50 protein-coding genes, 2 tRNA genes and 1 pseudogene are annotated in these 55078 nt (G+C 65.2%); 28 read left to right on the top strand and 25 right to left on the bottom strand.

Features of this window, described 5'->3' with window-relative positions; all coding sequences use genetic code 11:
* Positions 1–42: 42 nt before the first annotated feature.
* Genes CSQ99_RS23655 through CSQ99_RS23645 form a run of 3 tightly spaced genes read left to right on the top strand, consistent with a single transcriptional unit; the run spans position 43 to position 6123 of the window.
* Positions 43–1731 carry an HAD-IB family hydrolase/lysophospholipid acyltransferase family protein gene (locus CSQ99_RS23655; protein ID WP_099041434.1) on the top strand — a complete coding sequence of 563 codons (1689 nt, stop codon included), beginning with the start codon at positions 43–45 and terminating at the stop codon, positions 1729–1731.
* Positions 1728–4070 carry a glycerol-3-phosphate 1-O-acyltransferase gene (locus CSQ99_RS23650; protein WP_099041433.1) on the top strand — a complete coding sequence of 781 codons (2343 nt, stop codon included), beginning with the start codon at positions 1728–1730 and terminating at the stop codon, positions 4068–4070. Before CSQ99_RS23655 ends, CSQ99_RS23650 begins: the two co-directional genes overlap by 4 nt.
* A 46-nt stretch (positions 4071–4116) precedes the next feature.
* A complete protein-coding gene (locus tag CSQ99_RS23645) occupies positions 4117–6123 on the top strand; it encodes a bifunctional copper resistance protein CopD/cytochrome c oxidase assembly protein (protein WP_099041432.1) in 2007 nt (668 codons plus the stop codon).
* A gap of 38 nt (positions 6124–6161) precedes the next feature.
* On the opposite strand, the pseudogene CSQ99_RS23640 reads toward CSQ99_RS23645, so the two are convergent.
* Positions 6162–6545, bottom strand: a pseudogene (locus CSQ99_RS23640) (allophanate hydrolase-related protein); the annotation flags it as partial.
* A gap of 142 nt (positions 6546–6687) precedes the next feature.
* Here CSQ99_RS23640 and CSQ99_RS23635 point away from each other — a divergent pair.
* The 7 genes from CSQ99_RS23635 to CSQ99_RS23605 all read left to right on the top strand — a co-directional run bounded on the left by CSQ99_RS23635 (position 6688) and on the right by CSQ99_RS23605 (position 17595).
* Entirely contained in the window at positions 6688–7782 is a 1095-nt protein-coding gene (locus CSQ99_RS23635; RefSeq protein WP_099041431.1) for an AMP-binding protein, read from the top strand.
* Positions 7783–7784: 2 nt separating this feature from the next.
* Entirely contained in the window at positions 7785–9143 is a 1359-nt protein-coding gene (locus CSQ99_RS23630) for an aldehyde dehydrogenase family protein (protein ID WP_176561184.1), read from the top strand.
* A 146-nt stretch (positions 9144–9289) separates the two neighbouring features.
* Positions 9290–9748, top strand: a complete 459-nt coding sequence (ssb, locus tag CSQ99_RS23625; protein ID WP_099041441.1) for a single-stranded DNA-binding protein — start codon at positions 9290–9292, stop codon at positions 9746–9748.
* A gap of 97 nt (positions 9749–9845) precedes the next feature.
* The gene (gene ettA / locus CSQ99_RS23620; RefSeq protein WP_099041430.1) at positions 9846–11519 is read left to right on the top strand and encodes an energy-dependent translational throttle protein EttA; all 1674 of its coding nucleotides are present in this window, start codon (positions 9846–9848) and stop codon (positions 11517–11519) included.
* 93 nt (positions 11520–11612) lie between these two features.
* The gene (locus CSQ99_RS23615) at positions 11613–16499 is read left to right on the top strand and encodes an NAD-glutamate dehydrogenase (RefSeq protein ID WP_176561183.1); all 4887 of its coding nucleotides are present in this window, start codon (positions 11613–11615) and stop codon (positions 16497–16499) included.
* Entirely contained in the window at positions 16496–16939 is a 444-nt protein-coding gene (locus tag CSQ99_RS23610; RefSeq protein ID WP_141562723.1) for an acyl-CoA thioesterase, read from the top strand. Before CSQ99_RS23615 ends, CSQ99_RS23610 begins: the two co-directional genes overlap by 4 nt.
* Positions 16936–17595 (top strand): DUF8185 domain-containing protein, encoded by a 660-nt coding sequence (locus tag CSQ99_RS23605; RefSeq protein ID WP_176561182.1) that lies wholly within the window; start codon positions 16936–16938, stop codon positions 17593–17595. The genes CSQ99_RS23610 and CSQ99_RS23605 overlap by 4 nt, the downstream gene beginning before the upstream one ends.
* A gap of 45 nt (positions 17596–17640) precedes the next feature.
* On the opposite strand, the gene CSQ99_RS23600 is transcribed toward CSQ99_RS23605, so the two are convergent.
* From CSQ99_RS23600 to CSQ99_RS23590, 3 genes are all read right to left on the bottom strand, one after another.
* Entirely contained in the window at positions 17641–18504 is an 864-nt protein-coding gene (locus CSQ99_RS23600; RefSeq protein WP_099041428.1) for a hypothetical protein, read from the bottom strand.
* 125 nt (positions 18505–18629) lie between these two features.
* Positions 18630–20204: a glycoside hydrolase family 13 protein gene (locus CSQ99_RS23595; RefSeq protein ID WP_099041427.1), complete on the bottom strand. Its 1575-nt coding sequence runs from the start codon at positions 20202–20204 to the stop codon at positions 18630–18632.
* Positions 20205–20279: 75 nt separating this feature from the next.
* On the bottom strand, positions 20280–20675 hold the full coding sequence (locus CSQ99_RS23590) for a globin (protein WP_099041426.1): 396 nt from the start codon (positions 20673–20675) through the stop codon (positions 20280–20282).
* Between the two features lie 139 nt (positions 20676–20814).
* Here CSQ99_RS23590 and CSQ99_RS23585 point away from each other — a divergent pair, with 139 nt between their 5' ends.
* From CSQ99_RS23585 to CSQ99_RS23575, 3 genes are read left to right on the top strand one after another with little or no spacing between them, the layout of a single operon-like run.
* Positions 20815–21483, top strand: coding sequence for an HNH endonuclease (locus CSQ99_RS23585; RefSeq protein WP_099041425.1), 669 nt, complete (start codon positions 20815–20817; stop codon positions 21481–21483).
* Positions 21484–21506: 23 nt separating this feature from the next.
* Positions 21507–21749 (top strand): aa3-type cytochrome oxidase subunit CtaJ, encoded by a 243-nt coding sequence (gene ctaJ / locus CSQ99_RS23580; RefSeq protein ID WP_099041424.1) that lies wholly within the window; start codon positions 21507–21509, stop codon positions 21747–21749.
* Positions 21736–22212, top strand: a complete 477-nt coding sequence (locus CSQ99_RS23575) for a DUF5130 domain-containing protein (RefSeq protein WP_099041423.1) — start codon at positions 21736–21738, stop codon at positions 22210–22212. Before ctaJ ends, CSQ99_RS23575 begins: the two co-directional genes overlap by 14 nt.
* Here the strand turns inward: CSQ99_RS23575 and CSQ99_RS23570 are convergent.
* The 3 genes from CSQ99_RS23570 to CSQ99_RS23560 form a co-directional block, all read right to left on the bottom strand.
* Positions 22201–22560 (bottom strand): HNH endonuclease, encoded by a 360-nt coding sequence (locus CSQ99_RS23570; protein ID WP_099041438.1) that lies wholly within the window; start codon positions 22558–22560, stop codon positions 22201–22203. The genes CSQ99_RS23575 and CSQ99_RS23570 overlap by 12 nt on opposite strands.
* 91 nt (positions 22561–22651) lie before the next feature.
* Positions 22652–25237, bottom strand: a complete 2586-nt coding sequence (gene pepN, locus CSQ99_RS23565) for an aminopeptidase N (RefSeq protein WP_099041422.1) — start codon at positions 25235–25237, stop codon at positions 22652–22654.
* A 40-nt stretch (positions 25238–25277) separates the two neighbouring features.
* The gene (locus CSQ99_RS23560; RefSeq protein WP_099041421.1) at positions 25278–25664 is read right to left on the bottom strand and encodes a DUF732 domain-containing protein; all 387 of its coding nucleotides are present in this window, start codon (positions 25662–25664) and stop codon (positions 25278–25280) included.
* Between the two features lie 198 nt (positions 25665–25862).
* Between CSQ99_RS23560 and CSQ99_RS23555 the strand changes: the two genes are divergently transcribed.
* From CSQ99_RS23555 to CSQ99_RS23545, 3 genes are all read left to right on the top strand, one after another.
* Positions 25863–26474 carry a mycothiol-dependent nitroreductase Rv2466c family protein gene (locus CSQ99_RS23555; RefSeq protein WP_099041420.1) on the top strand — a complete coding sequence of 204 codons (612 nt, stop codon included), beginning with the start codon at positions 25863–25865 and terminating at the stop codon, positions 26472–26474.
* A 74-nt stretch (positions 26475–26548) separates the two neighbouring features.
* Positions 26549–27028: a ribose-5-phosphate isomerase gene (locus CSQ99_RS23550; RefSeq protein ID WP_218014611.1), complete on the top strand. Its 480-nt coding sequence runs from the start codon at positions 26549–26551 to the stop codon at positions 27026–27028.
* 3 nt (positions 27029–27031) lie between these two features.
* Complete coding sequence (locus tag CSQ99_RS23545) at positions 27032–27826, top strand: Fpg/Nei family DNA glycosylase (protein WP_099041418.1); 795 nt, start codon at positions 27032–27034, stop codon at positions 27824–27826.
* 42 nt (positions 27827–27868) lie between these two features.
* Here the strand turns inward: CSQ99_RS23545 and CSQ99_RS23540 are convergent, their stop codons facing one another.
* The 3 genes from CSQ99_RS23540 to CSQ99_RS23530 form a co-directional block, all read right to left on the bottom strand.
* The gene (locus CSQ99_RS23540) at positions 27869–28663 is read right to left on the bottom strand and encodes a hypothetical protein (protein ID WP_099041417.1); all 795 of its coding nucleotides are present in this window, start codon (positions 28661–28663) and stop codon (positions 27869–27871) included.
* Positions 28664–28737: 74 nt separating this feature from the next.
* Positions 28738–29871 (bottom strand): hypothetical protein, encoded by a 1134-nt coding sequence (locus CSQ99_RS23535; RefSeq protein ID WP_099041437.1) that lies wholly within the window; start codon positions 29869–29871, stop codon positions 28738–28740.
* A gap of 119 nt (positions 29872–29990) precedes the next feature.
* A complete protein-coding gene (locus tag CSQ99_RS23530) occupies positions 29991–30557 on the bottom strand; it encodes an AMIN-like domain-containing (lipo)protein (RefSeq protein WP_141562722.1) in 567 nt (188 codons plus the stop codon).
* Between the two features lie 259 nt (positions 30558–30816).
* Here CSQ99_RS23530 and CSQ99_RS23525 point away from each other — a divergent pair, with 259 nt between their 5' ends.
* Positions 30817–31167, top strand: a complete 351-nt coding sequence (locus CSQ99_RS23525; protein ID WP_099041436.1) for a hypothetical protein — start codon at positions 30817–30819, stop codon at positions 31165–31167.
* 144 nt (positions 31168–31311) lie between these two features.
* On the opposite strand, the gene CSQ99_RS23520 is transcribed toward CSQ99_RS23525, so the two are convergent.
* Positions 31312–31382, bottom strand: a tRNA-Gly gene (locus tag CSQ99_RS23520).
* 119 nt (positions 31383–31501) lie between these two features.
* Here CSQ99_RS23520 and CSQ99_RS23515 point away from each other — a divergent pair.
* The 6 genes from CSQ99_RS23515 to clpX all read left to right on the top strand — a co-directional run bounded on the left by CSQ99_RS23515 (position 31502) and on the right by clpX (position 36483).
* Positions 31502–31575 (top strand) — tRNA-Pro (locus CSQ99_RS23515).
* A gap of 50 nt (positions 31576–31625) precedes the next feature.
* Complete coding sequence (tig, locus tag CSQ99_RS23510) at positions 31626–33050, top strand: trigger factor (RefSeq protein WP_099041415.1); 1425 nt, start codon at positions 31626–31628, stop codon at positions 33048–33050.
* A gap of 107 nt (positions 33051–33157) precedes the next feature.
* The gene (locus CSQ99_RS23505; protein ID WP_176561186.1) at positions 33158–33760 is read left to right on the top strand and encodes an ATP-dependent Clp protease proteolytic subunit; all 603 of its coding nucleotides are present in this window, start codon (positions 33158–33160) and stop codon (positions 33758–33760) included.
* Positions 33757–34440: an ATP-dependent Clp protease proteolytic subunit gene (locus CSQ99_RS23500; RefSeq protein ID WP_099041413.1), complete on the top strand. Its 684-nt coding sequence runs from the start codon at positions 33757–33759 to the stop codon at positions 34438–34440. Before CSQ99_RS23505 ends, CSQ99_RS23500 begins: the two co-directional genes overlap by 4 nt.
* A gap of 146 nt (positions 34441–34586) precedes the next feature.
* Complete coding sequence (locus CSQ99_RS30800) at positions 34587–34892, top strand: hypothetical protein (RefSeq protein ID WP_176561185.1); 306 nt, start codon at positions 34587–34589, stop codon at positions 34890–34892.
* A gap of 310 nt (positions 34893–35202) precedes the next feature.
* Complete coding sequence (gene clpX, locus CSQ99_RS23495) at positions 35203–36483, top strand: ATP-dependent Clp protease ATP-binding subunit ClpX (protein WP_099041412.1); 1281 nt, start codon at positions 35203–35205, stop codon at positions 36481–36483.
* 54 nt (positions 36484–36537) lie between these two features.
* Here clpX and CSQ99_RS31060 read toward each other — a convergent pair whose 3' ends face one another.
* Genes CSQ99_RS31060 through CSQ99_RS23450 form a run of 9 tightly spaced genes read right to left on the bottom strand, consistent with a single transcriptional unit; the run spans position 36538 to position 44506 of the window.
* Complete coding sequence (locus tag CSQ99_RS31060; protein WP_176561181.1) at positions 36538–36876, bottom strand: cupin domain-containing protein; 339 nt, start codon at positions 36874–36876, stop codon at positions 36538–36540.
* The gene (locus CSQ99_RS23485) at positions 36873–37913 is read right to left on the bottom strand and encodes an amidohydrolase family protein (protein WP_176561180.1); all 1041 of its coding nucleotides are present in this window, start codon (positions 37911–37913) and stop codon (positions 36873–36875) included. The genes CSQ99_RS31060 and CSQ99_RS23485 overlap by 4 nt, the downstream gene beginning before the upstream one ends.
* Positions 37913–38863 carry a cyclase family protein gene (locus tag CSQ99_RS23480; RefSeq protein WP_099041409.1) on the bottom strand — a complete coding sequence of 317 codons (951 nt, stop codon included), beginning with the start codon at positions 38861–38863 and terminating at the stop codon, positions 37913–37915. The genes CSQ99_RS23485 and CSQ99_RS23480 overlap by 1 nt, the downstream gene beginning before the upstream one ends.
* Positions 38860–39855, bottom strand: coding sequence for an amidohydrolase family protein (locus tag CSQ99_RS23475; protein ID WP_176561179.1), 996 nt, complete (start codon positions 39853–39855; stop codon positions 38860–38862). Before CSQ99_RS23475 ends, CSQ99_RS23480 begins: the two co-directional genes overlap by 4 nt.
* Complete coding sequence (locus CSQ99_RS23470; protein WP_099041407.1) at positions 39852–41024, bottom strand: CaiB/BaiF CoA transferase family protein; 1173 nt, start codon at positions 41022–41024, stop codon at positions 39852–39854. The genes CSQ99_RS23475 and CSQ99_RS23470 overlap by 4 nt, the downstream gene beginning before the upstream one ends.
* Positions 41021–41806 (bottom strand): ABC transporter permease, encoded by a 786-nt coding sequence (locus CSQ99_RS23465; RefSeq protein ID WP_099041406.1) that lies wholly within the window; start codon positions 41804–41806, stop codon positions 41021–41023. The genes CSQ99_RS23470 and CSQ99_RS23465 overlap by 4 nt, the downstream gene beginning before the upstream one ends.
* Positions 41803–42600 carry an ABC transporter ATP-binding protein gene (locus CSQ99_RS23460; RefSeq protein ID WP_099041405.1) on the bottom strand — a complete coding sequence of 266 codons (798 nt, stop codon included), beginning with the start codon at positions 42598–42600 and terminating at the stop codon, positions 41803–41805. Before CSQ99_RS23460 ends, CSQ99_RS23465 begins: the two co-directional genes overlap by 4 nt.
* A gap of 5 nt (positions 42601–42605) precedes the next feature.
* Positions 42606–43478 (bottom strand): ABC transporter permease, encoded by an 873-nt coding sequence (locus tag CSQ99_RS23455; protein ID WP_099041404.1) that lies wholly within the window; start codon positions 43476–43478, stop codon positions 42606–42608.
* Positions 43475–44506 carry an ABC transporter substrate-binding protein gene (locus CSQ99_RS23450; protein ID WP_099041403.1) on the bottom strand — a complete coding sequence of 344 codons (1032 nt, stop codon included), beginning with the start codon at positions 44504–44506 and terminating at the stop codon, positions 43475–43477. Before CSQ99_RS23450 ends, CSQ99_RS23455 begins: the two co-directional genes overlap by 4 nt.
* Positions 44507–44647: 141 nt before the next feature.
* Here CSQ99_RS23450 and CSQ99_RS23445 point away from each other — a divergent pair, with 141 nt between their 5' ends.
* Positions 44648–45391, top strand: a complete 744-nt coding sequence (locus CSQ99_RS23445) for an IclR family transcriptional regulator (protein WP_176561178.1) — start codon at positions 44648–44650, stop codon at positions 45389–45391.
* A gap of 262 nt (positions 45392–45653) precedes the next feature.
* Here CSQ99_RS23445 and CSQ99_RS23440 read toward each other — a convergent pair whose 3' ends face one another.
* Entirely contained in the window at positions 45654–46958 is a 1305-nt protein-coding gene (locus tag CSQ99_RS23440; protein ID WP_099041401.1) for a nucleotide disphospho-sugar-binding domain-containing protein, read from the bottom strand.
* Between the two features lie 178 nt (positions 46959–47136).
* Here CSQ99_RS23440 and CSQ99_RS23435 point away from each other — a divergent pair, with 178 nt between their 5' ends.
* The 4 genes from CSQ99_RS23435 (at position 47137) to CSQ99_RS23420 (ending at position 50395) form a co-directional block, all read left to right on the top strand.
* The gene (locus CSQ99_RS23435; RefSeq protein WP_099041400.1) at positions 47137–47892 is read left to right on the top strand and encodes an SDR family NAD(P)-dependent oxidoreductase; all 756 of its coding nucleotides are present in this window, start codon (positions 47137–47139) and stop codon (positions 47890–47892) included.
* Positions 47893–47931: 39 nt separating this feature from the next.
* The gene (locus CSQ99_RS23430) at positions 47932–48435 is read left to right on the top strand and encodes a nuclear transport factor 2 family protein (RefSeq protein WP_099041399.1); all 504 of its coding nucleotides are present in this window, start codon (positions 47932–47934) and stop codon (positions 48433–48435) included.
* An 89-nt stretch (positions 48436–48524) separates the two neighbouring features.
* Positions 48525–49595: an NAD(P)H-dependent amine dehydrogenase family protein gene (locus CSQ99_RS23425; protein ID WP_099041435.1), complete on the top strand. Its 1071-nt coding sequence runs from the start codon at positions 48525–48527 to the stop codon at positions 49593–49595.
* Complete coding sequence (locus tag CSQ99_RS23420; protein ID WP_099041398.1) at positions 49592–50395, top strand: glucose 1-dehydrogenase; 804 nt, start codon at positions 49592–49594, stop codon at positions 50393–50395. The genes CSQ99_RS23425 and CSQ99_RS23420 overlap by 4 nt, the downstream gene beginning before the upstream one ends.
* A 5-nt stretch (positions 50396–50400) precedes the next feature.
* Here CSQ99_RS23420 and CSQ99_RS23415 read toward each other — a convergent pair whose 3' ends face one another.
* The 4 genes from CSQ99_RS23415 to CSQ99_RS23400 form a co-directional block, all read right to left on the bottom strand.
* Entirely contained in the window at positions 50401–51045 is a 645-nt protein-coding gene (locus CSQ99_RS23415) for a TetR family transcriptional regulator (RefSeq protein WP_099041397.1), read from the bottom strand.
* A gap of 210 nt (positions 51046–51255) precedes the next feature.
* Entirely contained in the window at positions 51256–52080 is an 825-nt protein-coding gene (gene fdhD / locus CSQ99_RS23410) for a formate dehydrogenase accessory sulfurtransferase FdhD (RefSeq protein ID WP_099041396.1), read from the bottom strand.
* Positions 52080–54443, bottom strand: a complete 2364-nt coding sequence (locus CSQ99_RS23405; RefSeq protein WP_099041395.1) for an FdhF/YdeP family oxidoreductase — start codon at positions 54441–54443, stop codon at positions 52080–52082. The genes fdhD and CSQ99_RS23405 overlap by 1 nt, the downstream gene beginning before the upstream one ends.
* A gap of 65 nt (positions 54444–54508) precedes the next feature.
* On the bottom strand, positions 54509–55078 hold a 570-nt coding region (locus CSQ99_RS23400), incomplete at its 5' end, for an HNH endonuclease signature motif containing protein (protein ID WP_141562720.1).

Below are 55078 nucleotides of genomic sequence, written 5' to 3'. Positions count from 1 at the left end.
GCCCGAACCCGCCCATATATCACCGAACGGAAGTGCACTGCAATGACTTCGGGAAACGGTCAAGGTTCGCAGGCGATCCGCAGGACCATGCGGCTGCCGGGCTCGGTCGCCGAGATCCAGGCAAGCCCGTCCGGCCCCGAGGTCGGCGCATTCTTCGATCTCGACGGCACGTTGGTCGCCGGGTTCACCGGCGTGGTCATGACGCAGGACCGGTTGCGTCGCCGCCAGATGTCGGTTGGGGAGTTCATCGGCATGGTGCAGGCCGGACTCAACCACCAACTCGGCCGCTCTGAATTCGAGGACCTCATAGGCAAGGGCGCGCGCATGCTGCGCGGCAATTCACTCGCCGACATCGATGAACTGGCCGAGCGGCTCTTCGTGCAGAAGATCGTGGGTCGCATATATCCCGAGATGCGCGAACTCGTCCGCGCGCACATGGCCCGCGGTCACACCGTGGTGCTCAGCTCGTCCGCGTTGACGGTCCAGGTCGAGCCGGTCGCGCGGTTCCTCGGCATCGAGAACGTGTTGAGCAACAAGTTCGAGACCGACGAGCAGGGACTGCTGACCGGAGAGGTGCTCACCCCCATCATTTGGGGTCCGGGGAAGGCGAGGGCGGTACAGGCCTTCGCCTCCAAGAACGGTGTCGACCTGTCGAAGAGCTACTTCTACGCCGACGGTGACGAAGACGTCGCGTTGATGTACCTGGTGGGCAATCCGCGACCGACCAACCCCGCCGGCAAGCTCGCGGCGGTCGCGGCCAAGCGCGGTTGGCCGGTATTGAGATTCAGCAGCCGCAGCGGCAGCAGCCCGGTGTCTCAGCTACGCACGGCCGCCGGCATCGCGTCGATGGTGCCGATCGCCGCGGGTGCCATCGGGCTCGGTCTGCTGACCCAGAACCGGCGAACCGGTGTCAACTTCTTCACGTCGACCTTCGGCAAGACACTCCTCACGACCATCGGGGTCGAGTTGAACGTGTTGGGCAAGGAGAACCTGACGGCCGAGCGGCCTGCGGTGTTCATCTTCAACCACCGAAACCAGGCGGATCCGATGATCGCCGGACGACTGGTGGAATCCAATTTCACGTCCGTCGGCAAGAAAGAACTGGAGAAGGACCCGATTGTCGGCACGATGGGCAAGATCATGGATGCGGCGTTCATCGACCGCGACGATCCCCAGAAGGCCGTCGAGGGGCTGAAGAAGGTCGAGGAGCTGGCCCGTAAGGGTCTTTCGATTCTGATCGCGCCGGAGGGCACCCGGCTGGACACCACCGAGGTCGGTCCGTTCAAGAAGGGCCCGTTCCGAATCGCGATGTCCGCGGGAATCCCGGTCGTCCCCATCGTCATTCGCAACGCCGAGGTCATCGCCGCCCGCGACTCGAGCACGTTCAATCCCGGAATCGTCGACGTCGTGGTGTATCCGCCGATCCCCGTGGACGATTGGACGCACGACGACCTGTCCGAACGCATCGCCGAGGTGCGGGAGCTTTACCTCGACACATTGAAGGACTGGCCACAGAACGAGCTACCCACTCCGGCGTTGTACACCCGCAAGAAGACCAAGAGCGCGCGGAATGAGCCCGCGAAGAAGGCCGCGCCGAAGAAGACGGCCGCGAAGGCGACGGCAACGAAGGCAACGAAGGCGACGAAGGCGACGGCCAAGAAGACACCAGCCAAGAAGACCCCCGCCAAGAAGACAGCGGCGAAAAGGGCGACGCCGAAGGGCCGGCCGTGAAAGTCCCCGCCGACCGATTCGAACCATTCACCACCACCGACGACGCGCTCGTGCTGGCTTCGGTGTCCTCACCCGCCGAAGTGGAACTGCTCGACGACTGGCTGGAACAGCAGCGCCGCGAATATCCCGACTCCAAGGTCGACGTGTTGCGGCTGCCCGCCGACGATCCGCCGCCGGGCGTACTTGCGCAACTGGTGGCCGAGTTGGAGGCCGACGAGGATCGGTCCGTCGTGCCGGTGCGGGTGTTCTGGGTTCCGGGCGGACTGCCGACACGCTCGAAGGTGGTGTCGCTGCTGTCGGGTCGCGACACCTACCGGCCGCCGGACCTTCTGCAACGCCGCATTCTGCGCAAGGATCCATCTCGCGCGCGGGTGGTCGCCGGTGAGCCTGCGAAGGTTTCGGAACTTCGCCAGCAGTGGGCCGATACGACAGTGGCCGAGAACTCGCGTGAGTTCGCGCGATTCGTCATGCGCCGCGCGGCACTGGCGATCGAACGGGTCGAGCTGAGCCTGCTCGGACCGGAGTACAAGTCTCCGCGACTGATGAAGCCCGAAATCCTGGCCTCGGCGCGTTTTCGCGAAGGCCTGGAACAGATCCCGGGCGCGGACGTCGATAAGGCGGGAGAGATGCTCGACGAACTCTCCACCGGGTGGAGCCGATTCTCGGTCGATCTGATCCCGTCGCTGGGCCGCGCAATATTCAGCCGCGGTTTCGATCCCAATGTCGACTACGACCGCGCCCAGGTCGAGGCGATGCGCGCGAGCCTGGAGAACCATCCGGCGGTGCTGCTGTTCTCGCACAGGTCCTATCTGGACGGTGTGATCGTGCCGGTGGCGATGCAGGAGAACCGATTACCTCCGGTTCACACGTTCGCAGGCATCAACCTGTCGTTCGGTTTCATGGGTCCGCTGATGCGCCACTCCGGCGTGATCTTCCTGCGCCGAAAGCTCGACGACCCGCTGTACAAGTACGTGTTGCGGCAGTTCGTCGGCTACATCGTGGAGAAGCGATTCAACCTCAGCTGGTCGATCGAGGGCACTCGCTCACGGACCGGAAAGATGTTGCCGCCCAAGCTCGGTCTGCTCGCCTACGTCGCCGACGCGTATCTCGACGGTCGCAGCGATGACATTCTGCTGCAGCCGGTGTCGATCAGTTTCGACCAATTGCACGAAACCGCCGAGTATGCCGCGTACGCGCAGGGCGGCGAGAAGACGCCCGAGGGCCTGTCCTGGTTGTACAACTTCATCAAGGCCCAGGGGGAGCGCAACTACGGCAAGATCTACGTCCGCTTCCCCGAAGCGGTGTCGATGCGTGAATACCTGGGCGCCCCGCACGGTCCGATGGCCTCCGACGACGCCGCGAAACGCCTTGCGATGCAGAAGATGGCCTTCGAGGTCGCCTGGCGGATCCTGCGGGCCACACCGGTCAACGCGACCGCACTGGTCTCGGCGTTGCTGTTGACCACCCGCGGGGTTGCCCTGACCCTGGATCAGCTGCACCACACCCTGCAGGACTCGCTGGATTATCTGGAGCGCAAACAGACTCCGATGACCAACAGCGCGCTACGACTGCGCACGACAGACGGGGTTCGCGCTGCGCTGGACGCCCTGTCCAACCGTCATCCGGTCACGTGTGTCGACGGTGGCCGAGAGCCGGTCTGGCGGATCGCCCCTGAGGATGAGCATGAGGCGGCGTTCTACCGCAACACGCTCATCGACGCGTTCCTCGAGACGTCGATCATCGAGTTGGCTCTCGCCTATTCGGGGCGTGCCGAGAACGATCGGTTGGAAGCGTTCTGGCGTCAGGCGATGCGACTGCGGGATCTGCTGAAATTCGATTTCTATTTCGCCGACTCCGCCGCGTTCCGCGAGCACGTGGCCGAGGAGATGTCATGGCAGCACGAGGATTGGGAATCGCACGTCGCATCGGGTGACGTCGACGGGCTGCTGCGTGCGAAGCGTCCGCTGATCGCCGGTGCCATGTTGCGGCCCTTCTTCGAGGCCTATGAGATCGTCGCGGACGTACTGCGCGACGCGCCCGCCGAAATCGACGAGAAAGAACTGACGAAACGGGCCTTGGGCGTTGGAAATCAATACAGCGCGCAGCACCGTGTGAGCAGCAATGAGTCGGTGTCCGCGCTGTTGTTCGCCACGGCGCGCCAGGTGGTCGCAGACCAGAATCTGTTGACGCCGGCGGCCGATCTCGACGATCGACGCACCGGCTTCCGCGACGAGCTCCGTGGAATTCTGCGGGACATGGAGAAGGTCGAGCAGTTCTCGCGCGAGCAGTTCTATCTGCGCGAGGTGGCGCGCCGCGACCTCCGCAGCGAATCGGTGTAGAACCGGCCCCGCGGGCCTACGCAGCGCCACGCCATACGCTGAACGCATGACGACGGTCGCTTCCAGCGTGCGCAGCAGCGCGGTGTGGCCGGTGCTCGTCGGGGTCGCTGTGCTGGCTGGGGCAACCGCAGCGGGGCTGGCCGCGTTGTCGCTCGCGGACGCGTTGACGGCGACGGGGCTGCCCGATCCCGGCCCGGTGACCACCTATGGCCTGCCGTTTGTGCGGGCGGCGGGAGAGATCGCCGCCGTCGTCGCGGTCGGGTCGTTCCTCATGTCCGCGTTCCTGGTACCACCGCAGGCCACCGGAGTTCTCGACGTCGGCGGCTACCGCGCGCTGCGACTGGGCACCGTCGCCTCTGGAGTGTGGACCGTGTGCGCCGCACTGCTGGTTCCGCTCACCGTCTCCGACGTGACCGGCCAGCCGCTGTCCTCGCGCCTGGACCCGTCCGCGATCTGGTCGGTGGCGAGCCTGGTCGAGATCGCCGGCGCGTGGCGGTGGACCGCATTCATCGCCGCCGCCGTGACAATCGCCAGCATCCCGGTGCTGCGCTGGTCGCCAACGCCGCTGCTGTTCGCCGGGTCACTGACGACCCTGCTGCCGCTCGCACTGACCGGTCATTCGTCGTCGGGCGGTTCGCACGATCTGGCCACCAACAGCCTGCTCATCCACTTGCTGGCCGGCGCGCTGTGGGCCGGTGGTCTGTTGGCGTTGCTGGTTCACGCCCTGCGTGGCGGCGAGCATGCCGCGCTGGCCGCGCGTCGGTTCTCGGTGGTCGCCTTGTGGTGCTTCGTGGCCATGGCCCTCAGCGGTGTGGTCAACGCCTTGGTCCGCGTGCAGCCAGCGGACTTGTTCGACACCACCTACGGCTGGCTGCTCCTGGCCAAGATGACCGCGCTGTGCGTGCTCGGCGCGATCGGCTGGCTGCAACGACGCCGCGGCATCGCCGCTCTGGAGTCGGACCCGGCGGCGCGCGGCCCACTGATCAGGTTGGCGCTCGTCGAAGCCGTGGTATTCGGGCTGACGTTCGGTGTCGCCGTTGCGTTGGGCCGGACACCTCCGCCCGTGCCCCCCATCTTCAATCCCTCGATCCCGGCGATCGAGATCGGCTACGACCTCGCGGGGCCCCCCACGCTGGCCCGCATCATGTTCGACTGGCGCTTTGACTTGGTATTCGGCACGGCCGCAATCGTGTTCGCGATCGTGTATGTGGCCGCCATCGTCAGGCTGCGACGCCGCGGCGATGCATGGCCGGTCGGCCGGACCGCGGCGTGGCTCCTGGGATGTCTGGTCCTGCTGTTGGCGACATCGTCAGGTGTCGGTCGCTACATGCCGGCCATGTTCAGCATGCACATGGCTGCGCACATGCTGTTGTCGATGCTCGCGCCCATCCTGCTCGTGCTCGGCGCTCCGGTCACGCTTGCATTGAGGGCGTTGCCGGCCGCGGGTCGCAACGATCCTCCCGGTCCGCGGGAGTGGCTGCTCGCTGCCCTGCACTCCCGGGCGTCGCGCGTGCTCACCAATCCGTTCGTGGCGACCATCCTGTTCGTCGCCGGGTTCTATGGGCTGTACTTCGGCGGGATCTTCGACGCAGCGGTGGACAGCCACCCAGCCCACCTCGCGATGAATCTCCACTTTTTGCTGACCGGCTACCTGTTCTATTGGGTCGTGATCGGCGTCGACCCGACACCGCGCCCGATTCCACCGCTGGGCAAGGTCGCAATGGTGTTCGCCTCGCTGCCGTTCCACGCGTTCTTCGGAGTCGTGTTGATGAGCACCAACACCGTCCTTGGGGAGCCGTTCTACAAATCGTTGCAGCTCTACTGGCATACCGACCTGCTTGGTGACCAGCGCCTTGGCGGTGGAATCGCCTGGGCGGCAGGGGAGTTACCGCTCGTTATCGTCATGATCGCGCTGCTGATCCAGTGGCGACGTAGCGACGAGCGCACCGCCAAGCGGCTCGATCGCGCCGCCGACCGCGACGACGAAGCAGACCTGGCCGCCTACAACCGGATGCTGGCCGAACTCGCCCGCCGTGAGGATCAGTCGCAGTAACTTCGGTGGCCGGAAGGCTCGCTGACACCGATCGGTTGCTAGACCGCGTGCGCCGCAATCGCCGCAGGCCAGCTGCCGTAGCTGCTGATATCGGGTCCGGTGGTCGCGGCGGCGTCGCAACTGAATCCAATTCGCCATGTGCCGTCGTCGAACTCGACCTTGCCGAGCTGCATCGGCGCGGGCAACGCCGCCAGGAACAAGCCCAGCGCACTCGGCGAGAGCAGCCATACGTGACCCATGAGCGAGGCGCCCGGCTCGCCCTCGGGCACGCGAGAGACCGCCGGTTTGGGAGGGTCGGTCGGCAGTACGCACATCCGATACCGCGGCGCCGTTGTGATTTCGCCTACCCACCTCGCATCCAAATCCGTGAGTTGGTGTGCCAACGGCCCGCCTCGTAGGTGGGCGCCGAACACCACCAGCTCAAGGTCCTCGCTCATGGCGTTTCAACTTACGGGGGAGCCCGCCGCGTCGAGCGGTAAACGCCTGTCGAATGGGAAGTTAACGCATGCATTTTCGCGAGATACCTGCCATCGGTGGCGACTGAACGGTGACAGGATTGGGGTCGTGGCCGAAGTCGACTACTCGTTGCTGGACGTTCCGCGAGGTCAACCCGTCGACGATCCCGTCGCATTCCTGCGCTCGGCGGTCGCATGGCACTTCGGCGAGGACACCGGGTGCGCATTCTGGTTGCGGGCGGCGAAAAACCTGGACTTCGACCCGCTGACCGATATCCACACCTTCGACGACCTCCGCCGCTTCCCGAACCTGCTCGGTGAGCTGCGCGATGCACCGGTCGAGGACCTGATCCCGCGGGGTTATGGCACACCGGTCCCGATTCCGTTGATCTTCGAGTCGGGCGGAACCACCGGGTCGCCGAAGCGAACCGCTCAGCTGCCCGACTGGGTCGAGCAGGTGACCCGTTGGCAGGTCGAGGATTTCGCGATGGGCGGCTTCGTCCGCGGCAGTGGGCTGGTGTGCCTCATGCCAAGCGGGCCACATGGCGTCGGCTACTTCTCACGGGAGGTCTCGCGCCGACTGGGGTCGGCGTTTCACGGCGTCGACCTGGACCCGCGCTGGGTGAAGAAGCTCACCGCGCGAGGGGCCGCGGCCGAGGTGTCGAGATACGTCGATCACGTGCTCGAACAGGCACAGTTCATCCTGCAGACCCAGAACGTCGCCAATCTGCACACCTCGCCTCCGCTGTTCGACGCCATCGCACGCGACGATCGCCTCGTCGATCTGGTCAATCAGCGCATCCGGTACGTCCTGCTCAGCGGAGCACATATCGACGTCGACACGCTTGAGCTGTTGCGAGACATCTTCGGCCAGACGACGATCACGGTGGCGTTCGGCAGCACGATGATCCTGTCGCAGCTGATGACCCGCGCGACGCAAGACGGCGAGTTCGTGTTCCATCCCCGCTCTCCGTACGTCGTGTTCTGGGTCGTCGACCCCGACACCGGCGAGCGCGTCGCGCACGGTGAGCGCGGTCAGGTGGTGATGAACCACATCAGCAAGGGCATGTTCATCCCGAACAACCTCGAACGCGACAGCGCGATTCGTGTGCCCGGATTGCCCGGCCAGCTAGGGGATTCGGTCGGCGAGGTCGCGCCCGTGGCCACCTTCGACGGCGAAGCGGTGATCGAGGGCGTGTACTGACCGTGACGGTCCTCGATGCCATGGGGCCAGACGGCGAATACCGCACCCGCAGGCGCGAATTGATCACCGACGTCTCCGGCGCTCCGGTGGTGGAGATGACGGTGGTGCCTCCGCTCTACGTGGCCCGCACCGTCAGCGCGCAACGGAAGGCGCGGCCCCTGTCCGTCGCTGAGCGCGAGGCCGCGCTGACTCGTGCTGTGGAGATGTTCCTGTCGAACGAGATCGCCGGGCTCGACTTCGATCACTACGTCGCATTGACCAGCAGGGTGTCGGGACTGCCTATCGCGGTGACGCGCGCAGGCGCGCGCAGCGTGGCCGAACAGCTTGCCTCCGTGTGCGATTCGGTGCGTCCGGCCCAGCCCAGTGGAGCGGCGCGCGACTGGCGGCAGATCCGCGACGGCGGCGCGGTGTGGGCGCGACGCGGTGAGGTGTTCGCCGTGCACGCGTCGGGAAACGCGCCCGGGGTGCACGGTCTGTGGCCGCAGGCCCTCGCGTTGGGTTACCGGGTGGCCGTGCGGCCCTCGCGGCGTGAGCCCTTCACTGGTCAGCGACTGATAGCGGCAATGCGCGAGAGCGGCTTTCGCGCCGAAGACGTGTCCTATCTTCCCACCGACTACACGGGTGCCGACGAGATCATCGGTGCGGCGGACCTCGCCATGGTCTATGGCGGGCAGGACGTCGTCGACAAGTACGCAGGAGATCCGACGGTGTGGGTCAACGGTCCAGGGCGGGCGAAGATCCTGATCACCGCCGAGCAGGACTGGCGCGACCATCTCGATCTGATCGTCGAGTCGATCTGCGCGCTCGGCGGGACGGCCTGCGTCAACACCACCGCGGTGCTGTTCGAGGGTGATGCCGCGCCGCTGGCCGAGGCGATCGCCGAGCGACTCTCGGCGCTTGAGCCGCTGCCGATCACCGACGAGCGGGCCCTGCTGCCGGTGATGTCCACCGCCGCCGCGCAGTCCATCGCGGGATTCCTCGGTGCTCGGGCAGCCGGGGCAACGGCTCTGCTCGGCGCCGATCAGGTGGTCGCCGACCTCGGTGACGGGACCGCCGCCCTGCGTCCCGCGGTACACCTACTCGCCGCCCCGGACTCGGCCAGGCTGAACACCGAACTGCCGTTTCCGTGCGTATGGGTGTCTCCGTGGTCCCGCGACTACGGCCTCGAACCGTTTCGCGGCTCCCTGGTGATCAACGCCGTCACCGACGACGAGCGCCTGATCGACGAACTCGTCGACGACCCGACTGTGTCCAACGTCTATAGCGGTCGCCACCCGACGTGGTTGCGTGCAGCGCACATTCCGCACGACGGGTTCTTGGCCGACTTCCTGATGCGCAACAAGGGCTTCGTCCGCGGCTGAAGGCGCTGTCCACAATTGCGGATTCATCCACACCCTCCGTCCCCCGACGCGCTTCGGAACGGCTGGCTGTCGGCGGTCAGACGGTCAATTTGGGTGTCACCGACGCGCCGGGCTGCCGGCCGTCGCAAGTAATGAAAGGAAACATCATGTTCGAGACGCCGTTTCACATCGTCGGCAACATCGTCACCGATCCGATCCACCGCCAGGTCGGCGAGCAGGAGATGGTCAGGTTCCGCATCGCGAGCAATTCGCGCCGCCGATCCGCCGAAGGAACATGGGAGCCGGGTAACTCGTTGTTCGTCACAGTGACCTGCTGGGGGCGGGCGGTCGCCGGTGCGAGTGCCGGCCTCGTCAAGGGCGACCCGGTCATCGTCGTCGGCCACATCTACACCAGCGAGTACGAGGATCGTGACGGCAATCGGCGCTCATCGGTCGAGGTACGGGCGACAGCTGTCGGGCCTGATCTGGCTCGGTGCAACGCGCGAATCGACCGGGGCAAGCAACGGGCCGACGAGCAGGCCGCCGACCTCGGCGACGACGCCGCCAGGGCAAGCGATGACGACCGGGCGGACGAATCCAGCGAGGCGCTGCCCCTGACGGCGTAGGCGCGGGCACACCGTCGGCTCCGCCGGTGGGGCCACGCCTAGGATGGTCGGCGGCGAGAAAACGACTTGAACCATCTTGGGAAGGCAACACCACGGCATGGCCGAATTCATCTATTCGATGCGGAAGGTCCGCAAGGCGCACGGCGACAAGGTCATCCTTGACGACGTCAGTCTGAACTTCCTTCCAGGCGCGAAGATCGGCGTCGTTGGCCCGAACGGGGCTGGTAAGTCGAGCGTCTTGCGGATCATGGCCGGTCTCGACACCGCCAACAACGGCGACGCACTGCTACAACCCGGTGCGACGGTCGGCATTCTGCAGCAGGAGCCGCAGCTCGACGAGACCAAAACGGTCCGCGAGAACGTCGAGGACGGCGTGGCGATCAAGGGCAAGCTCAACCGCTACAACGAGGTCGCCGAGCTGATGGCCACCGACTACTCCGATGAGCTGATGGAGGAGATGGGCCAGCTCCAGGAGCAGCTCGACGCCGCCGATGCGTGGGACATCGATTCGCAGCTCGAACAGGCGATGGATGCCCTGCGCTGCCCGCCGGCCGACGAGCCCGTCACCCACCTGTCCGGTGGTGAAAAGCGGCGCGTCGCACTGTGCAAGCTGCTGCTGTCCAAGCCCGACCTGCTCCTGCTCGACGAGCCGACCAACCACCTCGACGCCGAGAGCGTGTTGTGGCTGGAACAGCATCTCGCCGAGTACAAGGGCGCGATCCTGGCCGTCACGCACGACCGCTACTTCCTGGACAACGTCGCGGAGTGGATTCTCGAGCTGGATCGGGGGCGTGCCTACCCGTACGAGGGCAACTACTCGACCTACCTGGAGAAGAAGGCCGAGCGCGTCGCCGTGCAGGGCCGCAAGGACGCCAAGCTGCAGAAGCGACTGCAGGAGGAACTGGCCTGGGTCCGGTCCGGTGCCAAGGCACGCCAAGCCAAGAGCAAGGCCCGGCTTGGGCGCTACGAAGAGATGGCCGCGGAGGCGGAAAAGACGCGCAAGCTCGACTTCGAGGAGATCCAGATCCCGACGGGACCGCGGTTGGGCAGCGTGGTTGTCGAGGTCGAGCATCTCGACAAGGGATTCGAGGGACGCACGCTCATCAAAGACCTGTCCTTCACCCTGCCACGCAACGGGATAGTCGGGGTCATCGGACCCAACGGTGTGGGTAAGACCACGTTGTTCAAGACCATCGTCGGTCTCGAGCAGCCCGACAGCGGCACCGTGAAGGTCGGCGAGACGGTCAAGCTGAGCTACGTCGACCAGAGCCGGGCGGGCATCGACCCGAAGAAGACGGTATGGGAAGTGGTGTCCGACAAGCTGGACTACATCGAGGTCGGGCAGAACGAGATCCCATCGAGGGCCTATGTCTCGGCGTTCGGGTTCAAGGGTCCGGATCAGCAGAAGCCGGCCGGCGTGCTGTCCGGTGGTGAACGCAACCGGCTCAATCTGGCGCTCACCCTCAAAGAGGGCGGCAACCTGATCCTGCTCGACGAGCCGACCAACGACCTGGACGTGGAGACGTTGTCGTCCCTGGAGAACGCGCTGGAGAACTTCCCGGGCTGTGCGGTGGTGATTTCGCACGACCGCTGGTTCCTCGACCGCACCTGCACGCACATCCTCGCGTGGGAGGGCGACGACGACCACGAGGCCAAATGGTTCTGGTTCGAGGGCAACTTCGCCGGCTATGAGGAGAACAAGGTGGAGCGGCTCGGTGTGGACGCGGCACGTCCGCACAGGGTGACCCACCGTCGCCTCACCCGAGACTAGTGTCCATCGTGCGGACCACTGCGTCGCCTGCTCATCGGGCTGGCGGCGACATCCAACGGCGGGCGGTCCGCGGGGACAGGCGAGGAGCGTGGCATGTCGGTGAATCCGGGAGCCGTCGGGAGACCAGCTGACCCTGGTTCCGGTGGCTCCGGAGCTGGAGCGCCTCAGGCGCTGAGCCCGGAGCAGATCGCGCGGCTTGCGCATGCCTATCTCGATACGTACCGCGGCCCACACGACGCACCTGCCGCCGACGCGTCGGTAACCCTGCCGGTGGACATGACGTCGCGGCAGATGATGGGTCCGGGTCTGGTGACCGCGCATCATCGACTGGGCCGGCTCCGGGCGGTCGGCGAGACCCGTGTCGCGGTGTACGGCGCCGACGATCCCGCAGGTTTCGGCCCGGCGATGCAGATCGTCACCGACTACACCCCGATGGTGATGGACTCGGTGACGGTACTGCTGCACCGGTACGGCGTGTCGTATTCGGCGATCATGAACCCCGTCTTTCGGGTGCGTCGCAGTCCCTCAGGCGAACTGCTGGACATGCGGCCGCCCGCCGATGTCGGAGCGTCCCGCGAAGGTGTCGACGAATGCTGGATCCACATCCAGCTCGCGCAGGCGACTGACAGCAAGGGGCTCGCGGAGGTCGCGCAGCAGCTGCCCGGTGTGCTGGCCGACGCGCGTCAGGTCGCGATCGACTCCACTGGGATGGCAGCCACATTGCGCGGGCTGTCCCAGGAACTCGACAACGATCCCGGAGGCCGTTTCTCCGGACGTGACCGCAAGGACGTCGCAGCGCTCCTGCGTTGGCTCGCCGACGGCCACTTCATACTGCTGGGGTACCAGCGCTGCGCGGTCAGCGACGGACGTTCTTCTGTCGACCTGGCCAGCCGGCTCGGCGTACTCCGGCTACGCCAGGACGTGCTGCCGCAGCTGACTCACAGCAGCGATCTGCTCGTGCTGGCTCAGGCCACGATCCCGAGCTATCTCCGCTACGGTGCGTATCCCTACATCGTCGTGGTGCGAGAACAATCGGGCGACGTGGCCATCGAACACCGCTTCGTCGGTCTGTTCACCGTCGCAGCCACCAATGCCAATGTGCTTGAAATACCGCTGATTTCAGGGCGCGTGCGAGAGGCCTTGGCGTTGGCGCAGCGCGATCCGAGCCATCCCGGGCAGTTGCTGCTCGACATCATCCAGACCATTCCGCGTTCGGAACTGTTCGCGCTGTCCGCCCAGGAACTTCTCGACATGGCCAAGGCGGTCGTCGACCTAGGCTCTCGACGGCGCACGTTGCTGTTCATGCGAGCTGATTCGCTCGCGCACTTCGTTTCGTGTCTTGTCTATCTGCCCCGTGATCGCTACACCACCGCCGTCCGGCTGGAGATGCAGGAGATCCTGGTCTCCGAACTCGGCGGGGTGAGCATCGAATACACGGCACGTGTCAGCGAATCACCCTGGGCAGTAGTGCATTTCACAGTACGTATGCCCGGCGGCTCGCGTCCGGCGAACCTCGACACATCGCTGAAGAACGAAACCCGTATCCAGCATCTGCTCACCGAAGCGGCCCGCACCTGGGGAGACCGGCTGACCGGTGCCGCCAAAAGCGGGTCCATCGAGCAGTCCAAGGCCGAGCACTACGCGACAGCCTTCACCGACTTCTACAAGGAAGCGGTCGAGCCGGCAGGCGCAATCAACGACATCGCCATCATTGAAGAGCTGCAGGATGATTCGATCAAGCCCGTCCTGGTCACCGCCAGCGACGGCATCGCGCAGCTAACCCTTTACCTGGGCGGACGCTCGGCCTCGCTGAGCGACCTACTGCCGATGCTGCAGTCGATGGGCGTCCTGGTACTCGAGGAACGGCCGTTTACGGTGACCCGGCCCGATGGGCTGCAGGTCTGGATTTATCAGTTCAAGATCTCACCCCACAAGTCGATCCCAGATGTGCCACCGGGTCCGGAACGCGAGGCCGCCGAGGCGCGTTTCGCCGATGCGGTGACCGCAATCTGGCACGGCCGCGCCGAGATCGATCGGTTCAACGAGCTCGTCCTGCGAGCCGGTCTCACCTGGCAGCAAGTCGCGGTTCTGCGCAGCTACGCGAAGTATCTGCGCCAGGCGGGGTTCCCGTACAGCCAGTCACATATCGAGACCGTGATCAACGACAATGCCGCAACGGCACGGTCATTGGTCGAATTGTTCGAGGCCTTGTTCTGGCCGACAACTCCGACCGGTGACGAACCGAGACGCCGTGACGCCCAGGCTGCCGCCGCGGCCGTCGCCGCCGACATCGACGCGCTGGTCAGCTTGGACACCGACCGCGTCCTGCGCGCATTCGCTTCGATGATTCAGGCGACGTTGCGCACCAACTATTTCGTCTCGCGGCAGGAGTCCGCTCGTGCGCAGAACGTTCTGTCCTTCAAGCTCAATCCCGGTCTGATCGAAGAACTTCCGCTGCCGCGGCCCCGATTCGAGATCTTCGTGTACTCACCTCGGGTCGAGGGTGTACACCTGCGATTCGGGCATGTCGCTCGCGGCGGCCTGCGCTGGTCGGACCGCAAGGAGGACTTCCGCACCGAGGTCCTCGGGCTCGTCAAGGCGCAGGCGGTGAAGAACGCCGTCATCGTGCCGGTCGGCGCGAAGGGCGGTTTCGTGGTGAAGAACCCGCCATCGCCGTCGGGCGATGCCGCAACCGACCGGGACGCTCAGCGCACCGAGGGCGTGGCCTGTTACCGGCTCTTCATCTCGGGGTTGCTCGACGTGACCGACAACGTCGACAAGGCGACCGGTGACGTGGTGACACCGCCCGACGTGGTCCGGCGCGACGGCGACGACGCGTACCTGGTGGTTGCGGCGGACAAGGGGACCGCGACATTCTCCGACATCGCCAACGAGGTGGCGCTGTCCTACGGCTTCTGGCTCGGCGACGCCTTCGCGTCAGGCGGATCGGTGGGCTACGACCACAAGGCGATGGGGATCACCGCCAAGGGTGCGTGGGAGTCCGTCAAACGCCACTTTCGGGAGATGGGCGTCGATACTCAGTCCGAGGACTTCACCGTCGTCGGTGTCGGGGACATGTCCGGCGACGTGTTCGGCAATGGGATGCTGCTGTCCAAGCACATTCGGCTGCTCGCGGCGTTCGACCACCGGCACATCTTCATCGATCCCGATCCCGAGGCGGCGACGTCGTGGGACGAGCGCAAGCGCCTCTTCGAACTTCCGCGGTCCAGCTGGGAGGACTACGACACCTCGCTGATCAGCGGGGGCGGCGGTGTCTACAGCAGGGAACAGAAGGCGATCCCGATCAGCGCGCAGGCCCGCGCCGCACTCGGAATCGAGGACGGTGTCGAGGAACTCACACCGCCCGCCCTGATGAAGGCAATCCTGAAGGCCCCGGCGGATCTGCTGTTCAACGGCGGTATCGGCACCTACATCAAGGCCGAGAGTGAGTCCGACGCCGACGTCGGTGACCGCGCCAACGATCCGGTGCGCGTCAACGGTAATCAGGTGCGCGCCAGGGTGGTCGGCGAAGGCGGAAACCTTGGCGTCACCTCGCTGGGGCGCGTCGAATTCGATCTTGCCGGTGGCCGGATCAACACCGACGCGCTGGACAACTCGGCGGGCGTTGATTGCTCAGACCACGAGGTCAACATCAAGATCCTGATTGATTCACTCGTCACCGCGGGCAAGGTCAGGCCCGAGGACCGCACCGAATTGCTGTTGTCGATGACCGACGAGGTCGGGCATCTGGTGCTCGAGGACAACGTCGATCAGAACGACCTGCTCGGCACAAGTCGCGCGAACGCGGCAAGCCTGCTGAACGTGCACGCGCGGATGATCAAGGATTTCGCCCAGGATCGCGGCTTGAACCGGGAACTCGAGGCGCTGCCGTCCGAGAAGGAGATCGGACGCCGCACCGAGATCGGAATCGGTTTGACCTCACCGGAACTCGCGACGCTGATGGCTCACGTCAAGCTCGCCCTCAAGGACGATGTGCTGGCCAGCGACCTGCCCGACCAGGAGGCGTTCGCGTCGCGACTGCCGACGTACTTCCCGGTCAGGCTTCGTGAACAATTCAGCACCGACATCCGCTCGCACCAGTTGCGCCGGGAAATCGTCACCACGATGCTGGTCAACGACCTCGTCGACACCGCAGGCATCAGCTACGCCTACCGTGTCACCGAGGACGTCGGTGTGGGGCCGGTGGACGCGGTCCGCAGCTACGCGGCGACCGACGCCATCTTCCGGATCGGAGAGGTGTTGCGCCAGATTCGCGCGGCTAGCGACAACGGGGTGTCGGTCGCCGTATCCGATCGGATGACGCTCGATCTGCGTCGGCTCATCGATCGTGCCGGACGCTGGCTGCTCAACTACCGGCCACAACCGCTTGCGGTCGGCGCCGAGACCAACCGGTTCGCAGCCAAGGTTGCCGCGCTGACGCCGCGTATGTCGGAGTGGCTACGTGGCGACGACAAGGCAATCGTCGCCAAGGAGGCCGGCGAGTTCGCCTCCCACGGCGTATCGGATGACTTGGCGTACATGGTCGCGACCGGGCTGTACCAGTACAGCCTGCTGGACGTCATCGACATCGCCGACATAGTGGACCGCGACACGGCCGAGGTCGCCGACACCTACTTTGCGCTGATGGATCACTTCAACACCGACAGCCTGCTTACCGCGGTGTCGCGCCTGGAGCGCGATGACCGCTGGCATTCGTTGGCGCGCCTGGCGATCCGCGACGACATCTATGGATCATTGCGGGCGCTGTGCTTCGACGTCCTCGCAGTTGGTGAGCCCGACGAGAACGGCGTCGAGAAGATCGCCGAGTGGGAGTTGACCAACAGCTCCCGAGTCGCCCGTGCGCGACGGACGCTCGCCGAGATCTACGAGGGCGGCGACCTGGATCTGGCCACCCTGTCGGTGGCGGCACGCCAGATTCGCAGCATGACACGGACCAGTGGAACGGGGACTTCTGGGTGACTGGCGATGAGCGTCAGCGAAGTGCGGCCAGCGCGGGCTTCGTTGCGCCGGTGCACGTCCGCTGGTCGGACATCGACATGTATCAGCACATCAACCACGCCACGATGGTCACCCTCCTCGAGGAAGCCCGGATCCCTTTTCTGCGTGAGCCGTTCGGCCCCGAAATCGAAACGATCGGGTTGCTCATCGCGGACGTGAACATCACCTATAAGGCGCAGTTGCGTCTCATCGACTCGCCGTTGCAGGTGACGATGTGGTCGAAGCGCGTGCGGTCCGTCGACTTCACCATCGGATACGAAGTGCGGTCGGTGGGTGCGCCACGCGAGTCAAAGCCCGCGGTGATCGCTGACACGCAACTGGCCGCAGTGCACATCAAGGAGCAACGACTGCACCGGCTTTCAGAGAGCCAACGCGCTTACCTGCAGCAGTGGACGAGATGACTGAACCTGAGCGCGGTATCTGGCTGAACGACTCCACAAATCGCGAAGACCTCGCAACATTCGTAGACCGGGCGTTGCGGTTGGACGACGCTGCGGTGATCCGGTTGCGCGAGCGCGGGGATGGCCAGCTCACGGCATGGGTGTCCACCGGGTTCGACGTGTTGGCCAGTCGTGTCGTGGGTGGGCGGGTCAAGCCCGTCGACCTGTCCGCGGGCGCCGATGCGCTGGCCACCGGGTTGACGGCCATGGATTCCAGCGGATACGTCGAGACCGGCTTCGCGATGGATTCGGCGTGGCGAGGCGCCCTGCCGCCCGAGTCGGGATTCGAGCACCTCGACGATGTGCCTGCCGGTGTCATGCTCGATCTGGCCCAGCGCGGAATCGCCCTCGCCAAAGAACATTCGAGCTCGCACGGCCCGCCGGCGTCGCTGCTGGACCAGGAGGTGGTAGCGGTCAGCGCCGGTGACGCCAGCGTCGGGATACCGATGCGATGTGTATTCGCCTTGACGGCAATGGGTTTCCTGCCGCAGTCCGGTGAAGCCGTCGGCGCCGACGAGATCGTTCGCGTGCGCGCTCTTCCGGCGTGGCTGCGTATCGACGCGCGCTTCGGCTCGGTCTACCGGCGGCGCGGTGACCCCGCCCTGGTGCTGCGGTAGGGACGTGTAGTCGCGAGAGTGCGTGTAGGGCTGTGATTTCAGGCCTTACCGCGACCCTCTGCGCAATCTTGGGCGATAGCCGCGACGGGCGAATGCCTCCGCGACACGGTGGACGATGTATCGCCTGCTGTGCTCGGCGACCACGTGGATGTCGATCCAGCCTTGGCGGTCGATGAGGTCAGCACGCCCGATGTCATGCACGTATTGCTTGCGGTCGGTGAGGTGTTGGCGGCCGTCGTAGTCGAGTCCGACCATGGGCTCGTCGTAGCCCATATCGATGAATGCCTGGCGGAAGCCGTCGGTGACCCGAATCTGCGTTCGTGGTCTGGGGAATCCGGCGTCGATCAGCTGCAGGCGCAACCAGGTTTCCCTGGGTGAGTGTCCGCCACCGTCCATCAAGTCGAGAGCGATGCTCGAACGAGGCAGTCCACGAGCCCTCGGATATCGCTCGGCCAACAGCAAGACATCTGCGGCTTTCACATCAGTGGCCCGTGCGAGCGCATCCAGGTGTATGACCGCCGCATCGCGAGGCAAGTGCCTGGCGAGGTCGAAGGCCGTCCGCTGAGGTGTTGTCACGAGAAGTCCGTCCCGTTCGACGACTTCGTCGGCTTCGATCCGTTCTCGTCGCACGACAATGCCTTTCGGTGCGCGAGGCATGGGTCCGATCATCTCGACGGGTGCGTCCGCGGCGATCCAGAGTGCGCCGTGGAGCGCAGCGGCGGCCCGGCCCGTGATCACGGCCGCGCCGCGCGACCATACCCACGCCCCGACTGTGTTGAGGTGAAGCGATGGTGCGAGCCCTTTCTCTGCATACACGTCGGGGAACATCGCGCGATAGTTCCACCTCAGCCTGCCGCGGGTCAGCTCACCGCTAGCCAGGGACTCACTGCCGATGAACACCTCGCGCATGCCGTGATGCTTGCGCTCGATGCCGACAATTACGGCTCGGATCGCCGTTATTGCGTACAGGGCTGTGGATAAGTGTGAAACCACAGCCCTAGGCGCACAATTGAGGCCGCACGCTCGCGCAAGGACTAGACCAGCCAGGCGGCGGCGTCCGGCGGCAGCTCGCCATCGACCAGTTCGGCGCTGGACAGGAGTACTTCGCCGTCGGGCAGCGCTATCGCGTCAGCACCCGCATTGAGCACGCACACCAATCCGCCGCTTCGCCGGAAAGCCAGCGTGTGGGCGGGGGAGTCGAGCCATTCGATGGTCGCGCCGTCGAATTCGCTTCGGTCACGACGCAATTCGATCGCCAGCCGGTAGAACTCGAGGGTCGAAGCCGGATCGCCGAGCTGCTTCTCCACCGTCAACGCCGCCCAGTCGGCGGGCAGCGGTAGCCAGGTGTCGGGATTGGCCGAGAAGCCGAACGGCGGCGCCTCGCCCTCCCACGGCACGGGAACCCGGCTGGCGTCACGTCCACGCCGGGTGTGCCCCGAGCGCTCCCACACCGGATCGCGCAGCGCTTCGTCCGGCAGATCGACGTTCGGCAGGCCCAGCTCTTCACCGTTGTAGATGAAGACCGCGCCGGGCAGTGCGAGCATCGCCAACGTCATCGCCCTTGCGCGATTCAGTCCGATGGCTCCGCCGCCGTAGCGAGTCGGCTCACGGTCGACGTCGTGATTGGCCAGCGTCCAGCTCGGTGTCGCATCCGCGATGTGCGCCGCGGTCATTGAGTTCTCGATCGCACCGCGGATGTCGGCGGCATCGAAATCGGCTCGCAGCAGCCGGAAGTTGAAGGCGAGATGCAACTCGTCGGGTCGCACGTAGGCGGCGAACTGATCGTTGTCGTATACCCACACCTCGCCGATCGCGACGGCGTGCTGATAGTCGTTGAACACGGTGCGAATCTGGCGATGAATGTCGTGCACGCCGTCGTTGTTGAAGCGCGGGTCGTCGTCCATATCGGCCAGCAACACCTCGGCCTCGATGACCTTCATATCCGGTAGCCCTGGAGGCTTGGCCATGCCGTGTGCAACGTCGATGCGGAACCCGTCGATGCCGCGTTCCAGCCAGAACCGCAGCGTCTTCTCGAGATCCTCGAAGACCTCGGGGTTGTCCCAATTCAGATCCGGCTGTTCGGCGTCGAAGATGTGCAGATACCACTGCCCGGGATTGCCGTCGGGCTCGACGACGCGCGTCCACGCGGGCCCGCCGAATATCGACACCCAGTTGTTCGGTGGATGCACGCCGCCGGGGCCGGTGCCGTCGCGGAAGATGTAGCGCTCACGCTGATCGCTGCCGGGGCCGGCGGCCAGGGCGGCCTGAAACCAGGGATGTGCCGAACTGGTGTGGTTGGGCACCAAGTCCATCGTCACCTTGATGCCTGCGTCGTGAGCGGCCTCCGTCAGCCGGTCCAGCGCATCGATGCCACCGAACATCGGGTCGACATCGCGGGGATCCGCCACGTCGTAGCCGTTGTCGGCCATCGGCGACACCATGACCGGGTTGAGCCAGATCGCGTCGACGCCGAGCGCCTTGAGGTAGTCGAGCTTGACGGTCACACCGTCGAGGTCGCCGAGACCGTCGCCGTTGTTGTCGAAGAACGACCGTGGATAGACCTGATAAAAGAGCGCGTGCGACCACCAGGGGGGTGTGTTTTCACTCATCGCCGCCAATGTACTGGCAGCGTCCCTTCACGACAGTCGAGGAAACGGCGCGTTCACCGCAGCGTGGCCTGCTCGTCAGAAGGGTGAGTTGACCATCGACTGCGCAGCCATTTCCAGGTAGGCCAACAGTTCGGCGCGGTGCTCGTCGTCAAGGGTCTGGGAGTCGATTTCCGCGACGGCGGTGTGCATACAGCGCAGCCACGCGTCGCGCTCGATGTAGCCGATCACAAACGGTGCGTGCCGCATGCGCAACCGGGGATGACCACGCTGGTCGGAGTAGGTCCTCGGCCCGCCCCAGTACTGCTCGAGGAACATCCGCAACCGCACCTCGGCGGCGTCGAGGTCGCCCTCGGGATACAGCGGAAGCAGGATCTCGTCCTCGCGCACCAATTGATAAAACCGCGACACGATGGCGTGGAACGTGTCATGGCCACCGACTTCGTCGTAGAACGACCGCTGGGGCTGTGTCACCCCACCATTGTGTCCTGTCGCCACAGCGGGCCGCCCGACCGGTGGCGTCACCCGATGTTCACGGGACTGACCAGCGAACACGGTCAGAATTGTCGTGCGTTTGACAGGAATCCGTGGTGAACTGTCGGTCGGAGGACGTATGGCGCATCGCAAGAAAGGCCCGTCCAGAAGGGCTGGCCAGCGGCTTCACGATGCCGCAGCGGGCTTATCCGGGCCCGCGGTACCGCACGCGCAGTCGCGTGTCCTGCACAGCGTCGAAACCCATCCTCCCAGTACGAACGAAGGCTCGCTGTGGGGCCGGCGGCGGGTGCTCCTGCTGAACTCCACGTACGAACCGTTGACCGCTCTGCCCATGCGGCGGGCGGTCATCATGCTGATGTGCGGAAAAGCTGACGTGGTCCACGACGACCCTGGCGGTCCGGTCATCCACTCCGCGACCCGCTCGATCGTGGTGCCGTCGGTGATTCGGCTGCGGGCATTCGTCCGGGTGCCTTACCGTGCGCGCATCCCGATGACCAGGGCAGCGCTGATGCACCGTGACCGGTTTCGCTGCGCCTACTGCGGAGGCAAGGCCGACACGGTCGACCACGTCGTGCCACGCAGTCGCGGCGGCGACCATTCGTGGGAGAACTGTGTGGCGGCGTGCTCGACGTGCAACCACCGCAAGGCCGACCGTTTGCTCGCGGAATTGGGCTGGGCGCTGCGCTCGGTGCCGGTGCCGCCGAAGGGGCAGCATTGGCGACTGCTGTCGAGCGTGAAAGAACTCGACCCGGCGTGGGTGCGGTATCTGGGTGAGGGCGCAGCCTGACCCGTAGCTGATACGGTTTGCGCGTGAGCACTGCACTTACTCATTCCCTCCTCGGAGGGGTTCCGCTGGCCGTGCTGTTGGTGTTGATGTTCTTGATCTACGTCGTCGGCCCCAAGCGCAGGAACCCGCACCCGGAGACGTACAAGTTGTCCGAGAAGTGGACGGGCGAGCCGATCCTTTGGGCGGCCGACGAGCCCGCCGATCACGGTCATGGCGGCCATGGCCACCCCGTCACGGTAGGAGGCGGCGCAAGTGGCAAGTGGTGAAGTCGCAACGACCACATCTACTGAACTGGCAGAACTGCCGCGCGGCTGGGTCGTCACGAACAGCGGCCGGATCTCCGGGGTCACCGAACCCGGTGAGTTGTCGCTGCACTATCCGTTCCCGGTCAATGAACTCGTCTTCCTCGATGACGCGATGAAATACGGCTCGCGTGCGGCCAAGGCCCGCTTCGCGGTGTTCATCGGCGACCTCGGTGACGACACCGCGGCGACCGCCCGCCAGATTCTGGCGAAGGTGCCAACCCCCGACAATGCGGTCCTGCTGGCGGTGTCGCCGAACCAGCGCGCGATCGAGGTGGTCTACGGCAGCGACGTCAGTGGCCGCGGTATCGAAGAGTCCGCACCCAAGGGTGTGGCGGCGGGCGCCGAGTTGTTCTCCGACGGCAAACTCATCCCAGGCCTGATCAAGGCCGTGCAGGTCATGAGTGAGGGTGTCTCACCCCGCTGACGCCTCCAGCTGTAGCAGCGCCGCACGAATTTCGACGTAGCGCTGTAGGAACTTGCGTTCGTCGAGACGTTTGCGCCGCATCCATCCGGTGACCTCGTCGTTGCATTTGCTGGTGTTGCACTTCGCGCATGCGGGCACGACGTTGTCGACGGTGTACCGCCCGCCTCGCGAGATCGCCATGACGCAGTCGCGCTGCAGCGCACCGTCGGTCGCGCCGCAGTAGGCGCAGCCGTCCCAGGCGTTTTTGAGTGCCGCCCACTGCTCGGCAGTCAGGTCATGCTCGACGGCGTCCATCCGCCGTTTCCGCTTGCGGGCAGCGCGTGCCCGTCGACTCCGATTGACCGCCATCGGAAAAGTGTGCCGCGCGAACGTGCGCAAACTCCGGCAGGGATGCGGCGTGTCGCCCGCAAACACGCACACTCGCGGGGAGAACAGGAAGTCAGCTAGCGTCGAATTCCCTTGCGCGCAGGGCACGCTCCACCCCGGCGCGTCCCTCGAGCACCAGTCGACGCAGCGACGGCGGCACGTCCGGGTCGGAAAGGAACTCATCGGCCGCGTCCAGGCCCGCCTGGCTGATGTCCCACGACGGATACAGCCCGACGACGACGGTCTGCGCGACCTCACTCGACCGTCGTTGCCAGACACCGGAGATGGCGCCGAAGTACTTGTCCCGGAACGGCTTCAACAGCTCGTCCTGGCCTGGGCGCACGAAGCCGACGATGATCGACCGTGCGGTGACGTTGGCCAGGGTGTCATCCTCGATGACCTCCTGCCAGTCCGCCTGCTTGACCGCCAACTGCGGGCGCGCCGCTGCGGCCTGCGCGGCGTGGCGCCCACCTGCCGCAGTCGGGTCACGTTCGGCCTCAGCATCGATGAACGGTGACTCTGGACCATCCGCGTCGATGACGCCCGCAGTCGCCAGTGCGGTGACGATGCGCCAGCGCAGGTCGGTGTCGATCACCAGACCGGGCATGTTCACCGCCGCGGGTTCGTTGTCCAGCAGCGTCGACAGCACAGCGATGTGGTTTCCCGACAGCACCGAGGCACACAACGCGTTGACGAACACCAATTGGTGATCTGAGCCCGGTGCCGACTCGCGTGCCAGGTCCAGCAGCGCATCTCCGAATGCCGGCCAGCCGTTCTCGGCCGCCCACGCGGGGTCGGCGTAGGAGCCAAGCGCGGTCTGCGCCTGCAACAGCAGACGCTGTGCCACCCCCACTTCGGATTCGGCATGCACACCGCTGATGACCAACGCGACGAAATCGCGGGCCTTGAGTTCGGCGTCGCGAGTCATCTCCCAGGCCGCCGACCACGCCAGGGTGCGGGGGAGCGGATCGGCGATGTCCGCGATCCGGGTGAGCGCCGTCTGCAGCGACTGGGGATCAAGGCGCAGCGAGCAGTACGTCAGGTCGTCGTCGTTGACCAGGATGAGTTTGCCGCGCGAAACTCCCTGCAGCGCAGGAACTTCGGTAGCCTCACCCTCGATGTCGAGCTCCTCGCGGTGCGTGCGCACCAGCTTGCCGCTGCCGTCGTCGTCGTAGATTCCGACCGCGAGCCGGTGCACCCGGGTCTCCCCGGCGCCTGGGTGTGCCCCGCTCTGGGCGATCGCGAACCGGGTGAACCGGCCGTCGGCATCGAGGTCGAATTCGGGGCGCAGCGTGTTGAGTCCGGTGGTCTTGAGCCACTGCCTGCCCCACCCCGACAGATCGCGACCGGAGGCCTTCTCCAGCGCGCCGAGCAGATCGCCGAACGTCGCATTCCCGAAAGCGTGGTCGCGGAAGTAATCCCGCAGCCCGGACAAGAACTCTTCGAGCCCGACGTAGGCGACGAGCTGCTTGAGCACACTGGCGCCCTTGGCGTAGGTGATGCCGTCGAAGTTCACCTCGACGGCATGCAGATCCGGGATGTCGGCGGCCACCGGATGGGTCGACGGCAACTGGTCCTGCCGGTACGCCCAGGACTTCTCGACGTTCGCGAACGTCGTCCATGCCTGCGTGTATTCGGTGGCTTCGGCCTGGCACAGCACAGAGGCGAACGTGGCGAAGGACTCGTTGAGCCACAGGTCGTCCCACCACTGCATCGTGACGAGGTCGCCGAACCACATGTGCGCCATCTCGTGCAGCACGGTCTCCGCGCGCCGCTCGTAGGACGCGCGCGTCACCTTGCTGCGAAAGACGTAGTCCTCCAGGAACGTCACGGCGCCCGCGTTCTCCATCGCACCCGCGTTGAACTCCGGAACGAACAGCTGGTCGTACTTACCGAAGGCGTACGGCACGCCGAAGTTCTTGTGGTAGAAGCCGAATCCTTGCTTCGTCTCGGTGAACAGCCGGTCAGCGTCCATGAACTCCGACAGCGATTTGCGGCAGAACAGGCCCAGCGCAATGTCGCCGTGTTCGTCGCTGTAGGAGTCGTCCCACCGGGCGTACGGGCCGGCGATCAGCGCCACCAGGTAGGTGCTCATCTTCGGCGTGACGACAAAGGTGTGCCGCTTGGCTGCCCCCGCGTCCTCGACGCCGGATGTGGCGCCGTTGGAGATGACCTCCCAGTGCGACGGCGCCGTGACGGTGATCTCGAAGGTCGCCTTGAGGTCGGGCTGGTCGAAGCATGCGAACATCCGCTTGGCATCGGCGGTTTCGAATTGTGAGTACAGGTAGACCTCGTCGTCGACCGGGTCGACGAACCGGTGCAGCCCTTCGCCGGTGTTGGAGTAGGTGCAATCGGCGTCGACGACGAGGACGTTGCGATCGGCCAATCCCGACAGCGGAATGCCGGTGGACTCGTCGTAACCCGACACGTCGATGTCGCGGCCGTTGAGCACGGCGCTACGGACGCGGTCGGCGGCGATGTCGATGTAGGTATCGGCGCCGGCGATTGCCGCGAATTCGACCGTCGTGACCGATCGAAACGTGTGCTCGCCGGGCTTGCCGTCGCCGCCGGTCAGGTCGAGTTCGATGCGATAGTTGTCGACGGTGACCAGCGCGGCGCGTTCGACGGCTTGGTCGCGGGTCAGATTGGGAAGGGCCACCCGTCCAACTTAGTGGCCCGGCCCGCGGTGAGCGCGCCCGCTACAGCCCAGGTATCCCGAGCCCGTTGAGCGCACCCAGTCCGTTGAGCCCGTTGAGTCCGTTGAGCCCACCCAAGCTGTCCAGGATCGTGCCATTGCCGATCGAGGTCATCGCCTGCGGGCAGTACATCGATATGGCGATGCCCGTGAAGAACGCGGCCATGTCCGGGCTGATGCCATTGTTGGAGACCTGCGAGTAGATGCTCGCGACGTTCTTACCCGGTTCGACGAGCATCGGGCAGATCGACCTACCGAGTTGTTCGGTGCTTGCCGCATCGCCGTAGCCGATGCCTGCGGTGTTCAACGCGTCGAGGAAGTTGGTGTCGATGGGGTCGGCGGATGCCGGTGCCGCGAGGCTGAATGCCGTCGCGACGCCGACCACTGTCATGGCGATCGTGCGTTTCGCTTTAATCACAGGTGAAACACTGATTGACAACAGTCACATCGGCAACACAGTCATGTAACTCTTTGCACACTATGCGTGTCCTGTGCGCCGCTACCTCGTACTACGTGGCAGCGGGAACACGCTCGGGGGGTACAAGGTTGTCTGAAAGGACGTTTGACTCCACCCGCCCGAAAGGATCCCATGCCTGAGAAGTCTGTCGCCGGTTTCTGGTTCGACCCGCTGTGCCCGTGGTGCTGGATCACGTCCCGTTGGATCCTCGAGGTCGAGAAGGTGCGCGATATCGAGGTGCAGTGGCACGTGATGAGCCTGGCGGTGCTCAACGAGAACAAAGAAGACCTTCCCGAGCAATACCGCGAGGGCCTCAAGCAGGCATGGAAGCCGGTCCGCGTCGCGATCGCCGCCGAGCAGGCGAAGGGCAGCGAGATTCTGGCGCCGCTGTACACCGCGATGGGCACACGCATCCACAACCAGGAGAACAAAGACTTCGACGTCGTCATCAAGGAATCGCTCGAGGAGGTCGGGTTGCCGGCCGAGCTGGCCGAGGCGGCCAACACCGACAAGTACGACGAGGCGCTGCGCAAGAGCCACCACGAGGGGATGGACGCTGTCGGCGACGACGTCGGCACGCCGACGATTCACGTCAACGGAGTCGCCTTCTTCGGCCCGGTGCTGTCGCAGATCCCGCGCGGCGAAGAAGCAGGCAAGCTGTGGGACGCCTCGGTGACGTTCGCGTCGTATCCGCACTTCTGGGAGCTCAAGCGCAGCCGCACGGAGGCGCCGACTTTCGACTGACCGCTCGCGGCGAATTCGACTGACTTGGTCGACTGCGCAATGACCGGTCACAACGCTCTGCCAGAATGACCGCCATGCGCGTCTATCTGGGAGCCGACCATGCGGGCTTCGAGTTCAAGCAGCGGATCATCGAGCACCTCGCAGCCAATGGGCACGAGCCCGTCGACTGCGGGGCGTACAGCTACGACGCTGAGGACGACTACCCCGCGTTCTGCATTGCAGCAGCGGCGAAGACGGTCGCCGACCCGGACAGCCTCGGCATCGTGCTGGGCGGATCCGGCAACGGTGAGCAGATTGCCGCGAACAAGGTGCCCGGTGTGCGCTGTGCGCTGGGGTGGAGCGTCGAGACGGCGAAGCTTGCGCGTGAACACAACAACGCGCAGGTGATCGGTATCGGCGGGCGCATGCACACCGAGGAAGAGATGCTCGCCATCGTCGATGCATTCATCGCCACACCGTGGTCGAAAGCCGAACGGCACCAACGTCGTATCGACATCCTTTCCGAGTACGAGCGCACGCACGTCGCGCCGCCCGTGCCCGGCGCGCCGAGCTAGGGGATGCCCGAAGGCCACACCCTGCACCGGTTGGCGCGGTTGCATCAGCGCCGCTTCGGCCGCGCGCCGGTCATGGTGTCCAGCCCGCAGGGCCGTTTCGGTGACGGGGCGGCGGCTGTCAACGGGCGGACGCTGAAGAAGGCGAGCGCCTGGGGTAAGCATCTGTTCCACCACTACGACGGTGGCCGCGTGGTGCACATTCACCTCGGGTTGTACGGCACCTTCACCGAAGTCGCGCTTCCCATGCCGCTGCCCGTCGGTCAGGTACGGATGCGGATGATCGGCACCGAGTACGGGACCGATCTGCGCGGGCCAACGGTATGTGAAGTGATTTCCGAGCCGGAGATCGTCGACATCGTGGCGCGCCTCGGCCCCGACCCGTTGCGGCGTGACGCCGATGGAGCTGCGGCATGGGCCCGAATTCGCAAGTCTCGCAGGCCTGTCGGTGCGCTATTGATGGACCAGTCGGTGATCGCCGGGGTGGGCAATGTGTACCGCAGCGAGCTGTTGTACCGACACCTCATCGACCCGTACCGGCCGGGTACCCACATCGATGAGGCCGAATTCGACGCGATGTGGACAGATCTCGTGGAGTTGATGAAGGTCGGTGTTCGCCGGGGCAAGATCATCGCGATCCGTCGCGAGGACGACCATGGCTTACCGTCGTATGGGCCGAACCGTCCGCGCACCTACGTGTATCGGCGCGCGGGTGAGCCATGTCGGGTGTGCGGCACCGAGGTCCGTACCGCCGAGCTGGAGGGCCGCAACCTGTTCTGGTGCCCGACCTGCCAGAGGTGAATTGACTCTGCGTGCGGGGCCGCCGAGTCAACGCCGTGCGGCTCAGAAGCCGCCGAAGTCGCCACCGAAGTCGCCGCCGCCGCCCCAATCGCCGCCGCCCCAGCCGCCGTCTCCGCCGCCGTAGTCGCCCCCGCCGCCGTCGCCGCCGTAATCACCGCCGCCATCGCCGCCGGCGTCGCCCGCGCCTTGGTCGTAACCCTGCGCGAAGCCCTGCTCGTATCCGCTGCCGGCCATGCCCGAGAACAGTGCGCTGAACAAGAACATCGATCCCACACCCCACGCTCCGGCGACCAGTGCCGGCTTCCACCACGGCTCCGAGTACCAACCCGCGGGCACCGGCCGTCCGGCGACCCGGCCGCCGGGGTAGTAGTTCGGGGTGCGCTCCGAAGGACCGGGGGATGCCTCGATCTCACGACCCTCGAAGTCGACCTTCCGGTCTTCGGTCACCATGCCCGCCGTGCGCTGACCTGCCAGGGTCTCCAATTCCGGTCCCGGATCCATGCCCATCGCTACGCGGGCGGCCCGCGTGTAATACAGCCCTTCGAGGGCGCTCTCCTTGGCGAGTAGCGCCTGCTTGGCGGTGGTGGCCTGCTCGATCTGCGAACCCGCCGCGGTGTATCGCTCCGACGCGTCGGCGAGAGCTTGCTTGGAAGCCTCGTCGCTGCCGGTCAGGTTGATCACCTGACCGCCGAGACGTTCGATCACACGACGCGCGTCGGCCTTCGCGTCATCCAGTGAGGCGGCGTTGCGCCGATCGGAGGCCTTCATTGCCCCGTACACGACGACGCCGAGAGCTACGACAACCAGGACAACGAGGACGAGCAGTACGCCGTTCATGGCGTCCAGCGTACCGACAGGAAACGGTCAGGATCGGGGCGCGAACACCGTCCGGTTACGCCCACAGCGGAGATCTACAACGCGAGAGCCCTTCGGAGGTGCCAGGCGCTGTCGCCCTCCTCATCCCGGTCGGGATGGCTGAAGTACTCGTTGTGCGCTGAGCCCGACCGCAACCGTTCGGGCTCGTTGCCGGTCACCGGGATGTCTCGAATGCCGGCCCCGAATAGCGGAGCCAACTCGCCGCCGAACCAATCGCCGCGTCGGCTGCCGCGAGTCATCGGAAACCAGAGGTTCGTCCACTGAGTGACGCTGAACGGAGATTCGGGCTTGTCGTTCTCGGGCGGACATCCCACCAGTACGCCGCGACGCAGCAGCCCTTCGAACATCTCGTGCCGCAGCGCACCGTCGGACGTCTTGAGTCCGCTGGACAACGGCGGCCGAGTCAACAACAGGTCGGCGAGGGTCAATGGCGCACCCACCGTGATGAAATCGGTTATTTTCCACCGCTTTTTGGCCCACAACACCATCAGCGCGTCGTAGGCGATATAGGCGCCGACGCCGTGGGCGACCACGACGATTCGGGTGTACTCGTCGTCGTACAAGTCGTCGAGCAGGTTGACCAGGCCCGCGCGGATGGCTCGTCGTGCGGCATACGAGGGCGGAGACGGATCCAGGTAACGCGCCGAGTCGACAAGCGGAGCCGTCTTCTTGTTGACCAATAGCCTCGCCAGCATGCGGTAGAGGCCGAACCAGAAGATCAGCACGACCGCGCTGATGGTCAACCCGATGATCCAGGCAGGCACATCCGAATTGAGCGCATACCCCGCGACGAACAGGACGGGGATGACCATCAGCGCTGCCAGTACCGAGATCCACATGAGCCGCCAGACCCCGAGGAGGGCGTCGGGGACGTTGGCAGGCCGACGCAGGAAGAGCCGCAGTGCGGTGGGCGCAACCCCTGCGTACTTGCCTGTGGTCATCAGGAAGGGCCAGTGGTACTCGTAGAAGTCCGCCTCAGGGGCGGCCAAGCGGCGTGCTTCGTAGTAGTCGGTGATCACGGTCGGCCGCGCGGAGTAGTCCCATTTCCCGTTGCATGGATGCAGCGCCGACTTCACGAAGCCCTCGAATGTCTCCATCGGACGCTTCTCGCCCATCCCGTGCACGACCACCACCGCCGTGCGGACCGCCGCCGGTTCCTCCGCTGCCATATCGCCCTTCCGGACTGTCGCGTCGCGAGGGAAGTCCGCGATTCGATGCATTCTCGACCATGAGTCACGGCGTGCGATAGCCCCGCTTGAGGGTGTCGCCGATTATGGGCTGCCGTGAGTCACTGCTGAAAGTCGATGACCAAGCGAGGTGGGCCGTCGAGTACGAGGACTCGGAACGGAACTGTGTCCCGCAGACCGACCACCCAGGTCAGCACCGCCTCGAAATCGCCAGCCGACTTCACTTCGGTTACCTGCGTGGTGCTGGCGGCAATCGTTGACGGGCCGAAGTAGGTGCGTGTGTCGCCACCCCATCCGGCACCGGTCGCCGGGTGGAGTGAGACCTGTACCACCGCGCTCGCCCCGGGTAGCGGGATCTCCGCCCCTGACGCGTCGGCGCGCGCAGGCAGCGACTGGTAGCCGACGGTGTAACCCGGGACCCGGTCCGCGAACTCAAGCACTACCCTGTCGAACCCGTCATTGCCGGCCAGTCGCACCTCAACCAGATGCGCGGTGTCACCGGATCGGACCTCGCGCACTTCTGCAGTAGAGACACCGCCGGATGGCGGAGTAGTGGCGACGGCGCTGGACTCCTCCGATGGCGGCGGCCGTTGGACGTCTGAGGACTGGGCGGCGCAACCCGGCAGCATCATCAATGCCGCAATGGCGGCGACACAACAGCGGCGCACAATGCCGAATCGTAGTTGCGTCCATGGAACGGACCGATACCGGACCGCCGACCTGGACAGGAGTGGGCGGCGCGATGCCGACATTGCTGGCAGTTTGCTGAAAGTCGCCTGGAGACTTGCTTAAACCCCCTGTGAGCAGGGAATTATCAAAGTCGGTAACGTTGAATTGAGTGTGCAGGAATCACGCCCGAACGCTAGTCTTAAGGCCCTGAACTCCATCATGAGGACCACCGTCCTCCCTAACAAAAGGGGAATGCTGATGGCTGGTTGTGCCAAGGCTCTCACTCGCAATTCGAAGAAGCTGGGCCTGGTCGGCTTGGGCTCATTCGCCGTCGCCGCGGCCACAATCGGTCTCGGTAGCGGCACCGCCAGCGCCGACGTCGACGAAATCAGCCCCAGCCCCGTCGTGACCGCCTCGCAGACGCAGAACGCCGTCATCCGCATCAATGACTACGGTGTGGCGAGCAGCATCGCCGAGACTCGCCTCGCCGATGCCGGCGTCGTCAGCGCGCAGGGTGAGGTCCGCGATACCGTCCGCGCCGTGGTCGGGAGCACCGCGTCCGCGTACGAAGGGGAGTACCCGGTGGGCCCGCCCATCAGCGACTGGTGATCTGATCTGAGTCTTCTGCTGCCGCCTCCGGATTCACCGGGGGCGGCAGTGTTGTGTGGACGTGTGGGCGAGCGGGGCCGCGGCCCACCGAGCCCGCCGCGATAGCACCCACAGCGGCGGGTCCTATCAGGGCAGGGGCCTGAGAGCGGGCGACGGGAATCGAACCCGCGTAGCTAGTTTGGAAGACTAGGGCTCTACCATTGAGCTACGCCCGCGTGTGTTGCACCAGCAGACTGTACCGGCGCCCACGGAATCATCCAATTAAAGGCGGCGCGCGTCCAGGCCGTAGTATCTCGCGTGGTCGTTCTGTGTTTTGAGGGCGGCCGCGACGGCGCGGGGTGTAGCGCAGCTTGGTAGCGCATCCGCTTTGGGAGCGGAAGGCCGCAGGTTCAAATCCTGTCACCCCGACTCCACCCGCACGAAGACCAGAACCACCCAGAATTACGAGGAGCACGAGAGTGAAGAGCACCGTCGAGAAGTTGAGCCCGACCAGGGTTCGCATCAACGTGGAGGTGCCCTTCACAGAACTCGAACCCGAATTCGACAAGGCTTTCAAGCAGTTGGCCAGCCAGGTCCGGCTGCCCGGCTTCCGGCCCGGCAAGGCGCCGCGCAAGCTCCTCGAGGCCCGCTTCGGGCGCGAGGCCATGCTGGACCAGGTCGTCAGTGATGCCGTGCCGGGCCGGTACAGCGAGGCGGTGACGACCTCCGATCTGCGACCCATCGGCCAGCCCGAGATCGAGGTCACCAAGAAGGAGTACGGCGAGGACCTGGAGTTCACCGCCGAGGTCGACATCCGTCCCGAGCTCGAACTCCCGGACCTCGACGCACTGGAGCTCACCGTCGACGCCATCGAAGTGACCGACGAAGAGGTCGACACCGAGCTGCAGAACCTGCGCGCGCGCTTCGGCACGCTGACCGGTGTGGACCGCGCCGCCGAAGACGGCGACTTCGTCTCCATCGACCTGTCGGCGACCGTCGACGGCGAGGATCTGCCGGAGGCCAAGACCGAGGGTTTGTCCCACGAGATCGGCTCCGGCCAGCTGATCGAAGGCCTTGACGAGGCGATCATCGGGCTCAAGGAGGGGGAGACCCGCGTCTTCACCACCAAGCTCGCCGCCGGAACGCATGCCGGTGAGGACGCCCAGGTGACCGTCACGGTCAAGTCGGTCAAGGAGCGCGAGCTGCCTGAGCCCGACGACGAATTCGCCCAACTTGCAAGCGAATTCGACACCATCGACGAGCTCAAGAACAGCCTTACCGAGCAGCTGAGTACGCGCAAGCGCGTCCAGCAGGCCGAACTGATCCGCGACAAGGTGCTCGAGACGCTGCTCGAGCAGGTCGACGTGCCGCTCCCCGAGAACGTCGTGCAGGGGCAGGTGGACGAGGCGCTGCACAATGCGATCCACGGGCTTGACCACGACGAGGCTCGGTTCGCCGAGGCACTCGAAGCCCAGGGCAGCAGCCGCGAGCAGTTCGACACCGAGAACCGCACCAACGCGGAAAAGGCGGTCAGCACCCAGCTCCTGGTGGACGCGATCGCCGACAAGCTCGACGTCCAGGTCGGTCAGCAGGACATCACCCAGCGGCTGATGTTGATGTCGCAGCAGTACGGTATGGAGCCGCAACAGCTACTGGCCGCTCTGCAGGAGAACAACCAGTTGGCGGCGCTGTTCGCCGACGTGCGCCGCGGGCTCGCCGTCGCGCACATCGTGGAGGGTGCCACCGTCACCGATTCGAACGGTGAGGTGGTGGACACCTCGGAGTTCTTCTCCCGGGGTGGCGATGCCGACGTACCGGAAGCACCCGAAACTCCAGCCGAAGAAGAAGTCGCAGAAGAAGCTCCAGCCGACACACAAGACGAGGAAACTGCCGACACCAAGTGACGCTGTGAGCGAACGCGGCCTGTCTAGGGAGTGCACGCTGCTGCAGGTTGGTTAGTGTCGGTGAGTGGTAGGACTTGAAAGAAAGCAGGTATTCAGTCGTGACTGACATGCGTGGTGCATCGCCCGGTCTCAACCTCGTCGACTCTGTCTACGAGCGGTTGCTGTCCGAGCGCATCATCTTCCTGGGATCACAGGTCGACGACGACATCGCCAACAGGCTGTGCGCGCAGATTCTGCTGTTGTCCGCCGAAGATCCCACCAAGGACATCCACCTCTACATCAACTCGCCCGGCGGATCGATCAGCGCGGGCATGGCGATCTACGACACCATGGTCCTCGCACCGTGCGATGTCGCCACCTACGCGATGGGCATGGCCGCATCGATGGGTGAGTTCCTGCTCGCAGCGGGCACCAAGGGCAAGCGCTACGCGCTCCCGCACGCCCGGATCCTGATGCACCAGCCACTCGGCGGTATCACCGGTGGCGCTGCGGACATCGCGATCCAGGCCGAGCAGTTCGCGGTCATCAAGAAGGAGATGTTCCGGTTGAACGCCGAGTTCACCGGGCAGACCCTCGAGCGGATCGAGGCGGACTCCGACCGCGACCGGTGGTTCACCGCCCCGGAGGCGCTCGAATACGGCTTCGTCGACCACATCATCACCAGCGCCAATATCAATGGCACCGGCCCGACCGCAGGACTAGACAAATGACCGACCGCACCCATCTCCAGGCTGACCCCCGCCTCCAGCCCCACGGCGGTGCCGTGATCCAGCCCCAGGCCCGCTACATCCTGCCGTCGTTCATCGAGCATTCGAGCTTCGGCGTCAAGGAGTCCAACCCGTACAACAAGCTGTTCGAGGAGCGCATCATCTTCCTCGGCGTGCAGGTCGACGACGCGTCGGCGAACGACATCATGGCCCAGCTGCTGGTGCTCGAGTCGCTTGATCCCGACCGCGACATCACCATGTACATCAACTCGCCGGGTGGCTCGTTCACGTCGCTGATGGCGATCTACGACACCATGCAGTACGTGCGGGCTGACATCCAGACCGTCTGCCTCGGCCAGGCCGCATCGGCGGCCGCTGTGCTGCTCGCCGCGGGAAGCCCCGGTAAGCGCCTCGCGCTGCCCAACGCCCGGATCCTGATCCACCAACCCGCGCTGTCCGGCGTCATCCAGGGCCAATTCTCCGATCTGGAGATCCAGGCCAAGGAGATCGAGCGGATGCGCACGTTGATGGAGACCACCCTGGCCCACCACACCGGCAAGGACGCTGCGCAGATCCGCAAGGACACCGACCGCGACAAGATCCTGACGGCCGCGGAGGCCAAGGAGTACGGCGTGATCGACACCGTCCTTGAGTACCGCAAGCTCTCCGCGCAGACCTCCTGAGCTAAGCGGTTGCCGTACGTCCCCGGTGGGTAATGCCGCCGAACCGCGCGTCGGGGTCCATCCCGCGTGGCAAGCTGTCGACACCGTGCAGACGGGCACGGCAGCAGGGGAGGGGCACGATCGTGGGGCTACGACTTCGCGCGGCGATGCTGGCGCTGATCGGTTCGGCGGCGGCCGGTGTATTGGTGCAGTTCGGATCACCCGCGGTCAGCAGCGCCCAACCGCCACCACCACCGCCATGCCCTTACGGGATGTACTGGGACGTGTACACGGTCACGTGCGTGCCTGTCGACCCGACCGTCTACGTGAACCCCCCCAACCCGGTTGTCGGGCCCGTCGGACCAATCGGCGTCGGGGGCGTGGTGGGTCCGGTCGGAGTGGGTCCGGTGGGTCCTGGCCCCGTGGGTCCAGGTCCGGTAGGCCCAGGGCCGGTCGGACCGGGTCGCCGATAGTCTCGGTCGTCTGCCGTAAGCAGAACGCGCGGTTGCAGGTAACTGCTCAGCGACGGGTACTTTGGTTGCGGACGGCTCCCGAAGAGGTAACGGCGGCGACACGCCAGGCCGCGCCAGCGCGTTCGGAGGGGTTGCGGGGTGGTTTAGGCGATATGTTCTGCCCACACAAATGAATACCAAACACGCGATTCGGCTTTATCGGTCGCCTCGCGCTGGAACAAGCGGGTAGCGTCGGGTCTAACACCCAGTGGGATCTCGTAGCGAACCGATTCAATACCGTTTGCGAACAAGGAAAGTAGGACCTCACCACATGGCGCGCATTGGAGACGGCGGTGACCTGCTGAAGTGCTCGTTCTGCGGAAAGAGTCAAAAGCAGGTCAAGAAGCTCATTGCGGGCCCTGGCGTATATATCTGCGATGAATGCATAGATCTTTGCAACGAGATCATCGAAGAGGAACTCGCCGACGCCGACGACGTAAAACTCGACGAGCTGCCAAAGCCGGCGGAGATTCGCGAGTTTCTCGAGGGATATGTCATCGGTCAGGACACCGCGAAGCGCACGTTGGCCGTCGCCGTCTACAACCACTACAAGCGCATCCAGGCCGGCGAGAAAATGCGGGATTCGCGCGCCGAGCCGGTTGAGCTGTCCAAGTCCAACATCCTGATGCTCGGCCCCACCGGCTGCGGCAAGACCTACCTCGCGCAGACGCTGGCGAAGATGCTGAACGTGCCGTTCGCCATCGCCGACGCCACCGCGCTGACGGAGGCCGGCTACGTCGGCGAGGACGTCGAGAACATTCTGCTCAAGCTGATCCAGGCCGCGGACTATGACGTCAAGCGCGCCGAGACCGGCATCATCTACATCGACGAGGTCGACAAGATCGCCCGTAAGAGCGAGAACCCGTCGATCACCCGCGACGTGTCCGGCGAGGGTGTGCAGCAGGCACTGCTGAAGATCCTCGAGGGCACCCAGGCTTCCGTGCCTCCGCAGGGCGGCCGCAAGCATCCGCATCAGGAGTTCATCCAGATCGACACCACCAACGTGCTGTTCATCGTGGCTGGTGCGTTCGCAGGTCTGGAGAAGATCGTCTCCGACCGCGTCGGCAAGCGCGGTCTCGGTTTCGGCGCCGAGGTGCACTCCAAGGCCGAGATCGATACCCAGGACCACTTCGCCGAGGTCATGCCCGAGGATCTGATCAAGTTCGGCCTGATCCCGGAGTTCATCGGCCGGTTGCCGGTCGTCGCCTCGGTGACGAACCTCGACAAGGAATCGCTCGTCACGATCCTGTCGGAGCCGAAGAACGCTCTGGTCAAGCAGTACACGCGGTTGTTCGAGATGGACGGCGTCGAGTTGGAGTTCGACGAGGCCGCGCTCGAGTCCATCGCCGATCAGGCGATCCACCGCGGCACGGGCGCTCGTGGCCTGCGCGCCATCATGGAAGAGGTCCTGCTGCCGGTGATGTACGACATCCCCAGCCGCGACGACGTCGCCAAGGTGGTCGTCACCAAGGAGACCGTCGAAGACAACGTGCTGCCGACGATCGTTCCGCGTAAGCCCCCACGCAACGAGCGTCGCGAGAAGAGCGCCTAGTTCTCAGCCCGAGTCACTGACCCTGAGTGCATCTCCGATGTAACTGGGGATGCGTCAGCGAAGACCCGGCGTCGTCACGACCATCACCTCGGCGTCTCCTTCGGCGCGAATACGGTGCGGTTCATCGGGGCCGATGATCGCGGTGTCCCGTGCGTTCAGCCGGTGTTCCGTCTCGCCGTCGTCCACGACGAACGTCCCAGCCAAGACCACATAGACCTGCGTGGCGCCGACGTGGATGTGCAGGTTCGACGCGCCGCCGTCGTCGAAGCGACCCCACCACACGCCGACCTCGGGGGTGTCGTGCCACTCGGTGCTGACCAGGGCATGGTTGAGGACGCCCGCGTGGCCCTTGGGCTCGAACGTCGGTGAATCGTCAAAGCGGACGATCTTCACGGGACGGTACTCCTCGCTGTCGTGGTGGAGGTGGTGTACGGGTCGGCATTCGGGCCGTGCAACCACGCCACCGCCGAGGCGTGCACGATAGCCGTCTCCTCGTCTCCGGTCAGACCGGGACACTGCCGTAGCCGCTGCAGCGGTTGCGCCTCCTCGACATCGAAGGGGCTGTCGGAACCGACCACGACGTGATCGCGGCCGACGAGATCGATCAGGTAGCGCAGCGCCAGCGGCGAGTGGGTCAGCGAGTCGAACCAGACCCGGTCGAGCCCTTCCGACGGCGGCACGCCGGTGGCCGATCGGGTCTCCGGACGCACCGCCCACCCCTTGTCCAGGCGGCCGAGCAGGTAGGGCAGCGTCCCGCCGCCGTGTACGAAGCACAGTCGCAGAGAGGACAATTCGTCGAGCCGGCCCGACAGCAGCAGGTTCGCGAGCGCTATCGCGGACTCGTGAGGCATGCCGAGCAGGTTGACCAGATAGTGCTGGGCGATGCGCTCCGTGGGCACGAAGTCGGGATGCACGAGCAGCGGAGCGTCGTGTTCGGCCAGCGCGGCGAGGACTGTCGAGGGGCCGTCGTCGGCGAGGTTGCCGCCCGCGACGTTGGTTCCCACGGTAAGGCCGGCGAGGCCGAGTTCGTCCAGCGCCCTGTGCAGTTCGGGCACCGCGAGGTTCGGCGCCTGCAACGGCACGGACGCGAGGCCCACAAAGCGGTTGGGGTACCGGGCCACCACGTCGGCCGTCGCCTCGTTGATTCTGCGGTGCAGCGTCAGCGTCTCGGCGGGATCGGCCCAGTAACGGTAGGTGAACGGGGGCGGCGAAATCACGCGGACGTCGACGCCCGCCGCGTCCATGGCGGTCAGCATCTGCTCCACATCGCTGAGCGCGCCGATCGTGGTGCCGACCCGCATGCCGTTCAGCCCGATACAGCCGGGCACGCCGTCGTCCTCGTGCAGGGCCACCGGTACTCGGCCGGTGGCCATCAGATCGACCGAATCGACCGGGATGTAGTGCGCATGTACATCTGTGACTCGTGGCATCAGCTCTCCTTGAACGGCATAGCGAGGGGACGCATCGGGCCACCGGTGGCGCCGCGGATCTTCATACATGCACCCACGAAGGCGAATTCGTACAGTTTCTGGCGGGACAACTCTTCGAGTTCGAGCACCTCGATGATGGGTACCCCGCACTCGGCGAGCAGATAGGTGTGCACCGGCAGCCAGTTGTCGGGGTCGGCCGAGGGCAGGGCTTCCAACGCGATGTTGTCTGCGCCGATCGCGATCGACCCCGCCTCCGCGATGTAGCTCGCGCCCTCGAGGTTCAGCCCGGGCTCGCGCGGCAGATAGCGTGCGGCGTCGGGCCAGACGCTGCCCCGGCCGGTGCGTACGCAGACGACGTCGCCGACCTGTAACTCGACGCCCTGCCGTTCCAGCGCGGACTCTACGTCGGCCCGCCCGATCGCGTAGCTGTCGGGAAGTACCTCGACACCGTGCAATGCGGCCACATCGATCAGGACACCGCGGGCGATGATCGGCGGGAAGGCATCTGCGCCAGCGATATTCCAGTGCTTGGTGCCGAGATGCTCGTCGGCACTGAACCCGTTCCAGATCCGGCCGTCATAGCCGTAATGGTTGAGGGTGTCGATGTGGGTGCCGGTGTGGATGAACATCGACATCGAGTCTGCCGACCAGCTGACGTGTTCGTTGTGTGCCCTGCCGACGCCGATCGGGTCGTCGACCGCGGTGCCGCGGGGCGTGTGTTCCATCCACATCTGGAACGGGGGCTCGCCGCCTGCCGTCCACGTCGGCATGCCGACGAACACGTCCACCGACAGATCGATGACGTGGCCGCCATCCGCCCGGGCCAGCACATCACGAGTGGAGTCGGACGTCAGCAGGTTCAGCATGCCGATCTGGTCGTCGGCGCCGAAGGGCGACACCGAGACCTCGCCCTTGACGACGTTGCGCGCGACGATGACCGGTTCGCTCATACCCGTCCGCCTGCAAGCAGAGTGTCTGCCCGGCGGTACAGGACCTCCGCGCGTTGCTCGTCGGTCAGCGGCAGCACCTCGAGCGCCTCGAGATAGGGTCCGCTGCCGCCGGGCACATGCGGGTGGTCGCTGCCGTAGACAAGTCGCTCCTGGCCGAACACCTCGTACGCGCAGGTGAGCGCCGGGCGGTGGGCCGAGGCCGTGTCGAAGACCAGCGATTTGATGTACGACGTGGGCGCCTCGGGGCACCGCTCGTTGGCCTCGGGGAACTGTCGCCAGTAGCTGTCGAGACGCGGCAGCATGAACGGCAGCGTGCCACCCAGATGTGAGATGACCCAGCGGATCGACGGATAACGCGCGAAGACGCCGCTGTAGGCCAGCCGGGCCACCGACAGGTTGGTGTCGGCGAAGAACCCCATCGCGATCGCCAACGCGTGCGGCTCAAGCGATTTCGTCGACTCTGGCACGGTCGGATGAAGGTAGACCAGCAGCGCGCGTGCGTCGGCGTAGGCCCAGAACGGCTCGAACGACGGATCGTCGAGGTAGACACCGTTGACGTTGGTCAGCAGGTGAAGTCCCTTGGCGCCAAGCTGATCGACGGCGTGCTCCGCCGCGGCGATCGCCGTCGGGACATCCTGCATCGGCACCATCGCCAGCCAGTCGAAGCGATCGGGATGCTGCCGCGCGATATCGGCGAACTCCTCGTTGACGTTGTCCGCCAACGCCCGTCCCTGCTCGGCGGGCAGAAAGTACGCGTTGGGCGAGGGCACCGAAAGCACCTGCATCGTGATGCCGAGCTCGTCCATCATCTCCAGGCGCTGCGGCACGCCAGGGTGCGGCTGCGGGACCGTCAGCGCCACCCCGCCCTGCCAACGGCACACGAACCTGCCGTCGCCGCGACGGTAGACGTCGGTGCTCGGCGCGGCCTCGACCGCCTTCAGATATCCGTCGGTGTAGAAGTGCGTGTGAAGGTCCACCACGCGGTCTGTCAAGATCGGTCTCCTCGTTCGTGGTCGGTGGCGAAGGCCTCGAGGCCGGCCAGGATTTCGTCGCTGTGCTCGCCCAACTGTGGGGGAGGACTCGCCGGTTGCCGTAAAGCTGTGCGGGACAACTCCACCGGAGTTCGGACATAGCGAAGGGGGCCGCGGCGGGGGTCGGCGATATCGGCCAGCGCGTGTTGCGACTCAGGCGCGGCGAAGACCTCGTCGAGCGACCGCACCAGTGACGCGGGCACGCCTCGGGCGTCGAACTCCCGCACCCAGTGCGCGGCATCGCGCGTCGTGAACCGCTCTGCCAGAAGGCCCACCAACTCGTCCCGATTCTCGACCCGCACATTGTTGGTCACGAAGCGCGGATCGTCGGCCAGTTCGGGGTAGCCGAGCACGTCGACGGTCTCCCGGAACAGCTTGTCGTTGCCCGCAGCGAGCACGAACGCCCGATCGCGGGCCTCGAACGCCTGATACGGCACGATGCTCGGGTGGGCGTTTCCCGCGATCCCCGCGACCTGCCCAGCCAACAGGTAAGCCGCGCTCTGGTTCACCAACGCGGCGAGCGATGCCTCATACAGACCCACTGTCACCCGTTGGCCGACACCGGTGCGGTGCCGAGCCTCAAGTGCGGCGAGGATACCGGTGGTGGCGTACAGGCCGGTGATCACATCCAGCAGCGCCACACCGGATTTGGTGGGCCCCTCGGTTCCGGTCAGCGACATCAGCCCCGACAGCGCCTGCATCAGCAGGTCGTAGCCCGGCTTCGGCGACGGCGAGCCGGCGAAGGCCGGGATCGAGCAGTAGACCACCTTGGGGTTGAGCGCGGCGATCTCGTCATACCCGAGGCCGAGCCGGTCCATCACGCCACTGCGGAAGTTCTCGACGACGACGTCGGCGCGCGCCATCAAATTGGTGGCGACATCGCGTCCCGCAGGCGTCGACAGATCGATGGTGATCGACTTCTTATCGCGGTTGACGCTCATGAAATACGTGGCGTCGCCGGCAATCGCGGGTGGATCCCACTCACGGGTGTCGTCACCGACACCTGGGCGCTCGACCTTGATGACCTCGGCGCCGAAGTCGGACATGATCATCGTGCACAGCGGGCCAGCGAGGACACGCGTCAGGTCGACGACCACGAGCCCTTCGAGCGGCGGGCGGGAGTCGGTCATCGCGCCGCCGCGAATCGATGCTCGACGAAGCCGATCAACCGGACGACCAGGATGCCGACGACGCCGATGAACAGGATGACCGCGTAGAGATCCTCGACCGCGAAGGCCCCGCCGTAGCGCTGGATCAACCCGCCGAGTCCAATCAGGCCGATCACCTGCTCGGCGATGATGGCACCCTTGATCGACCGGCCCGCGGCGACGCGGACACCGGCGAGTATCAGCGCCGACGCGGACGGCAGCACGACGCGTCGGAACGCGAGCAGTCGCGACGCCCCGAAGGACCGCGACATGTCGAGCTGGTCTTTGTCGACGCTCTCGATTCCGGCCTGGGTGTTGACGATGACCGCCGGAAGTGAGTACGCCACGATCACTGCGATGATCGTCCCGCGACCGAGGCCGAAGATGAGCATGAACACCGGGATGAGGCTGACCAGCGGAATCGACAGTGCCAGGCTGAGATACGGCGTTCCGGCCCATTCGGCCCAGCGGTTGCTGCCCATCGCGGCGCCGATCAGCACGCCCAGGATGATGACGGGGAAGAAGGTGACGAGCACGGTGATGCCGGTGTTGGCGGCGGCATCCTGGAACCGGTGGTCGCCGAACACATCCGTCATGGCGGCCACCACGCTGGTCAGCGACGGCACGGCGGGGGACAGCTCGAGCCGGCCGACAATTTCCCAGAGCCCGGCGAAGATCACGACGCTGATCAGCGGCAGAGCCTTATCGAAAAGTTGAGCGGCGCTTCGTTTTCGAGTCACCGCCGATGCCACGGCTGCGGTCATGCGGAAGCCCCGGTGGTGGTCTCCATGTCGCTGCGCTGCATGTTCTCCAGGCGCGAGGACAGGTAGTCCACGAAGTCGCGGTACTCCTGCGACCGGGTGACCTCATCGCTGCGTGGCCGGCTGAACGGAACCTCGATGACCTCTTCGACGCGTCCAGGCCGGGTGTTCATCAACACGATCCGATCGGACAGGAACACCGCCTCCTCCATGCTGTGCGTCACGAACACGGCGGTGCGGTCGTTGCTCTCCTCGGACCAGATCGCTGCGAGGTCGCGCTGCATCACCCGGCGGGTCAGCGCGTCGAGGGCGCCGAATGGCTCGTCCATCAGGATCGTCTGCGGTTCCACCGCCAGCGCCCTCGCGATGCCGACGCGTTGCTGCATACCACCCGAGAGTTCGTGCGGCAGATGGTTTTCGAACCCCGTCAGGCCGACGCGGGCCAACTCGGCGCTGGCTCGCTGCAGCCGTTCAGTCTTGCCGACACCGCGCGCCTCGAGTCCGAATGCGACGTTGGTGATGATGTCGTACCACGGCAGCAGGACGAAGTTCTGGAACACCAGGGCCCGGTCCGGGCCCGGCCCGGTGATCTTCGAACCATCGACCGCGATGATGCCGGACGTGGCCTTCTGAAGGCCGGCGATGATCTTGAGCAGGGTGGTCTTTCCGCATCCGCTGGGACCGATCAGCGCAACGAACTCACCGTCGGGAACCTCGAACGAGACGTTCTCGAGCGCGGTGAATGGTTCGCCATCGCGCTTGGTGAAGGTGACAGAGACGTTGTCGAACGTGAGCATCAGTTCTACTTTCTTGCGGGTTGCCAACTCAGCACACGGCGCTCCAGTGCGCGAGTGAGTCCGAGCATCACCAAACCGAAGATGCCCAGGGACATCACGACGGCGTACAGCTCGGCACTCAGGAACGTGTCCTTGTAGCGGGTGATCAGCTTGCCCACTCCGGTGGAGACGAGCAGCAACTCCATGACGACCATGCCGACGATCGCGCGACCCGTCCCGACCCGCACCGCGGCCATGACACCGGGCATGGCGCCGGGCCAGATCACGCGGCGGAACCGGCGCACCGGACTCATTCCGAATGAACGGGCCATCTCGACGAGGTCCCTGTCGACGTAGCGCACGCCGGCGGCCGAGGTGAGCACCACGTCGACGATCGCGAACAGGAACACCAGCGTCGCGCCTGCGGTGACGTTGATGCCGAACGCAATGACCACGAGTGGAACAAGCGCCGAGACCGGCAGCGCGTTGAGGAACGCGAAATAGGGCATCGAGATCTTCGAGAGCCTCGGCATCAACCCCATCGCGACACCGAACGCAATGCCGAGCACCAGTGCGGTGAGCCAGCCGAATACAAACGGCACCAATGTGGATGCGTAGGCGCGCCAGAACTCCGCGGTGGCCGTCTGCTCGAGTAGGGCGGCGACCGTCTGGGTGAACGTCGGGATGAAGAGGTCGTTCTCCTGGAGAAGGCCGAAGACCTGCCACACCAGCGCGCCGGCGAGCAGCGAGGCCGTGCCGACGAGCAGGCTGAGGCCACGGATGCCGTAGCGGTGCCGAAACTGTTGTGCTGTGGAGACTTTGGGGGCTGGGTGGGTGCCCGGTCCGCTCAGCGCTTTCGCTGGGGCGAGCCGGGCACCACTGTCGGCGCGAGCCGTCACTTGCTGCCGTTGCCGTCCAGCTCGGCTAGCGCACTGTCGAGATAGCTGAAGTCGAAGTACTTCTCGACTGCGTTCGCGTCGGCGGCGCCGATGTTGATCTCACCCACGTCCTGGAAGAACTGCAGTGTGGTCTGCGCCTTGTCCGGCGTGATGCCGCCGTCGGTCGACCAGATCTGCCGTTCGGAATACTCGTTGACGAGGTCTTCCAGCACGCCCGGGTCCATGTCCGGCAGGCTCTCCTTGGCGATCTCGAGTCCCCAGGCCGGGTCCTCGGTGAGCTTGCGGTTGGCCTGCACGATCGCCTTGACCACTTTGGTGGCCAGTTCGGGGTTGTCGGTGGCCCACTGCTTGCTCAGCCACAGGTCCTGCTCGATCAGGTCGGGGAACTGCTCGCCGAAGGTGGACAGCACCTTGAACGAACCGGGGTACTCCTTGCTGAGTTGCACGACATCGGGCAGGTCGATCACGGACGCGTCGATCTGGCCCTTGGCCAACGCCTCCGCGCGGACGTCACTGCCCGGAATGATCAGCTCCTCGTAGGTGAAACCCTCTTCCTTCGCGTAGTACTGCGCGACCGCGCGGGTGAACGATGTCTCGCCGTGCACGGCGATGCGTTTGCCCTCCAGGTCGGAGAAGTTGTTGATGTCGGGTGCGACGGCCAGTGCCCACGTGGGCCGCTGGGTTCCGACGACGTCGACGATCGTGGCACCGTTGTCGACCGCGGGTACGCCGGTGTTGACACCGATATTGGTCCCGATGACGGCTGCGCCCTGCTGCATGCCCTGGATCGCGGTGGCGCCATCTTCGACGAATCGCTGCTCGACCTTTATCCCCTCTTCCTCCTCGAGGATCTTCCATGCGGCGATGGGGACCAGCGAGATGAAATCGACATTGGTGCCGGCGATCGCCTGCAACGTCTCGCCGCCGCCGGAGCTTTCACCACCGCCGCCCGACCCGCATGCGGCAAGTGCCAGTGCCGCGACCGACAGTCCCGCCAGTGTTCGCGCAACGATTCGTGATCGGGACATTCCGCCTCCGGGATTTCATTCACTGAAACTGCAATTACGATCAACGTAACTGTGGCACGAGTCACTTCCATCGTCAAGATCATCTACTGGGGTTTGCGGCGAATGGTTTCAATGATCGAAATCACAGATACACTCAGCAAAATGCAGAGTCAGGAGCGATCGTTCTCCATCCTTCGGGCGCTCGGCGGGCACCCGAGTCGGACACTGACCGAGATCGCCACGGACGTCGAGCTCCCGAAGCCGACGGTGCTGCGGTTCCTGCGCTCACTCGAGGGCGGTTCCTGGGTTACCAGGACGCCTGGCGGGGGTTATGCACTCGGGCCCGCAATCCTCGGGCTGGCCGGGCAATACCTGTCGTCAGACGCGGTGATCGTTGCAGCGACCGGACCGATGATGCGGCTGCGTGACGCCTTGGGTGAGACCGCGACGTTGAGTCGCGCTTCGGGTGCGTCCCGCACGTGCGTCCAGGAGTTCCCGTCGACGCAGTCGCTGCGGCTGGTCCTGGGCATAGGCGAGACCGGCCCGCTGCACGCGGGTGCCAGTGGGCTGGTGGTGCTGGCTCACATGCCCGCGGTCCGACGAGCTCAAATCCTGGCCGACGCACCGGCACGGTTGACTGACCGCACTATTACGTCACCCGATGCGTTGGAGAGCGAATGTGAGCGCATCCGGGTGCAGGGTTGGTCATTCACTCACGGCCAGCGAACCATTGGCGCGGCGGCGATGGCCGTACCGATCGAAGACCCCGCCGCCGAGTGGGGGGTTTCGGCGCTCGGTGTCTACGGACCGGAGACTCGGTGCCGCTCGGTGGCCGACGAACAGCGTTGGCTCGACGCCCTCACACAGTGTGCCGCCGAGATCAAGGCCGTCATCGGAGCCACCTGAGTGCTAGTCGGCAGACGCACGCTGGTTGACCAAGTTTCGAGCCTCCCGTCAGGATCGCGGCGTACTGGCCAGTGAGCTGATCAAGCCCCAGACCAGAAATGCCGCTACCGCGATGTACTGCAGCTGCTCAACCATGGCTCCACCGAAGCCCGAATGTGCGACAGGGGCACGCGTAGCCGACTACGCCAACTGAGGGTGCGGACCTTCGGCGCTGTCGCAGGCGTCGGTGCCAGTGGGCGGCCGAACGGGTCGGCGCAGGCGCTCATCGCTTCACCGCCGCACGCTCAGCGATGACCTCGTCGACCAGAGCGCCGATCTCGGCCACCCCGTCGCGCCGGGCGAAGGCCACCTCGAGTTCCCGCGCGGACCGCAGATAGCGACCATCGCCGAGCACTTTGCGCACCGCGCCACGGACCGCACCCGCGCTCGGCGTACCCGTCTTGAGGTTGACGCCCGCACCGGTCCACGCCACGCGCGCAGCGACCTCGGGCTTGTCCTCGGTGTTGCCCGCCACCACCAGCGGAACACCCATCGACAGAGCTCGCTGCACGGCGCCGAACCCGCCGTTGGTGACCATGACATCGACCTTGGGCAGCAGGATCTCATGCGGGATGTACTCGGCGACATAGGTGTTCGACGGCAACGGCGTTTTCAGCTGGGAGACATCGCGACCGCCGGTGGTGGCCACCACGATGACGTCCTCACCGCCGAGCGCGTCGATGGTGGGCTCGAGCAACCGGCCGAGGTCGGCGTTGTCGATGGTGCCCTGCGTGACGTGCACGACCGGGCGGTCGCCGTCGAGTTCAGACCACCACAGTGGACGGCGGAAACCCCGCGACGGGCGTGGGTGCACAGCGCCGACGTGACGGACATTCGAGGGGAGATCGCTTCGGGGATAGTCGAATTCGGGTACCGTCGGCGCGATGTAGCGGTCCGCCAGCACACCGGAATCGAGGATGAACGTCGGCAGCTTCCGACTGTTGAGGCGATCGAGGAGGTGATTGGCCGCGTTCTGGCACTCGCGCAACATCACCTTCTGCGCCAGCAGAGTCAACGCGCGGTTGCGCAGCCGGCCCAGGGGAGATGACGACGGCGCCATTCCCAGGCCCATGGGCGCGGTGTCGCGGCTGCTGACCATCAGTGGTGTCGTGCTGTAGCTCAGCACCGGCGGGCGAGCCGCGGAATCGCCGAGCAGGAACGGCAGAATCCCGAAGAAGCCGGCGTCGGTGAGGATTGCGTCGAACCGTGTCTGCGCCATCAACTCCGAGAGCGCACGCGTCTGGAGGGGCATCGGCCGTAAAAAGATCTGCACGATGTCGAAGTTGACTCTCCTGATGCCCGACGTCTCGACCCGCCCGGGCAGGTCGAGATCGAGGCGAGTCATGTCGAAGTCGGCTGCGGCGGGAATCGCGGCCGGAATGGCGCCGATCGCTCTGATCTTGCCGGCGTGGGCGGCCGCCGTCAGGACGGTGACCCGGTCTCCGCGGTCGACGAGGCCTTGCGCGACATTCAGTAGGGGCCCGATGTGGCCGGTGGGGGACAGCGAGGGAATGAGGATTTCTGGCATGGATCGATGGTCTCGATCCAGGAGTCCCCGAGCTTGGAGGTTGCGTGGAGATCGGATGGAGATCGCAGGTAGATGGGTTATTGGTGCGCACCGCCGCCGGTGACCGGGTGGAAGTTCATCGTCATATGACTCTAGCTCGTATCTTGATAGTCACTGTCACGATCTGTACGGTCGGGCAGTGGGCATTCTCGACGGCAAGGTCGCGCTCGTTACGGGCGCTGGGCAGGGAGTCGGCCGCGGCATCGCGCTGGCGATGGCGAGAGAAGGTGCTGCGATCGCCATCGTTGACCGAAACGCTGAAACCGCCGCGGAGACAGTAGTTCTCATCGAGGATCTGGGCGGTATGGCGCTGTACCGCATCTGCGACGTAAGCAACTCGGATGAGGTAAACGCCTGTGTCACATCAATTGTCGAGGCCCTCAGCACAGTGGACATCCTGGTCAACAACGCGGTTGACGCCCGAGTTGGCATTCCTCTGCAAGACGTCAACGACGAGGAATTCCTGATCTCCTTCGCCAGCGGGCCATTCGCTTCGTTCTGGTTCATGCGGGCGTGCTTTCCTCATCTGCGCGGCGGCGGGTGTGTCATCAACCTGCGCTCGGGCACTGAGAATCAATCCATGGTGGGGTACGGCGCTTATGTTGCCGCCAAGGCTGCGGTCGGTGGCCTGACTCGTGCGGCGGCCCGCGAATGGGGGCGCGAGGGCATCACGGTCAACGCCCTGGTTCCGTTCGCGCTCAGTCCGAGTGCCGAGGCGGATCTTGCCAGGCAGCCCGGGAGGCTCGATGCGCTCTATCGGCAGTTGTCGATTCCGCGTACGGCCGACGTTGAGGCCGACGTTGGGCGTGCCGCAGTCTTCCTTGCCGGTCCCGACGCCACGTTCATCACCGGCTGCACGCTCTCGGTCGACGGCGGCGGGTCGTTCTTCGCGTAGCCGCACATTTCGTCCTGGTACACAAAGTTAGGAAAAACGATGGCAGAGTTGAACGAGCGCGAGCAGGCGGCGCTGGAGTCCTACCGACGCTATGTCGCACAGCGTGAGCGATGTGTCGCCGGCGACGCGCCTTGGTCAACCATCAGCGAGTGGTTCACCGAGGATGCGGTTTTCATCGACCCGGCTTGGGGCCGGGTGGAAGGTCGCGACGAAATCGCCGCGTTCATGAACCGTTCGATGGTCGGCTTCGAGGGATGGAGTTTCCCGGAGGAATGGACCATGGTTGATGGCGACCGCCTCGTCACGTTCTGGTGGAATCGCCTGGCCGGGGCTCGCGCAGACGGTACGCCGTATCAGGCGCCGGCGTTCTCGGTGCTCCACTATGCGGGTGACGGATTGTTCGACTACGAACTCGATCTGATGAACATCACCGAAGTCGGCGAGCTGCTGGGCGAGTCCGCCTGGATACCCGCCGCCGGGATGTCCGTCCCGGGACCACATCCCAACCGGAACATCACCCCGCCGCGTCTCGATTCACCGTGACCTCCTGAGTTCGGGGCCAGCACGTGCTGGCTTGTTGATAGCAACTTCTATCTTGACAGTGACTCTCACACGAGACTTGAATGGTCGGCATGGCGATTCGAGTGGTGCAGTGGGCGACGGGTGGAGTGGGCCGAGCGGCGATCGAGGGGGTGCTGGCGCATCCCGATTTGGAGTTGGTGGGCGCATGGGTGCACTCGGAGAGCAAGCATGGGAAGGACGTCGGCGCACTCATCGGCCGTGACCCGATCGGCGTCAAGGCGACGACCAGCATGGACGACATCCTCGCGATGGATGCCGACTGCGTGGTTTACAGTCCTCTGCTTCCGAACGAGGACGAGGTCGTCGCGCTCCTTCGCTCAGGCAAGAATGTGGTCACCCCCGTCGGCTGGGTCTACCCCGATCTCGACACCTGCACAGCCATCCTCGACGCCTGCGCCGAGGGCGGAAGCACGCTGCACGGCACCGGTATTCACCCAGGAGGTATTACCGAACGATTCCCGCTGATGGTGTCGGCACTGAGCGCGGGGGTGACGCACGTACGGTCGGAGGAGTTCAGTGACATCCGCACCTACAACGCCCCCGACGTCGTCCGCTACATCATGGGGTTCGGCGTGCCGCCCGAAGAAGCGATGGCGGGTCCGATCGTCGATCTACTGGGCGCGGGATTCAAGGCGTCGGTGCGAATGATAGTGGCGGAGATGGGATTCGATGTCGATCCTGAACTCGAGACGGTGCAGGAGGTTGCGGTGGCGACTATGCCGATCGATACTCCGGTCGGTGTCATCGAACCGGGTCAGGTCGCCGCCAGGAAGTTCCACTGGCGTGCCGTCGTGGACGGGACGCCGGTCGTCACGGCAACCGTCAACTGGTTCATGGGGGAGGAGCATTTCGACCCGGCCTGGAGCTTCGGACCTCAGGGGGAACGATTCGAGGTCGAGATCACCGGCGACCCTGACGTTTTGCTGACGTTCAAGGGTTTGCAGCCCGACACCATCGAGGAGGGACTGGTGCGCAACCCCGGCATCGTGGTCACCGCCAACCACTGTGTCAGTGCCATTCCGTATGTCGTCGACGCCGATCCGGGCATCAAAACCTACCTCGATCTGCCCTTGCTGGCCGGCCGCGCAGCACCTCGGTTCGGGCTGGGTCGCAACCGGTGATCCTCGACGAGTTCCGACTCGAGGGACGCGTTGCGGTTGTCACCGGGGCCGGTAAGGGCATCGGCCGAGGGATTGCCCTTGGTCTGGCTGAAGCCGGAGCCACCGTCGTGGTGGGCGCGCGGACCAAGGCCGATCTCGACGAGGTTGTCGGAGGTGTCGAGGAGGCCGGAGGGCGTGCTTCCGCCGTTGTCACCGATGTGCTCGTGGATGAGGATCGGCGCAGGTTGGTCGATTCCGCGGTCGAGCGATACGGGCGACTGGACGTTCTTGTCAACAACGCCGGCGGCACTGGCCCCAGGTCAGCGATGACGACCTCGGAACGGTACTTCGACCTGGCGATGAAGTTCAACGTCACCGTGCCGTTTCTGATGAGTCAGCTTGCCGCGCAGGCGATGGTGGACACCGCGGGCGGTGGTTCGATCGTCAACATCTCCTCGCGCTGTTCGGACATGGTGATGAGCTCGTTTGTCGCTTACGGGGCGGGCAAGGCCGCGCTCAATCAGATGACACGCAACCTTGCCGGCGAACTCGCACCATTGATTCGAGTAAACGGCATCATCGTCGGCGGGATCGCCACCCAGGGTCTTGAAGTCGTGCTCACCAACGACGAACTTCGGGCGCAGTTCGAGGCCAACACTCCGATGGGTCGGCCGGGCACTCCGAGGGATATCGCCTGCGCCGCACTGTATCTGGCCTCCCCGGCGTCGGCCTGGGTGACCGGTAAGTTGCTACATGTCGACGGCGGTTGTGAGCAGCCGGCCATCGACGTGCCAGTGCCGCGGCTGAGCCCGAGTCGATAGATCCATTATCGCCGTCGCCGTGCAGGGCGCGCTGGACTGGCGAGTCCCCTGGTGACCAGCTGGAGGGCGCGTTCGGTGAGGGAATGTAGTGACTCACTCTGGTCATAGGTGAGCCACCATTCGTAGGCGTATTCGACCGCAGCCACGGTAGCCCGGACCAACACACCTGCCCGTATGTCAGACGCAGCAGCGGTGCCGTCGAGGCGGAGGGCGACCGCATCGATGAGCTCGTCGCAGTCCTCGCGACTCAGTAGAGAGGCTCGCCGCAACTCTGTCGGCGCCGACGCCATCGCCCGACGCCACAGCTCGAGTGTCTCGTCGTCGTCCAGAAATTGCGAAGTGCGCGCGAGGATGGCCGCAGCGATGGAGTCTGTGACGTCCTCGTCCGGGGGACGTGCGCGAAAGTTGGCGACGATCCGGGCTCGTCCGCGCTGGGTCGCGCCGAGCAACAGATATTCCTTGTTCGGTACGTGCCGAAAGAAGGTACTCGGCGAAATGCCGACCTCTTCTGCGATCGCCTCTGTGCTGACGTTGTCGAAACCCTTTGCAGCGAACAGTCGCAGCGCAGCGTGCTGGATGTCGGCGCGTAACGCATTGCGTTGCCGTTCACGCAGCGGAATCGACGTGCTGTCCTCGGTCCGATCCGGCATGCATCTTGCCTCTCACCAGAATGGAGCTTTCGCGCCAGGAGATAATCAGTCTCCAGAAGATGAGAGTTACTGTCAAGTTCGATGTGACTATTATCCTGGGCCTCATCGTCATACGCTCGGCAGCGTCCCGACCGTCACCAGGTTATCTTCTCGGGCAACGGTATTCGCAGCCCACGAAGTCATCTTGATGCGGCCTAGCGGCCTAGCGGCTTAGTGGGTGACGCGGTCTGGCCTGGTGTAGATGTTCATCGAGTCGCCGCGCAGGAACGCCACCAGCGTCAGGCCCGACTGGCTGGCGAGGTCGACGGCCAATGACGACGGCGCGGATACCGCGGCGAGCACCGGAATGCCTGCCATCACAGCCTTCTGAGTGAGCTCAAATGACGCGCGTCCGCTGACCAGGAGAACTGTTGCGCTCAGCGCTATCCGGTCGTTCTCCAGCGCCCAGCCGATGACTTTGTCGACGGCGTTATGGCGGCCGATGTCCTCGCGCACGACCAGCATGGTGCCGTCGACTTCGAACAGCGCAGCACCGTGGAGACCGCCGGTGCTGGCGAACACCTTCTGTTCGTCGCGCAGTCGGTCGGGCAGGTCGGACAGCGTTTCGGCGGTGACGGTGGAGGGATCGTCGCCTGGACCGTGCTTGCTGATCGTGCGCACAGCGTCCAGGGAAGCCTTGCCGCACACCCCGCACGACGACGTCGTGTAGAAGTTCCGGGTGACATCCACATCGGGCGGTGGTACGTGCGGCGCGAGGGTCACGTCGAGCACGTTGTACGTGTTGACCTGATCGGGGCCCGCGCCCTTGCAATAGCGCACCGTGAGCACATCGTCGCGGTGGGCGATAACGCCCTCGGTGAGCAGGAAGCCTTGGGCGAGTTCGATATCCGAACCCGGGGTGCGCATCGTAACGGTGACGGGCTTGCCGTTGATCCGGATCTCCAGTGGCTCCTCGACTACCAGAGTGTCGGGCCGCGCTACTGCGTCACCCGCGGTGACATGCTGCACTCGGCGCCTGGCCGTGACCCTACCCATCAGGTGACCACCCGATCTTCGGGCCGCACACCTGCCGAGCGTTCCAGCCGGATCACCACAGCCTTCGATACTGGCGTATTCGACTTATCGGCAACGTGATCGAGGGCAACCAGCGGGTTGGTCTCCGGATAGTAAGCCGCGGCGTTGCCGACCGGGGTCTCGTAGGCCACCACCATGAAGTCCTTGGCGCGCCGCTCCTGCAGTTCGCCGTCGCCGCCCGAGAACTCCGAAATGAGATCGACCCGGTCGCCCTCGTGCAGCCCGAACCGGTCGATGTCGGCGGAGTTGACGAACACGACTCGGCGGCCGCCCTGCACGCCTCGGTAGCGGTCGTCGAGGCCGTAGATCGTGGTGTTGTATTGGTCGTGGCTGCGCAGCGTCTGCAGGATGAGCCTGCCCTCGGGGATGGGCACCCATTGCAGTGGGTTCGCGGCGAAGTTCGCTTTTCCTGTGCTGGTGGGGAATATGCGGGAATCACGCGGGCCGTGGGGCAACTGGAAGCCGTCGGGCTGGCGCACTTTGCGGTTGTAGTCTTCGCAGTCGGGTACCACCGCGGCGATCGCGTCGCGGATCGTGTCGTAGTCGTCGTTGAACGTCTCCCATGGCACCGGGTGATCCGGCCCGAGCAAGGTACGCGCCAACTGACAGACAATCGCGACCTCGCTGCGCACCTCATCACTTGGCGGGTGCAGGCTACCCCGCGACAGGTGCACCATCGACATCGAATCCTCAACGGAAACCTGCTGTTTGACGTTGCGCTGAATATCGCGGTCGGTACGGCCAAGCGACGGCAGGATCAATGCGGTGCGGCCATGCACGACGTGGCTGCGGTTGAGCTTCGTCGACACCTGCACTGTCAGCGAGCAGCTGCGTAACGCTGCCTCGGTGACCGCGGTGTCCGGAGTCGCCGTCGCGAAGTTGCCGCCCATGCCCATGAACACCTTGGCCCGGCCGTCGCGCATCGCGCGGATCGCATCCACGGTATCGACACCGTCCTTGCGCGGGCTGACGATGCCGAAGCGGCTGTCGAGGGCGGCGAGGAACTCCTCGGGCATCTTCTCCCAGATGCCCATCGTACGGTCACCCTGCACGTTGGAATGTCCACGCACCGGGCATAATCCGGCGCCGGGCTTGCCGATCATGCCGCGCATCAGCAGAACGTTCGTAAGCTCTGAGATCATCGGCACGGCGTGCTTGTGCTGGGTGAGCCCCATCGCCCAGCACGCGATCGTGCGATCGGAGTCGATCATCATCTGCGCGACCTTCTCCAGTTGCGCGCGCTCGATTCCCGTCGCCTCCAGCACGGTGTCGAGGTCTACGGCCCGCGTCTGAGCCTCGTACTCGGCGAAGTTCGCGCAATGCTTCTCGATGAATTCGCGGTCGACGATCTGGACGCGCGGACCGGCCTCGTCCTGGGCCTCCAGCAGCAGTCGGCCCAGCCCGGCGAACAGCGCCATGTCCCCGCCGAGGCGGATCTGTACGAACTCGTCAGCGATCGACACGCCATGGCCGACGACGCCATGGACTTTCTGGGGATCCTTGAACCGGATCAGCCCCGCCTCGGGCAATGGATTGATCGCGATGATCTTGGCGCCGTTGGCTTTCGCCTTCTCCAGCACCGACAGCATGCGCGGATGATTGGTGCCGGGATTCTGCCCGGCGATGATGATGAGGTCGGCGTTCGCAACGTCCTCGACGGTGACCGATCCCTTGCCGATGCCGATCGCCTCGACCAAGGCGTGGCCCGACGATTCGTGGCACATGTTGGAACAGTCGGGAAGGTTGTTGGTGCCGAAGCTACGGACCATCAATTGGTAGAGGAATGCCGCCTCGTTGCTGGTGCGTCCGGACGTGTAGAAGACCCCTTCGTCGGGGTTGGCCAGCGCGCGGAGTTCGTCGGCGATCAACCGGTAGGCGTCGTCCCAGCTGATGGGTCGGTAATGGTCGTCATCGGGGCGCAGCACCACCGGCTCGGTGAGCCGACCCTGTTGGGACAGCCAGTACTCGGGCCGCGCGTCAAGGTCGGTGATGGAGTGCCGCGCGAAGAACTCGGCGGTGACGACGCGTTTGGTCGCCTCCTCGGCCACGGCTTTGGCGCCGTTCTCGCAGAATTCGGCGAATTTGCGGCCACCGTGCTCTTCGGGCCATGCGCATCCAGGGCAGTCGAAGCCGTGGCGCTGATTGAGCCGGACGAGGGACGCACCGGTCCGCCACGCGCCCATGGATTTCAGTCCGCGCTGCAGCGACACCATGACCGCTTTGACCCCGGCCGCCTCATCCTCGGCACCGGTAGTGACGACTGCGTGCTCGTCGTAATCCGCGTCGAAGTCGCGGGTGGCGTCACGTCGTCTTCCTAGCCCCATAAATTCCAGCCTAGGCTGTTGCCTTCTCCGTATGGGTCGGCGGTATGCGGCCATGCCCGTGAGCGTTATGGTCCGCGTTCTGGGTTTTCGTCGGGTTCCTCTGGTGGGCGCAGGAGTAGTTCGGGGCGGTGGTAGTAGTTGATGCGGGTTTGGCCGGTATCGAGGTGTGGTGGTGGGGCCCATTCAGCCTCGCCGTGGGCGTTGATGGTGGTGGTCCAGCCGTTGTTGTTGTTGACGAGGCGGTTGTCGGGTCCGCAGGCCAGGGTCATGTCGTTGACGTTGGTGTTGCCGCCGTCAGCCCAGTCCTTTACTGCGTGGTGGACTTGGGCGCCGTAGGCGGGCACGGTGCAGCAGGGTTTGGTGCACCCGCCGTCGCGGGCGATCAGCATGACCCGCTGCGCCGGCGAAGCCGTGCGTCGGGTGCGGAACAGGTCCAGGGCTTGTCCGGTGGCCTTGTCGAAAATCGCCAGCCAGTGATTGGCGTGCCCGGCCAGGCGGATCACGTCGGTGATGGGCAGCTTGGTGCCGCCGCCGGTGGTGCCGACCCCGGCGCGGGATTCGAGGTCTTGCAGGGTGGTGCGGATGATGATCGAGGTCGGCAACCCGTTGTGTTGACCCAACTGCCCGGATTCCAG

The organism is Mycobacterium neglectum, from assembly GCF_002591975.1.
GTDB lineage: Bacteria > Actinomycetota > Actinomycetes > Mycobacteriales > Mycobacteriaceae > Mycobacterium > Mycobacterium neglectum.
The sequence above is the reverse complement of the archived record's forward strand: the minus strand, read 5'-3'. Positions and strand labels throughout refer to the sequence as shown.

Bases quoted from the DNA above. Each gene is read 5' to 3' on its own strand.
- CSQ99_RS23655 (WP_099041434.1), top strand. From the start codon at position 43: ATGACTTCGGGAAACGGTCAAGGTTCGCAGGCGATCCGCAGGACCATG.
- CSQ99_RS23645 (WP_099041432.1), top strand. From the start codon at position 4,117: ATGACGACGGTCGCTTCCAGCGTGCGCAGCAGCGCGGTGTGGCCGGTG.
- ssb (WP_099041441.1), top strand. From the start codon at position 9,290: ATGTTCGAGACGCCGTTTCACATCGTCGGCAACATCGTCACCGATCCG.
- ettA (WP_099041430.1), top strand. From the start codon at position 9,846: ATGGCCGAATTCATCTATTCGATGCGGAAGGTCCGCAAGGCGCACGGC.
- CSQ99_RS23615 (WP_176561183.1), top strand. From the start codon at position 11,613: ATGTCGGTGAATCCGGGAGCCGTCGGGAGACCAGCTGACCCTGGTTCC.
- CSQ99_RS23605 (WP_176561182.1), top strand. From the start codon at position 16,936: ATGACTGAACCTGAGCGCGGTATCTGGCTGAACGACTCCACAAATCGC.
- CSQ99_RS23600 (WP_099041428.1), bottom strand. From the start codon at position 18,504: ATGCGCGAGGTGTTCATCGGCAGTGAGTCCCTGGCTAGCGGTGAGCTG.
- CSQ99_RS23595 (WP_099041427.1), bottom strand. From the start codon at position 20,204: ATGAGTGAAAACACACCCCCCTGGTGGTCGCACGCGCTCTTTTATCAG.
- CSQ99_RS23585 (WP_099041425.1), top strand. From the start codon at position 20,815: ATGGCGCATCGCAAGAAAGGCCCGTCCAGAAGGGCTGGCCAGCGGCTT.
- CSQ99_RS23570 (WP_099041438.1), bottom strand. From the start codon at position 22,560: ATGGCGGTCAATCGGAGTCGACGGGCACGCGCTGCCCGCAAGCGGAAA.
- CSQ99_RS23560 (WP_099041421.1), bottom strand. From the start codon at position 25,664: ATGACAGTGGTCGGCGTCGCGACGGCATTCAGCCTCGCGGCACCGGCA.
- CSQ99_RS23555 (WP_099041420.1), top strand. From the start codon at position 25,863: ATGCCTGAGAAGTCTGTCGCCGGTTTCTGGTTCGACCCGCTGTGCCCG.
- CSQ99_RS23550 (WP_218014611.1), top strand. From the start codon at position 26,549: ATGCGCGTCTATCTGGGAGCCGACCATGCGGGCTTCGAGTTCAAGCAG.
- CSQ99_RS23545 (WP_099041418.1), top strand. From the start codon at position 27,032: ATGCCCGAAGGCCACACCCTGCACCGGTTGGCGCGGTTGCATCAGCGC.
- CSQ99_RS23540 (WP_099041417.1), bottom strand. From the start codon at position 28,663: ATGAACGGCGTACTGCTCGTCCTCGTTGTCCTGGTTGTCGTAGCTCTC.
- CSQ99_RS23535 (WP_099041437.1), bottom strand. From the start codon at position 29,871: ATGGCAGCGGAGGAACCGGCGGCGGTCCGCACGGCGGTGGTGGTCGTG.
- CSQ99_RS23525 (WP_099041436.1), top strand. From the start codon at position 30,817: ATGGCTGGTTGTGCCAAGGCTCTCACTCGCAATTCGAAGAAGCTGGGC.
- CSQ99_RS23505 (WP_176561186.1), top strand. From the start codon at position 33,158: ATGCGTGGTGCATCGCCCGGTCTCAACCTCGTCGACTCTGTCTACGAG.
- CSQ99_RS23500 (WP_099041413.1), top strand. From the start codon at position 33,757: ATGACCGACCGCACCCATCTCCAGGCTGACCCCCGCCTCCAGCCCCAC.
- CSQ99_RS30800 (WP_176561185.1), top strand. From the start codon at position 34,587: ATGCTGGCGCTGATCGGTTCGGCGGCGGCCGGTGTATTGGTGCAGTTC.
- clpX (WP_099041412.1), top strand. From the start codon at position 35,203: ATGGCGCGCATTGGAGACGGCGGTGACCTGCTGAAGTGCTCGTTCTGC.
- CSQ99_RS23485 (WP_176561180.1), bottom strand. From the start codon at position 37,913: ATGCCACGAGTCACAGATGTACATGCGCACTACATCCCGGTCGATTCG.
- CSQ99_RS23480 (WP_099041409.1), bottom strand. From the start codon at position 38,863: ATGAGCGAACCGGTCATCGTCGCGCGCAACGTCGTCAAGGGCGAGGTC.
- CSQ99_RS23470 (WP_099041407.1), bottom strand. From the start codon at position 41,024: ATGACCGACTCCCGCCCGCCGCTCGAAGGGCTCGTGGTCGTCGACCTG.
- CSQ99_RS23465 (WP_099041406.1), bottom strand. From the start codon at position 41,806: ATGACCGCAGCCGTGGCATCGGCGGTGACTCGAAAACGAAGCGCCGCT.
- CSQ99_RS23460 (WP_099041405.1), bottom strand. From the start codon at position 42,600: ATGCTCACGTTCGACAACGTCTCTGTCACCTTCACCAAGCGCGATGGC.
- CSQ99_RS23450 (WP_099041403.1), bottom strand. From the start codon at position 44,506: ATGTCCCGATCACGAATCGTTGCGCGAACACTGGCGGGACTGTCGGTC.
- CSQ99_RS23445 (WP_176561178.1), top strand. From the start codon at position 44,648: ATGCAGAGTCAGGAGCGATCGTTCTCCATCCTTCGGGCGCTCGGCGGG.
- CSQ99_RS23440 (WP_099041401.1), bottom strand. From the start codon at position 46,958: ATGCCAGAAATCCTCATTCCCTCGCTGTCCCCCACCGGCCACATCGGG.
- CSQ99_RS23430 (WP_099041399.1), top strand. From the start codon at position 47,932: ATGGCAGAGTTGAACGAGCGCGAGCAGGCGGCGCTGGAGTCCTACCGA.
- CSQ99_RS23425 (WP_099041435.1), top strand. From the start codon at position 48,525: ATGGCGATTCGAGTGGTGCAGTGGGCGACGGGTGGAGTGGGCCGAGCG.
- CSQ99_RS23415 (WP_099041397.1), bottom strand. From the start codon at position 51,045: ATGCCGGATCGGACCGAGGACAGCACGTCGATTCCGCTGCGTGAACGG.
- fdhD (WP_099041396.1), bottom strand. From the start codon at position 52,080: ATGGGTAGGGTCACGGCCAGGCGCCGAGTGCAGCATGTCACCGCGGGT.
- CSQ99_RS23405 (WP_099041395.1), bottom strand. From the start codon at position 54,443: ATGGGGCTAGGAAGACGACGTGACGCCACCCGCGACTTCGACGCGGAT.